The 57,671-nt window shown below is 46.2% G+C and carries 42 protein-coding genes and 1 pseudogene; 33 read left to right on the top strand and 10 right to left on the bottom strand.

Annotated features, from left to right (window positions below):
* Positions 1 to 143 precede the first annotated feature (143 nt).
* Entirely contained in the window at positions 144 to 596 is a 453-nt protein-coding gene (locus NFR99_RS08340; protein WP_251353403.1) for a low molecular weight protein-tyrosine-phosphatase, read from the top strand.
* A 273-nt stretch (positions 597 to 869) separates the two neighbouring features.
* Here the strand turns inward: NFR99_RS08340 and NFR99_RS08335 are convergent, their stop codons facing one another.
* Positions 870 to 2,171 (bottom strand): IS110 family RNA-guided transposase, encoded by a 1,302-nt coding sequence (locus NFR99_RS08335; protein WP_120486516.1) that lies wholly within the window; start codon positions 2,169 to 2,171, stop codon positions 870 to 872.
* A 507-nt stretch (positions 2,172 to 2,678) separates the two neighbouring features.
* Here NFR99_RS08335 and NFR99_RS08330 point away from each other — a divergent pair.
* The 3 genes from NFR99_RS08330 (at position 2,679) to NFR99_RS08320 (ending at position 8,576) form a co-directional block, all read left to right on the top strand.
* A complete protein-coding gene (locus tag NFR99_RS08330) occupies positions 2,679 to 6,212 on the top strand; it encodes a glycoside hydrolase domain-containing protein (protein WP_251353402.1) in 3,534 nt (1,177 codons plus the stop codon).
* Positions 6,213 to 6,310: 98 nt separating this feature from the next.
* Complete coding sequence (gene cysK, locus NFR99_RS08325) at positions 6,311 to 7,237, top strand: cysteine synthase A (protein WP_120484744.1); 927 nt, start codon at positions 6,311 to 6,313, stop codon at positions 7,235 to 7,237.
* Positions 7,238 to 7,295: 58 nt separating this feature from the next.
* Positions 7,296 to 8,576: an O-acetylhomoserine aminocarboxypropyltransferase/cysteine synthase family protein gene (locus tag NFR99_RS08320; RefSeq protein WP_120484745.1), complete on the top strand. Its 1,281-nt coding sequence runs from the start codon at positions 7,296 to 7,298 to the stop codon at positions 8,574 to 8,576.
* A gap of 124 nt (positions 8,577 to 8,700) precedes the next feature.
* Here the strand turns inward: NFR99_RS08320 and NFR99_RS08315 are convergent, their stop codons facing one another.
* The 3 genes from NFR99_RS08315 to NFR99_RS08305 form a co-directional block, all read right to left on the bottom strand.
* Entirely contained in the window at positions 8,701 to 9,879 is a 1,179-nt protein-coding gene (locus NFR99_RS08315) for a ribose-phosphate pyrophosphokinase (RefSeq protein ID WP_135975709.1), read from the bottom strand.
* A gap of 97 nt (positions 9,880 to 9,976) precedes the next feature.
* Positions 9,977 to 10,987, bottom strand: coding sequence for an ATP-binding protein (locus tag NFR99_RS08310; protein ID WP_135975708.1), 1,011 nt, complete (start codon positions 10,985 to 10,987; stop codon positions 9,977 to 9,979).
* Between the two features lie 21 nt (positions 10,988 to 11,008).
* On the bottom strand, positions 11,009 to 12,052 hold the full coding sequence (locus tag NFR99_RS08305; RefSeq protein ID WP_251353401.1) for a DnaD domain protein: 1,044 nt from the start codon (positions 12,050 to 12,052) through the stop codon (positions 11,009 to 11,011).
* A 165-nt stretch (positions 12,053 to 12,217) separates the two neighbouring features.
* Between NFR99_RS08305 and murC the strand changes: the two genes are divergently transcribed.
* The 5 genes from murC (at position 12,218) to NFR99_RS08280 (ending at position 17,688) form a co-directional block, all read left to right on the top strand.
* Positions 12,218 to 13,591 carry a UDP-N-acetylmuramate--L-alanine ligase gene (gene murC / locus NFR99_RS08300; RefSeq protein WP_251353400.1) on the top strand — a complete coding sequence of 458 codons (1,374 nt, stop codon included), beginning with the start codon at positions 12,218 to 12,220 and terminating at the stop codon, positions 13,589 to 13,591.
* A 543-nt stretch (positions 13,592 to 14,134) separates the two neighbouring features.
* Positions 14,135 to 15,409: a glucose-1-phosphate adenylyltransferase gene (locus NFR99_RS08295; protein ID WP_120484749.1), complete on the top strand. Its 1,275-nt coding sequence runs from the start codon at positions 14,135 to 14,137 to the stop codon at positions 15,407 to 15,409.
* On the top strand, positions 15,406 to 16,524 hold the full coding sequence (glgD, locus tag NFR99_RS08290; protein WP_251353399.1) for a glucose-1-phosphate adenylyltransferase subunit GlgD: 1,119 nt from the start codon (positions 15,406 to 15,408) through the stop codon (positions 16,522 to 16,524). The genes NFR99_RS08295 and glgD overlap by 4 nt, the downstream gene beginning before the upstream one ends.
* An 83-nt stretch (positions 16,525 to 16,607) precedes the next feature.
* The gene (spoVG, locus tag NFR99_RS08285) at positions 16,608 to 16,901 is read left to right on the top strand and encodes a septation regulator SpoVG (protein WP_120484751.1); all 294 of its coding nucleotides are present in this window, start codon (positions 16,608 to 16,610) and stop codon (positions 16,899 to 16,901) included.
* 16 nt (positions 16,902 to 16,917) lie between these two features.
* On the top strand, positions 16,918 to 17,688 hold the full coding sequence (locus NFR99_RS08280; RefSeq protein ID WP_120484752.1) for a DUF6612 family protein: 771 nt from the start codon (positions 16,918 to 16,920) through the stop codon (positions 17,686 to 17,688).
* A 90-nt stretch (positions 17,689 to 17,778) separates the two neighbouring features.
* On the opposite strand, the pseudogene NFR99_RS08275 reads toward NFR99_RS08280, so the two are convergent.
* Positions 17,779 to 18,120, bottom strand: a pseudogene (locus NFR99_RS08275) (helix-turn-helix transcriptional regulator); the annotation flags it as partial.
* Between the two features lie 54 nt (positions 18,121 to 18,174).
* On the opposite strand from NFR99_RS08275, the gene NFR99_RS08270 reads away from it, so the two are divergent.
* The 4 genes from NFR99_RS08270 (at position 18,175) to lacZ (ending at position 24,138) form a co-directional block, all read left to right on the top strand.
* A complete protein-coding gene (locus tag NFR99_RS08270) occupies positions 18,175 to 18,414 on the top strand; it encodes a GH36 C-terminal domain-containing protein (protein WP_120484753.1) in 240 nt (79 codons plus the stop codon).
* 94 nt (positions 18,415 to 18,508) lie between these two features.
* Positions 18,509 to 20,275 carry an arginine--tRNA ligase gene (gene argS / locus NFR99_RS08265; RefSeq protein WP_135975706.1) on the top strand — a complete coding sequence of 589 codons (1,767 nt, stop codon included), beginning with the start codon at positions 18,509 to 18,511 and terminating at the stop codon, positions 20,273 to 20,275.
* Between the two features lie 177 nt (positions 20,276 to 20,452).
* Positions 20,453 to 21,034 (top strand): hypothetical protein, encoded by a 582-nt coding sequence (locus tag NFR99_RS08260; protein ID WP_120484755.1) that lies wholly within the window; start codon positions 20,453 to 20,455, stop codon positions 21,032 to 21,034.
* A gap of 71 nt (positions 21,035 to 21,105) precedes the next feature.
* The gene (gene lacZ / locus NFR99_RS08255) at positions 21,106 to 24,138 is read left to right on the top strand and encodes a beta-galactosidase, LacZ type (protein ID WP_251353398.1); all 3,033 of its coding nucleotides are present in this window, start codon (positions 21,106 to 21,108) and stop codon (positions 24,136 to 24,138) included.
* Between the two features lie 40 nt (positions 24,139 to 24,178).
* Here the strand turns inward: lacZ and NFR99_RS08250 are convergent, their stop codons facing one another.
* Positions 24,179 to 25,288: a DUF5105 domain-containing protein gene (locus NFR99_RS08250; protein ID WP_251353397.1), complete on the bottom strand. Its 1,110-nt coding sequence runs from the start codon at positions 25,286 to 25,288 to the stop codon at positions 24,179 to 24,181.
* A gap of 48 nt (positions 25,289 to 25,336) precedes the next feature.
* Positions 25,337 to 25,546: a hypothetical protein gene (locus NFR99_RS08245; protein WP_135975703.1), complete on the bottom strand. Its 210-nt coding sequence runs from the start codon at positions 25,544 to 25,546 to the stop codon at positions 25,337 to 25,339.
* A 175-nt stretch (positions 25,547 to 25,721) separates the two neighbouring features.
* Between NFR99_RS08245 and NFR99_RS08240 the strand changes: the two genes are divergently transcribed.
* The 11 genes from NFR99_RS08240 to NFR99_RS08190 all read left to right on the top strand — a co-directional run bounded on the left by NFR99_RS08240 (position 25,722) and on the right by NFR99_RS08190 (position 43,656).
* Positions 25,722 to 28,916, top strand: coding sequence for a ZmpA/ZmpB/ZmpC family metallo-endopeptidase (locus NFR99_RS08240; RefSeq protein ID WP_251353396.1), 3,195 nt, complete (start codon positions 25,722 to 25,724; stop codon positions 28,914 to 28,916).
* Between the two features lie 25 nt (positions 28,917 to 28,941).
* Entirely contained in the window at positions 28,942 to 29,301 is a 360-nt protein-coding gene (locus NFR99_RS08235) for a YccF domain-containing protein (RefSeq protein ID WP_120484759.1), read from the top strand.
* A 262-nt stretch (positions 29,302 to 29,563) separates the two neighbouring features.
* Positions 29,564 to 30,331, top strand: a complete 768-nt coding sequence (locus NFR99_RS08230) for an NAD-dependent protein deacylase (protein WP_120484760.1) — start codon at positions 29,564 to 29,566, stop codon at positions 30,329 to 30,331.
* A 153-nt stretch (positions 30,332 to 30,484) separates the two neighbouring features.
* Positions 30,485 to 31,279, top strand: a complete 795-nt coding sequence (gene hisA / locus NFR99_RS08225; protein WP_251353395.1) for a phosphoribosylformimino-5-aminoimidazole carboxamide ribotide isomerase — start codon at positions 30,485 to 30,487, stop codon at positions 31,277 to 31,279.
* A gap of 65 nt (positions 31,280 to 31,344) precedes the next feature.
* On the top strand, positions 31,345 to 31,920 hold the full coding sequence (gene pth, locus NFR99_RS08220) for an aminoacyl-tRNA hydrolase (protein WP_120484780.1): 576 nt from the start codon (positions 31,345 to 31,347) through the stop codon (positions 31,918 to 31,920).
* Positions 31,917 to 35,435, top strand: a complete 3,519-nt coding sequence (gene mfd, locus NFR99_RS08215) for a transcription-repair coupling factor (protein WP_251353394.1) — start codon at positions 31,917 to 31,919, stop codon at positions 35,433 to 35,435. The genes pth and mfd overlap by 4 nt, the downstream gene beginning before the upstream one ends.
* A 122-nt stretch (positions 35,436 to 35,557) precedes the next feature.
* On the top strand, positions 35,558 to 36,730 hold the full coding sequence (locus NFR99_RS08210; RefSeq protein WP_135975700.1) for a peptidyl-prolyl cis-trans isomerase: 1,173 nt from the start codon (positions 35,558 to 35,560) through the stop codon (positions 36,728 to 36,730).
* A gap of 102 nt (positions 36,731 to 36,832) precedes the next feature.
* Entirely contained in the window at positions 36,833 to 37,675 is an 843-nt protein-coding gene (locus tag NFR99_RS08205; protein WP_120484764.1) for a riboflavin kinase, read from the top strand.
* A 61-nt stretch (positions 37,676 to 37,736) separates the two neighbouring features.
* A complete protein-coding gene (locus NFR99_RS08200) occupies positions 37,737 to 38,156 on the top strand; it encodes a DUF3887 domain-containing protein (RefSeq protein ID WP_158604905.1) in 420 nt (139 codons plus the stop codon).
* Positions 38,157 to 38,292: 136 nt separating this feature from the next.
* On the top strand, positions 38,293 to 38,658 hold the full coding sequence (locus NFR99_RS08195) for a TIGR04086 family membrane protein (protein ID WP_243126720.1): 366 nt from the start codon (positions 38,293 to 38,295) through the stop codon (positions 38,656 to 38,658).
* 114 nt (positions 38,659 to 38,772) lie between these two features.
* Positions 38,773 to 43,656 carry an alpha-N-acetylglucosaminidase TIM-barrel domain-containing protein gene (locus NFR99_RS08190; RefSeq protein WP_251353393.1) on the top strand — a complete coding sequence of 1,628 codons (4,884 nt, stop codon included), beginning with the start codon at positions 38,773 to 38,775 and terminating at the stop codon, positions 43,654 to 43,656.
* A 53-nt stretch (positions 43,657 to 43,709) separates the two neighbouring features.
* Here the strand turns inward: NFR99_RS08190 and NFR99_RS08185 are convergent, their stop codons facing one another.
* Positions 43,710 to 44,627 carry an AraC family transcriptional regulator gene (locus NFR99_RS08185; protein WP_135975698.1) on the bottom strand — a complete coding sequence of 306 codons (918 nt, stop codon included), beginning with the start codon at positions 44,625 to 44,627 and terminating at the stop codon, positions 43,710 to 43,712.
* A gap of 159 nt (positions 44,628 to 44,786) precedes the next feature.
* On the opposite strand from NFR99_RS08185, the gene NFR99_RS08180 reads away from it, so the two are divergent.
* The 8 genes from NFR99_RS08180 to NFR99_RS08145 all read left to right on the top strand — a co-directional run bounded on the left by NFR99_RS08180 (position 44,787) and on the right by NFR99_RS08145 (position 53,736).
* Positions 44,787 to 45,836, top strand: coding sequence for a peptidyl-prolyl cis-trans isomerase (locus tag NFR99_RS08180; RefSeq protein ID WP_251353392.1), 1,050 nt, complete (start codon positions 44,787 to 44,789; stop codon positions 45,834 to 45,836).
* A gap of 78 nt (positions 45,837 to 45,914) precedes the next feature.
* Positions 45,915 to 48,395, top strand: coding sequence for a discoidin domain-containing protein (locus tag NFR99_RS08175; RefSeq protein ID WP_251353391.1), 2,481 nt, complete (start codon positions 45,915 to 45,917; stop codon positions 48,393 to 48,395).
* Between the two features lie 13 nt (positions 48,396 to 48,408).
* Positions 48,409 to 51,108 (top strand): Ig-like domain-containing protein, encoded by a 2,700-nt coding sequence (locus NFR99_RS08170; RefSeq protein WP_251353390.1) that lies wholly within the window; start codon positions 48,409 to 48,411, stop codon positions 51,106 to 51,108.
* 12 nt (positions 51,109 to 51,120) lie between these two features.
* Entirely contained in the window at positions 51,121 to 51,399 is a 279-nt protein-coding gene (locus NFR99_RS08165; RefSeq protein ID WP_120484771.1) for a type II toxin-antitoxin system HicB family antitoxin, read from the top strand.
* 213 nt (positions 51,400 to 51,612) lie between these two features.
* Positions 51,613 to 52,053, top strand: coding sequence for a DUF1700 domain-containing protein (locus tag NFR99_RS08160; protein WP_120484772.1), 441 nt, complete (start codon positions 51,613 to 51,615; stop codon positions 52,051 to 52,053).
* A 1-nt stretch (position 52,054) separates the two neighbouring features.
* Complete coding sequence (locus tag NFR99_RS08155) at positions 52,055 to 52,498, top strand: RrF2 family transcriptional regulator (protein WP_120484773.1); 444 nt, start codon at positions 52,055 to 52,057, stop codon at positions 52,496 to 52,498.
* A complete protein-coding gene (locus tag NFR99_RS08150) occupies positions 52,495 to 52,938 on the top strand; it encodes an RrF2 family transcriptional regulator (RefSeq protein ID WP_120484774.1) in 444 nt (147 codons plus the stop codon). Before NFR99_RS08155 ends, NFR99_RS08150 begins: the two co-directional genes overlap by 4 nt.
* 87 nt (positions 52,939 to 53,025) lie before the next feature.
* Positions 53,026 to 53,736: a carboxypeptidase-like regulatory domain-containing protein gene (locus NFR99_RS08145; protein ID WP_120484775.1), complete on the top strand. Its 711-nt coding sequence runs from the start codon at positions 53,026 to 53,028 to the stop codon at positions 53,734 to 53,736.
* On the opposite strand, the gene NFR99_RS08140 is transcribed toward NFR99_RS08145, so the two are convergent.
* Both NFR99_RS08140 and NFR99_RS08135 read right to left on the bottom strand, forming a co-directional pair.
* A complete protein-coding gene (locus tag NFR99_RS08140) occupies positions 53,672 to 55,372 on the bottom strand; it encodes a recombinase family protein (protein WP_251353389.1) in 1,701 nt (566 codons plus the stop codon). The genes NFR99_RS08145 and NFR99_RS08140 overlap by 65 nt on opposite strands.
* A gap of 52 nt (positions 55,373 to 55,424) precedes the next feature.
* Positions 55,425 to 55,823: a hypothetical protein gene (locus NFR99_RS08135; RefSeq protein ID WP_120484777.1), complete on the bottom strand. Its 399-nt coding sequence runs from the start codon at positions 55,821 to 55,823 to the stop codon at positions 55,425 to 55,427.
* A 980-nt stretch (positions 55,824 to 56,803) separates the two neighbouring features.
* Here NFR99_RS08135 and NFR99_RS08130 point away from each other — a divergent pair.
* Positions 56,804 to 57,541, top strand: coding sequence for a Rep family protein (locus NFR99_RS08130; protein ID WP_120484778.1), 738 nt, complete (start codon positions 56,804 to 56,806; stop codon positions 57,539 to 57,541).
* Positions 57,542 to 57,671 lie beyond the last annotated feature (130 nt).

Below are 57,671 nucleotides of genomic sequence, written 5' to 3'. Positions count from 1 at the left end.
GAGATTTTTACAGAGAATGACCATAAAGATATGTGGCAAATCATGTCAAATCATGGAAAATCAGATAAAAGCGGTGTGCCACATAAAATACCGAAACCCTTGAAAATACAGCAAAATCAAGCATTTACGGAGGTTTTAGCAACATGATAAAAATATTATTCGTCTGCCACGGCAATATCTGCCGTTCACCCATGGCAGAATATGTTTTAAAAGATATGGTAGAAAAACGTGGGATTGCCAATCAGTTTTACATTTTCTCAGCAGCGACCAGCACGGAGGAAATTGGAAACGGGGTTCATTATGGAACCCGCAGGAAGCTGAAAGAGATGGGGATTTCATGTGGCAATCATCGTGCAGTCCGGATGCGGCAGTCAGATTATGAAAAATACGATTATCTTTTGGGCATGGATGGCTGGAATATTCGTAATATGCGCCGTATTGCGGGAGATGATACAGAAGGGAAAATCCACCGTCTTCTGGATTTTTCAGATAGCCCAAGAGATATTGCAGACCCTTGGTATACAGGGGATTTTGATGTCACTTACAATGACATTTTGGAAGGATGTGAAGCTTTTCTGGATTCCCTGGCATTGTAATCTGACTTTATCCTGAAGTTTATCCTCTAAATTTTCAAAGTATAATTTATCGAGGAGAGTGTTGCTGTCTGTTTTCTTTAAATAAATACTATAATCAGCCTAATAAGGGGTTGCTTATCTTAGAAAAACACAATATAATGTATTAAACGAGTGAAGAAAACACATAGCATTCTGGTGATATGTCAAGAACTTTTTGAAAAAGATTTTGATATGTTTTTCAGAAAAAAGGGTAACTTTAACAGACCTTCGGTATATTTTACGAAAAACCGAAGGTCAGTTCGACTCGATATTATATTCGGTGTCCAGCTTTTCGCCGGTGTACAGTTGGTTTTTGACCAGCAATCCAAAAACGAGTCGTACAAATTTACGAGATGTAAGCGCGAGTGCTCTTTTGTGCTGATGTCTGGTTACCTCAGCATATTTTCTGGCATAAAAATCAGCATATTGAGGGATGTGCTTCCTGACGCTGTTTGCCGCTTCGCCAAGATAGTAGCGAAGATAGGGATTTCCGGCTTTCGACATGTTGTTGTCCTCAGAAGTGAAATCTCCGGAATCACCTTTAGGCCAGTAAAGCCCGGCATATTTGGCAAGGGCATCGGACGAATGAAATGCTGTTATATCGCCTATTTCTGACAGGATCCCGGATGCCCATACTGGACCTATTCCAGGTATGGACCTGAGGATGATCAGGGCATTAGGGTTCATTCCGTTGATGCATTTCCCAATCGCCTGCTCTATCAGCCTGATTTCTTTCTGATAGGCATGGATGCAGTTAAACGAGCTTGCCAGTGATATGTTCAGTGGTTCGTACATGCACTTGTCTAACCGGTAGGAATCCCTGGCTGCCTTCCGCAGAAGTTCGGAAGTTTTGGATATGTCAGAGATGCGGTTCCTGCTCTTTTCCGCAAGAAAAGCAAGCAGATCCTCTTCCGGCATATCAATGATCTCCTGTGGTGACAGAAATTCTGTCAGGACAGCTGAGGACGTGGCACCATAGAGACTGCCAAAAGGCTTATCATCACCTTCAAGGAGCTGAAGCTCACTAAACTTCAGATAAAGATTAGACACCATATAAGTCTTCTCCCTGGTGATGCACTCAGAAAGGTGCATACGGTGCCTTGTAAGGCGTTTCAGGGCTATGAACTGCCCGCCGTGCCATGGCTCCAGTTTTTTCGTGCGGCCTACCCTGCCAAAGTCTGCAATGAGATATGCATCTGTGGGATCAGTCTTCTCCATTCCGATATAGGACTTTCGGTAATTGGAAGTGGTCTTTGGGTTTACACAGAAGACGTAAGGTCTGTAGGGCATGAGAACCTCGCTGGTCGACAGGAAGTTGGAAATATGCACGCTGTACACAGAAGTGGATTCCAACACGATAAGAAGGGTATCCAGGTTTTGATGCTTCTGCATACACTCCGCAATCATATCCACAAGCTGATCGGCACCCGGCTGATTATTGCCAAACGATGATGAGATGTATTTGTTTTCCTCAAAGTCCATCGCATAGACAGCATTGGTCTTTGAGCTTACATCAATACCTACAAACAAGGTGGACATATAGTTGATCTTTAACATGATATCACCTCCGTTCTGATCGGGATTTGTGAAGCCTGAAGCAAAAGGGTTATCCTGTGCTGCATACGGTGACCGAAACCTCGCGCAATGAGCATGCACCCAGTCAGCCTTTCTTGCTGGGGCTAACGGCTGGGGATGAAAATTCTGTGTCAGCGGAATATGCCGTATGTGCCAGGCTGAATGCTATCGAAGCAGTCTCGGACTAAGCCGGCTGAAAGGAGGAACAGCAGTGCCTTCGGACATCAGACTCTGCCTGATATCATACCACAGGATAAACAATTATGAAACTGGGTTGTACAGGTGATGAAAGGGTGGGAGGGGAATCCTCCTGATTGCCTTCACCTATATCATTAAGAAAGGATTATCAAAGTAACTGTTGACAGTATAGATGGGATAGGATATGGGGAAGATTCTCCTTCTGAATTATCCTTCATCTATATCACAAAAAAGAATAAGTCCATAGCCTGTTTTGATTGGCTATAAACTTATTATACGAGGAGGGAAAATATGAAAGGAGAAAAGAGAATATTTAAAACGATTATGAGCGTGCTGTTGGCGGTGGCGGTGTGCATTGCGGCGTTTCCGTTTTCAGAGAAGAGGGTTTGTGCGGAAGGCATCAGAGAGTACACGATTATGTCACGTGACGTGACAGGAGAGACAGATGTATTTGCATATTACCCTTCGTCTAAATGGAGGACGGGGCAAATAAATGAATACTTTACGAGTGAACCGGTAGATACGCAGATAGCTAATGGAGCTGCGGCTTCAGACATTTACTATACTGTCAAGTTTGTGGGTATAGGAGCAGTTCTATACGGATACAAAGCGCCTGCACACGGAGCGAGTGTAAAGGTTTTTGTGGATGATGAGGAGAAAGGGAGTTTTGACAGCTATGCAGCCCAAAGGACATCAGAAGATGTGGAACTTTGGAGAGTAGACGGACTGGAAGATAAAGAGCATATATTGAAGGTAGTAGCCACGGGAGGGCGGAATAATGCTGTAACTAATGCTGCAAACACCCATATTGAGGTGACGAAGGCGGTTATTACAGTTCCGGTTGGAACTGCGACGGGGATTGTGCTTGACCAAGATTCTTACAATATAAGAAAGGGAGAGTCGGTGAAGCTTACATACCAGTTTCAGCCTGAGGGCGCGCAGAGGCCGGATGATCTGGTATTTGTATCCGGGGATACTTCGGTGGCAGAGATTGATGAGCAGGCAGTGATTACGGCGAAAGGCGTAGGGGAGACGGAAATTACGGTTTCTTCAGAGAGCGGTAAATTTTCAAAGAGTGTCAGGCTTACCGTTCTGGAGCAGAAGGATGACTTGGACGCTATGTTTGTAGACAGTGGAGACCAGTATCAGCAGAAGGCTTACGAAAGGCTTCGGACAGGTGAAAAGGAACGCTCCAGGCAGGAATGGGCATGGAAAAACGATAGGGCAGTTTCTGAAATCGCAGTCCTGAGCAAAGGGAAAAATCTGGAGAATGTTTCTGTAAGCGTAACGGATCTTCAGAGTGTTTCAGCATCAATCCCTGCTTCGCAGGTAGAGCTTTCTTTCGTGAGGGAGGTAAAGGCATATACGGGGCATGCGGGATGGTATGCACAAAACAAGGCAATGAGACCGCCAACTGGCGACAGAGAGTATTTTCCGGAAGTAATCTATTCCGGTGACCCGGTTGACGTGGACAGCGAAAGGATTCAGCTCGTATGGGTGGAGACTTCTGTTCCGGAGAATACACCGGCTGGAGTCTACAAGGGAAAGATTACCATTTCTGCCGAAAATACAGAGGAGACGGTGGAACTGGATTACGCAGTGGAAGTGCAGAATGCAGTACTTCCTGATCCGCAGGACTATTTATTTGATGTGGAATATTGGAGCCATCCATATAATGTGGCATATTATTATGAAGTAGAACCATTCTCGGATGAACATCTGGAACTTTTGAGACAGCATATGGAGTTGTACAAAAGCCTTGGCGGACATGCTATTACAGCAAGTATTGTGGAAGAGGCGTGGGATGGACAGACCTATGGCGGAGGGAACGATATCCATTATCCATCGATGATTAAGTGGATTAAGAATACAGACGGAAGCTGGAGATTTGATTATACACATTTTGATAAATGGGTGGAATTGAATCTGGAGATAGGGATTGCAGATAAAATTATCTGTTACAGCATGATGCCTTGGGATAACGTTGTGAAATACACGGATGAAGCTTCCGGGACGATGATGCAAATGAGGGCACAGCCTGGCAACGCAGTGCAGTATGCGGAGGTGTGGCAGCCATTCATGGAGGATTTTGTAAGACATTTGGATGAGAAGGGCTGGTTCGACAGGACTTATATAGGGTTTGACGAGCGGACAGGTATGGCAACCGCCCTTAATCTGATTGATTCTGTTCAAAATAAAGATGGAAATGTTTTGAAGAAGTCAGCAGCTTTTAATGATTTCCAGAGTAATAAGGCAGTATTTGACCGTCTGGACTCTGCTTCGGTAGGATTACAGCAGATTCGTGATCACCTGGAAGGATTCAAACAGCAGATTATAGAGAGAAGGGACAATGGTAAGGAGCTGACGCTGTATACGGCGACGGAGCATGTGCCTAATAGCTTTACAAAATCTAATCCGGTGGAGAGCTACTGGACGATTATGTATGCGGGTTCCCTGAATACCACAGGCTTTCTGCGCTGGGCATATGATGCATGGGTAGAGGATCCGCTGGAGGAGTCTACGCACTGGTCTTTCCCGGCTGGCGACTGTTTTCTGGTTTATCCGTCAGAAAAGGATGCTGAAGTGAAGGAAAGTAAATTTTCTATACGTCTGGCGAAGCTGAATGAAGGCGTGCGGGATATAAATAAGCTTTATATGATGCGGGAAGAGTATCCGGAACTGGCAGCGAAGGCAGATAAGATTTTGGAAAATGTGAGCGGTGATGAAATTGGTGATTATGAGTACAGCACTATGGCGCCAACAGATAGCTGGGGGCGTCAGGCGAAGTGGCTCACAGAAAAAGGAAAGAAGGATATGCTTTCTGATATGGCAGCTGTGAAGCAGGGGCTTTATGAGTTTACAAAAGAGTACACGACGAAAAAGTATCCGGGTACGATTCAGGAGATTGAAATTTTAGGAGCGGATAAGAAGGAGTTTGAGTGTGGTGAAACGCTGCAGCTCTCCACGTGTGTGGAACCTTCGACGGCGGCACAGTCTGAGGTAAGCTGGAGCAGCAGCAACCCGTCGGTGGCATCTGTAGATGGTAAAGGGCTTGTCACCATGAAAAGTGCAGGGGAAGCAGTGATTACGGCAGCATCTGCGGAGAATGCCAATATCATGCAGAGCATTAAGGTTCGTGTTGTTTCTTCAGAGGCCAAGGAAGAACTGAACCGGCAGACAGATGCTATAGCTAAGCTGCCAAAGGATAAGTATACGGCTGATACATGGAAGAAGGTAGAAGTAGCGCTGGCAGAAGCGAATGCCGTCTTAAAGAAAACGGATGCTACGCCTCAGGAGATTAAAATAGCTTTGGATAACCTGAAGAAAGCGGTGGATGGACTGAAATTGGCAGAAGCAAAACCGCCGGTAGATATTCCGGTGAAACCGACGCCGGCTTTGGAGAAGGGAAAAGAATATTCTGTGGGAGCACTGAAATATGTTATACTTAGTACGTCTCCGGCGAAAGCAGCCTTAAGCGGCAGCAAGAGTAAATCCTTAAAGACTTTGAAGATGACCCCAGAGGTCACGGTTAATGGCGTAAAGTGCAAAGTGACAGGGATTCAGGCCAAAGCATTCAGAAACTGTAGGAATCTGAAGAGCGCGGTAATCGGGGCAAACGTCACAACCATAGGAAAGCAGGCATTTTATGGCTGTAAGAAACTGAGCAAAATTAACTTCAAGGGCAAGAAGGCGCCGAAGCTGGGTAAGCAGGCATTTAAGGGAACTGCGAAGAAGGTGAAAGTTTTGGCAGTGAAGATGAAGAAGAAACAAAGACAGGCATTTATGAAAAAATTGAAAAAAGCAGGTATGCGTACAATAAAGTAAGAAAGAGGGGGACGGTGCAAAGTTCTCAAAACCACTTTGTTTTTACCGGAATTTGTATTATAATAAAGAGCAAATAGCAGTACAGGAGGATAAATAAGGTGATTTATAATAATGTACTGGAGGCAATTGGCCACACGCCGATAATCCGGTTAAACAAGATAACAGGGCAGGATTCAGCAGAAATCCTGGTAAAATATGAAGGAGTGAATATAGGCGGTTCCATTAAAACCAGAACTGCTTATAACATGCTCAGAGAGGCAGAGAAAGCAGGAAAGCTAAAAGAGGATTCCATCATTGTGGAGCCGACAAGCGGTAACCAGGGAATCGGAATCGCATTGGTAGGGGCGGTGAAAGGCTATGCAGTCAGAATTATTATGCCGGATTCTGTCAGTGAGGAGCGCAGGAAGCTGGTGCAGCAGTATGGGGCGGAAGTGATACTGATCCATGACGCCGGAGATATCGGGAAATGTATTGATGAGTGTCTGGAAACGGCGCTTCGCATGGAAAAAGAAGATTCCAGAGTTTTTGTGCCTCAGCAGTTCTCGAATCCTAACAATCCGCTGGTACATAAGTATCATACGGCAGTGGAGATTTTGGAGCAGGTGGAAGGTCCGGTTCACGGCTTTTGTTCCGGAGTGGGAACAGGCGGCACGCTGTCAGGAATTGGGGAAGTGCTGAAAAATCAGTATCCGGATATCACAATCTGGGCAGTAGAGCCGGAACACGCAGCGATTCTTTCGGGAGGAAGCATCGGAACCCATCTGCAGATGGGGATTGGAGACGGGCTGATTCCCGATAACCTGAATATGGGAATTTATGAGGATATCTGTGTGGTAACGGATGAAGAAGCTTTGGAAGTGTCGAAAAGGCTTGCCAGAGAGGAAGGGCTGCTCTGTGGGATTTCGAGCGGTTCGAATGTGGCGGCGGCTCTAAAGCTGGCGAAAAAACTTGGACCGGGAAAAACAGTTGTTACGATATTGCCGGATACGGGAGAGCGCTATTTCAGCACGGTTCTTTTTTCATAAAGCAGTGAAGCTAGTACGCCAACACGAAAGAAAGCAAATAAGGAAAGAGGAGAAAACGATGAGCGAGTACAGAATCGAGACAAAATGCATCCAATCCGGCTGGAAGCCAAAGAAAGGGGAGCCGCGTGTGCTTCCGATCTATCAGAGTACTACATTCAAATATAATACTACGGACGAGATGGGAAAACTGTTTGATTTGGAGGAGAACGGATATTTTTACACCAGGCTCCAAAACCCTACAAATGATGCAGTAGCGGCAAAGATTGCGGATTTGGAGGGAGGCGTGGCGGCTATGCTCACCTCATCCGGGCAGGCGGCAAATTTCTATGCCGTGTTTAACATTTGTGAAGCAGGCGATCATATTGTCTGCGGTTCGGCGATTTATGGCGGTACGTTTAACCTGTTTGGGGTTACTATGAAGAAGCTGGGGATTGACTGCACGTTTGTGGATGTGGATGCCCCGGAGGAGGAGATTGCAAAAGCTTTCCGTCCAAATACGAAAGCAGTCTTTGCGGAAACAATTGCAAACCCCGCGCTTGTAGTGCTGGATATTGAGAAATTCGCGAAACTGGCACATGATCATCAAGTGCCGCTGATTGTGGACAATACCTTTGCAACTCCGGTGAACTGCCGGCCTTTTGAGTGGGGGGCAGATATTGTGACGCACTCCACCACGAAATATATGGACGGCCACGCGATGCAGGTGGGCGGAGCCATTGTTGACAGTGGAAACTTTGATTGGACAGCATATGGTGACAAATATCATGGACTGACGCAGCCGGATGAGTCTTATCACGGCGTTGTGTATACGGAGCGATTTGGGAAAGCAGCTTATATTACAAAAGCAACCGTTCAGCTGATGAGGGATTTGGGGTCGATTCCGTCCCCCCAGAACTGTTTCCTGCTGAACGTGGGGCTGGAGACGCTGCCGCTGCGTGTAGAGCGTCATTGTTACAATGCGCAGAAGGTCGCAGAGTTTTTGAGCGCGCATGAAAAAGTGACCCAGGTAAGTTATGCGGGACTCCCGGGGGATAAATACCATGAGCTGGCACAGAAATACATGCCGAACGGAACATGTGGCGTTATCTCATTTGAGGTGGCGGGCGGGCGCGACGGCGCCGTGCGTTTTATGGACAGCCTGAAATTGGCGGCGATTGTCACCCATGTGGCGGATGCCCGTACCAGCGTGCTTCATCCGGCGAGTCACACGCACAGGCAGATGAACGACCGGCAGCTGGTGGAGGCGGGGGTTTCCCCGGGAATGATTCGTTTCTCTGTGGGAATCGAAAATGTCCAGGACATCATTGCCGATTTGGAACAGGCTCTGGCGAACGTCTAAATTTTATAAAAGTGATATAAAATGAGCTGTTGTAAAACAAACGGTTCCCGCAGGATAAGGTACACATAGTATCATATCCTGCGGGATTCTTGTATTCTACAACAGCCTTTGAATATTTCTTATTTTAGAGAGGCTTGTTATGGGAAGCCAGGAATTTATGAATTCTATCCAGCGGATTGAGCAGGGTGCTCAGGGAAGCATCATGGTTTAACGTATCGATGATATAAGCCAGATATTTGCTCATGTCGCAGTTAATGTAATAAGGCTTCTTAAGCAGCTCCGGCGTCTGGTAAATCAGGTTTGTAGTCAGCACATAATCAAGCAGCCCTTCCTCGTAAGCCTTGTCAAATTTTTCCATTCCGTTGGTAAAAAGACCAAAAGTTGCACACATAAAGATACGTCCGGCTTTACGTTTTTTCAGCTCGGAAGCTACTTCCAGCACGCTTCCGCCGGAGGAAATCATATCATCTACGATAATCACATCTTTGCCTTCGACATCAGAGCCGAGGAATTCATGGGCAACGATCGGGTTTGTCCCATTTACGATTGTCGCATAGTCACGGCGTTTGTAGAACATACCCATGTCTACGCCCAGTACGTTAGCCATGTATACGGCACGTCCCATGCCCCCTTCATCCGGGCTGATAATCATGGTAGAGTCTTTGCCGATGTGAAGGTTTGGGACAGCGCGGAACAGTCCTTTGATAAACTGATAGACAGGTTGTACGGTATCAAAACCTTTCAGCGGGATAGCGTTTTGCACACGTGGGTCATGGGCGTCAAACGTGATGATATTGTCTACACCCATATGTACGAGTTCCTGAAGCGCCAGGGCGCAGTCCAGAGACTCGCGTCCGGTGCGTTTGTGCTGTCGGCTTTCATATAAAAATGGCATGATGACGGAAATTCTTCTGGCTTTTCCGCCCAGCGCAGCAATGATTCGTTTCAAATCCTGGAAATGGTCGTCTGGGGACATATGATTCTCATGTCCGCAGAGTGAATATGTCATGGAGTAATTGCATACATCTACTAAAATGAAAACATCGTCGCCCCGGACGGATTCATTCACAATACCTTTTGCCTCTCCAGAACCGAAACGCGGCACTGCGGTATCTAAGATATACGAATCTCTCTGATACCCTTCAAAAGCGAGGGTGGTTTTGTGGGCATTTTCGCGCTCACGTCTCCAGGTGGCCAGATATTTGTCCACTTTTTCACCAAGTTCCCGGCAGCTCTCCAAAGGGACGATCCCCAAAGGTCCCACTGGAATGGTTTCCAGCATGCGTTCTTCTGTTATTTTCATACATAATCCTCCATAATTTCATAAAAACTCGTCAGGTCCGGTTTCTGCGGACACCGCCTCAAAATACCCTTATAGTTTACCACAAGATTCTGTTTGGTCAAGGTTTTGTTTTAATCTGAGGCCGCAGCTTTTTCATAATACGGATATCGTCGCCAATAAGTTTCCGCATCCGGTAATTGCTGGAAATGCGGGAAAATACCCGCTCTGAGTAAGCGTCACGGAAAATATCGATGGGCATGTTGGTAGATATAATGGTGGATTTCTTCCGTATCAGGCGTTCATTGATACACAGAAAAAGCTGTGAGGATACGAAAGAGTTTGTAAGTTCCGTGCCCAAATCGTCGATAATCAGTAAGTCACAGTCGAAAATATAGGCGTGCATCTGCTGCAGCTCGGCGATGTCGTCACCTCTTCCGAACGTAGTTTTTGAAAATAAATCAAATAGCTCAAAGGCAGAAAAATAGATGACGGAGTGGGCGCTTTCGAGCAGATCTTTCGAGATGCAATGGGTGAGGAATGTTTTTCCTACGCCTGTATCTCCGTAAAGGAAAAAGTTATCCGGAGTTTCGTCGAAACAGCGGATAAATTCATGGCATTCTGCCACAAGTTTTTGCATAGTGGCGAGAGCCGACAGCCCGGTGGCAGGGTTGATGATTTTTTCGGAATAATAATCAAAAGAAAAGTTTTCAAAATTTTCTTCCAGCAGAATTTCGCGGATATTGGACTGGGTATAAAGAAGGTCAATGACTGCCTGGCGGAAGCACCGGCATTTTTCTGTCCCATGGAATCCGGTATCTTGACAATCCGCACAGGAATAGTGCATTTCCAGATAGTCGGCGGGAAAGCCGTGTCCGGTTAGAAGCGCCCTGCGCCTGTCGCCCAGGGCGGCAATCTGTTCCTTTAAATCCTCCAGTGCAAAATTATCCCCGTTCAACAGCTTTTTTGCGTGTTCTACGCTGAGAGAGGCAATTAAGCTGTCAATCTCGGAAAGTTCCGGTACTGCGGTATAAGCCTCGGCAGTGCATTCATCCTGACGACGTTTATTTGTTAGCTGCCGGCGGTGGTATTCCCGCATAATTGTGTCGTATTGGGTATTTTTTAATGCCACGGCGGCACCTCCTTTTGGAATTTAAGTGTTTAGCAGCTGTTTTTCGAGCTGTTCAAAGTCGTAATCTCTCTGATGGAAATTGTTAAATTTATTTGCAGGAGCCGTTTTGGGCTTTTCTGCTTTTTGCTTCTTTAGGTGCGCGGCATCCAGAGCCTTGATATCGGAGAGGTGATGGACGTTGGATTTATGCCATTCCGATAGGATTTTGTCGGCATATTGGAAGTTCGGCCGCTGTGTCTGGGCAATGGTGCGTGCGCATGCCTCCAAAATAATCTCAAGCGTAAAATGGTAAGTATTCAGCCAGCAATCCATGTATTCCGTTTCAGGTTTTGCAGGACCGCGCCCTTTGATACCAAAAGCATTAAGGATTTTGTAATAATTCCGGTTATAGAGGTTTGTGCTCTGCTTTGCTTCATGAACGGTATGGATGCCCTCTTTTGCCCATTCAAAGGCCACTTTTTCCATGTAGTGGCGGCTTTTGCTGCCTTTTGATACACAGTACTCAATCAGGTACTCAATTAAATCTTTAGAAAAATGCAGTTCATCATAGAAATACAGAATGTTGGAAATTTCTGAAGGGCTTAAAGGCTTGCCAATATATTGTGCGGCAATAAATAAAAGCTCCTCGATATCTTTCTGTGCAGACAGGGCGGCAATCCTATCAGCAGAAAGTATGGCTTTTTTCGGAGATTCCTGTGTAGCGGCTGCTTCTGCCGCATGTACGGGTGCATCTGCCTTTTTTCCAAAACCATCAAAGCAGATTCCGCTCAGGGAACCGTCCGCATCGAAATCCAGATACAGAAGGCCTTCTTTTTCCCAATAGGAAAGCGCCCGCCGGATATCCTTTTCTGTATACTCTAAATCTTCCGCAACAGCCTCCAGGGAAACTTCTTTTTCAAAGGATACGGTACGGAGAAGATAGAGGTATAGTTTCACGTATTCTCCGTTTGCCCGTGGGAGATAGCTGTCTATAAAATCATTCGGCACGCATGTCATGCCGGAGTCGATGTGCGTATGTAAAGTAATATTGCCCAAAATATCCACCTGCTTCTTTCTGTCTGTCAAAGAGCCGAACCGCCCGCGGAGGGGAAATCCGGCCAATCATAAGCCGTAACAAGAGTATAGCATAACTTCGGAAAAAAGAGAACGGCAACTTCCGCGAAATTTTGTGTGAAAATGTGCGCGGGGTGTGATATAATGAAAGAAATTTTGTTTAAAGGAGCGTTCAACATGTATCAGATAGATTTTTCAAAGCCCATCCATGTTCATTTTATCGGGATTGGGGGGATTAGTATGAGCGGGCTGGCATCCATCCTGCTAAAGCAGCAGTTTCACATTTCCGGTTCGGATGCAAAAGAGTCGGCTCTGACAGTGGGGCTGGAAAAGGAAGGGGCTGTCATCTATTATGGGCAGAGGGCGTCGAATATTAAGGACGGCACGGATTTGGTGGTTTATACGGCTGCCGTGCATCCGGATAATCCGGAGTATGCAGAAGCAGCGGTAAGAGGGATTCCTATGATGAGCCGCGCAGAGCTTTTGGGGCAGCTTATGAGGAATTACAGGACGCCGATTGCCGTTTCCGGCACGCACGGGAAAACTACCGTGACCTCTATGGCGTCGCATATTTTGCTGGAGGCAGATATGGATCCCACGATTTCAGTGGGAGGTATTCTGAAAGCAATCTGCGGAAATATTCGTGTGGGAGGACACGAAACATTTATAACAGAGGCGTGTGAGTATACGAACAGCTTTCTGCACTTCTATCCCCGAATCAGCCTGATTTTAAATATTGATGCAGATCATCTGGATTTTTTTAAAGATTTGGAGGATATCCGGAATTCTTTTCGTTTGTTTGCGCAGCGGCTTCCGGAAGACGGTATATTGATTATCAGCAGTGAAATTGAAAAACTTCATGAGATTACGGACGGGCTTCCGTGCAGGGTGATTACTTATGGAGAAAATGGAGAATATACGGCGGAAAATATTTCTTATGATGGACAGGGACATGGCTCGTTTCATTTGGTAAAACAAGGCGCGCTTCTGGGGCGTATCTGTCTCAAAGTTCCGGGTAAGCACAATATCTCCAATGCGCTGGCGGCAGCGGCGCTGGCGGATGTGCTGGGCATTTCGGCGGAAACAATACAGAGAGGGCTTCAGGGATTTTCCGGTACGGACAGACGCTTTGAGAAAAAGGGAGAAATCGGCGGAGTTACGATTATCGACGATTATGCCCATCATCCGACAGAGATACGCGCGACTCTTGAAGCGGCGCAGAACTGCCCGCACAAAACTCTCTGGTGTGTATTTCAGCCTCATACCTATACGCGCACGAAAGCGTTGATGGAGGATTTTGCCGACGCACTCTGTAGTACAGACGAGGTGGTTCTGGCAGATATTTATGCGGCGCGGGAGACAGATAACCTGGGGATCAGCTCAGGTGATTTGATGAAGAGAATCAATGCCAGGGGCGGTAATGCCCGGTATTTTACATCCTTTGATGCCATTGAAAACCATTTGCTGGAGCATTGCGGCGCCGGGGATGTAGTGATTACTATGGGCGCCGGGGATGTAGTAAAGATAGGGGAACATCTGCTGGGGCAGTAGCAGCAGACAGAGATAGGAGTTATCCACAGTATCCACATGTTTATGCACATTTTTTGTGTGAGGACATGTGGATTTTTTTGTGGACATCTTTGTTTACATAAGTTTTCGGCATAATTTTTGTTTTTTCTGCTTTTTCTTGTATTTGAAAGCATTCTGCGGGTTCCGGGAAGAAGTCATGCACAAAGTTATCCACAGTATCCACAATATCCACATGCGGATATCCACTAATAAATTTGTCCGGCAGGGCATAGATTTGTGAATAAGACGCAGCGGTTCTTTATTTATCGCAGGCGTCTAATTAGGCAAAAAGCATAGAGGAGAGAATAAAAATAGAAAAAATACACAATAATATACTGGGGATATAGCGAAAAAAGAAAAAAATACACAAAAAGAAGACGGAACGGGGGATTTGACGTGAATGATTTTGGTAAAAATAATAAAAACAGGATGAGTGGAGTGAAAAAAATTGTAAAATATGTTCACAACTGAAAAGAAACGTGGTATAATGTGGACTAACAAAAAATTACAACAAGAGGTGATAGCGTGATTAAAAAAGAAATGATTGCTATGCTGCTGGCAGGCGGACAAGGCAGCCGACTTGGTGTGCTCACTTCAAAAGTGGCAAAACCAGCTGTAGCGTTTGGCGGCAAGTACCGTATTATTGATTTTCCGCTGAGCAACTGTATAAACTCAGGAGTAGATACCGTGGGTGTATTGACCCAGTACCAGCCATTGAGGCTGAATACACATATTGGAATCGGTATTCCGTGGGATTTGGACAAGAATGTGGGGGGGGTTTCGATTCTTCCTCCATATGAAAAAAGCTCGAACAGCGACTGGTATACGGGTACGGCAAACGCCATTTACCAGAATCTGGATTTTATGGAGCTTTACAATCCTGAGTACGTCCTGATTCTCTCAGGCGACCATATTTACAAGATGGCATACGAAGTGATGCTGGAGTTCCACAAAGCGAATAACGCGGATGTGAGTATCGCGGTTATGCCGGTACCGATGGAAGAGGCAAGCAGGTTTGGCGTCGTGGTGACAGACGACAATAACCGGATTACAGAATTCCAGGAAAAGCCGGAGCATCCGAAGAGCAACCTGGCGTCTATGGGAATCTACATTTTCTCATGGAAAGCTCTGAAAGAAGCGTTAGTTACGCTGAAAGACCAGAGTAACTGCGACTTTGGTAAACATATTATCCCATATTGCCATGAAAAGGGCGAAAAGCTGGTAGCTTATGAGTATAATGGTTACTGGAAAGATGTGGGAACCCTCGGCTCTTACTGGGAAGCAAATATGGAGCTGATTGATATTATTCCGGAGTTTAACCTGTATGAAGAGTTCTGGAAAGTTTACACGAATAATGAGATTATCCCTCCGCAGTATGTAGCAGAAGACGCGGTTATTGACAAATGTATCATTGGGGACGGAAGCGAGATTTATGGTGAAGTTCACAATTCTGTCATCGGCGCCGGCGTTACGGTAGGGAAAGGTGCGGTAGTGCGTGATTCTATTATCATGCGCGGCGTGCATATTGGTGAGAATGTGGTCATGAACCGGGCGATTGTCGCGGAAAATACCGAGATTGGAAAAGGGGTAGTGCTCGGTGAAGGAGAAAATGTACCTAACAAGGAGAAGCCGCACGTATATTCCTTTGGACTGGTGACAATTGGAGAGAATACGGTGATTCCTGACGGTGTAAAGATTGGAAAGAATACGGCGGTTTCCGGTAAGACCACGGCAGAAGATTATCCCGGCGGCATCCTGGAAAGCGGCGAGACATTAAATAAGGCAGGTGAGGTACTATGAGAGCAGTAGGAATAATTTTAGCTGGTGGAAACAGCCATCGCATGAAAGAACTTTCACATAAGCGCGCAATTTCGGCAATGCCGGTTGGAGGCAGCTACCGCGCCATCGACTTTTCACTCAGCAGCATGAGCAATGCGTCTGTTCAGAAGGTGGCAGTGCTGACGCAGTACAATTCCCGTTCTTTACATGAGCACCTAAATTCTTCAAAATGGTGGAATTTCGGAAGAAAGCAGGGCGGTCTGTTTGTGTTCACTCCTACAATCACTACGGACAACAGCGCATGGTACAGGGGAACAGCGGATGCGCTTTACCAGAACCTGGATTTCCTGAAGAGATGCCATGAACCATATGTTATTATCGCATCCGGTGATTGTGTATATAAGCTGGATTATAATAAAGTTCTGGAATATCATATTCAGAAAAAGGCGGATATTACTGTTGTATGTAAGGAGATGCCCCCGACGGAAGACATGACCCGCTTTGGACTTGTGAAGATGAACGAGGACAGCAGGATTGAGGAATTTGACGAGAAGCCGATGGTTTCTACTTCTAATACGATTTCTACCGGTATTTATGTAATCCGAAGAAGACAGCTTATTGAGCTGGTGGAACGCTGTGCGCAGGAAGAGCGTTATGATTTCGTAAGGGATATTTTAATCCGCTATAAGAATCTGAAAAGGATATACGGATATAAGATTCAGGATTACTGGAGCAATATCGCTACAGTGGAGTCTTATTACCAGACAAATATGGATTTCCTGAAACCGGAGGTGCGGGATTACTTCTTCCGTCAGCATCCGGATGTATATTCCAAGGTTGACGATCTGCCTCCGGCAAAATACAATCCGGGCGCAGAAGTAAAGAACAGCCTGGTTTCCAGCGGATGTATTATCAATGGGCGCGTGGAAAATTCCGTACTGTTTAAGACGGTTTTTGTAGGTGAAAATTGTGTGATTAAGAATTCAATTATTTTGAATGACGTACATCTTGGCGATAATACGTATATTGAGAATTGCATTGTTGAGAGCCGCGACACAATCCGGGCAAATTCCCATTATGTTGGGGAGGACGGCATTAAAATTGTCCTGGAGAAAAACGAGAGGTATGTACTGTAATCCGGTTTGGAAAATGGTATAGAGGAAATGATGGCTGTGTCAGGGAAGGGACAGCCGGCAAGAGGTTGAAAGGGGCACAGGGTATGAAAATTACGGATGTGAGAGTGCGCAAAGTTGCAAAAGAAGGAAAAATGAAAGCAGTTGTTTCAATCACGATTGATGATGAGTTTGTAGTGCATGATATTAAAGTCATCGAGGGTGAGAAGGGTTTGTTTATCGCTATGCCGAGCCGTAAGGCATCTGATGGCAAATACCGTGATATTGCACATCCCATAAGCTCCGGCACTAGGGAAAAAATCCAGGGAATTATCCTTCAGCAGTATGAAATCGCTGCGGCACAGGAGGAAGAGACTGGAGAATCAGAAGATATTTTATAAAAGAAAGGGAAAAGACATGAAAAAGAGAATTTTGACAGCGATGCTGCTTGTGGCAGCAATGATTTGCCTGACGGCATGTGGGAGCAAAGTGACAGCAGAGGAAGTTTTGGAAAAGGCAAGCGCAAAGCAGCAGGCCATGACAGATGTTGATATGAGCGGGAAGATGGCTATGAATATGGAGATAGCCGGACAGAGCATGGACTTTGATGTAGATATAAGCGCCAAAGAGACGGGAATCAATACGGAAGATATGAAGATGGCTATGGAAATGAAGATGAATCTTCTGGGCCAGGATATGAGTACGAATACCTATTACACCGATGGATATTATTATACAGACGCTATGGGTACGAAGTCAAAGGTGGCGATGAACCTGGAGGAACTGAAAAAAACTCTTGAGTCAAGCAACGGTTTGATGGAGATACAGGCAGATATCTATAAGTCTCTGGAAATGAAAGAAGAGGGCGGAAACTATGTCATCACGTATGTAGCCGATGCTGACAAAATGGCAGATTTTGTAAATTCCCTTATGGGAAGCACAATGTCTGGCGTGACAGGCGGGGCAGAAGGCATGGATTTAGGCCTGGATAATATGAGCGGTACTTTGACTGTGGACAAAGACTTCAATATGCTGTCACAGAAGGTCAAGATGGATATGACCATGAGCATGGAAGGCCAGGAGGTGAAAGCGTCTATCGATGCAGATATGACAGTCAACAATCCGGGACAGGAAGTGACAGTAGAGCTTCCGGCTGACTTGGATACTTATGAAGAAGTAACACAGTAGGAACTATTCAGCGAAAGAGATAAAGATGCGGCGGGGGCAGACAAATGCCCCCGCTTTTCAGATTTAAAAGGATGTATTTGTACGGCGGAATTATGACAGCATATTTCCGCCGCTATGTTCATACCGCCATTGTCTTGGCGGTATTCCGTACACATTTTTGAACGCGCGGGAAAAGTGGAGCTGGTTAGGATACCCGACTGCATTTCCGATATCCGCGATAGACAGGCTGGTGAGCTTTAGAAGTTCAGCGGCCTTTGTCATGCGGTAAGAGATTAGAAATTCTTGCGGGGATTTCCCTATATCTTCATGAAAAATTTTGCCAAAATAGCTGCGATTTAGACCGCAGGAGGCTGCGATATCTTCTACAGAAATAGGATTTTGGAAATTCTGTTCAATAAAAGAGAACGCCTCCTTAATGTAAAAATCGCGCAGGAAGGAAAGTAGTATCGTCTGTCAAATCCGTTTGAAGATGCTTACGGAGCATGGATGTTTGTTTCGGAAGATATGGAACGTGCTCTGGTCAATGTGGTGATGTTTGAAATTCACGGGAATATGACGGTAAACTATGTGAAGCTCAAAGGGCTGGAGGCGTCGGCGCTTTATGAAGACCTTGCTGCCGGGAAGTGTTATCATGGAAATGCGCTGATGGAAGCAGGAGTACCCATGCCTGTGGAGATGGGGGAATATCTGGCATATCAGATAGAACTGCGCCGGAAGCAGGATTGAAATTCAAAAGTAACCATTGAAAATCACGGAAATACTTGCTATGATAAGGACTGGAATATGACAAAATGATTTGGAATAGAAAGAGGATAGCAAGATGAAGAAGATTCTGGACTTTATCACCGGGGAAATGGTACAGGCTTTCAAGGCGGCAGGTTATGATGCGTCTTATGCAAAGGTATCCCTGTCAAACCGCCCGGATTTGTGTGAATATCAGTGCAATGGAGCGATGGCAGCTGCGAAGGCATACAAGAAAGCCCCCATTGTGATTGCGAATGACGTTGTGGAAAAATTGACAGAGAGCAAGGTGTTTTCAGAGGTATCAGCAGTAAATCCCGGCTTTATCAATTTGAAACTGGAAGCAGGTTTTTTGGCAGATTATCTGCAGAAGATGCAGGAAGATGAAAATCTTTCTATTGAAAAAACAGCAGAGCCCCGGAAGATTATGATAGATTACGGCGGGCCAAACGTGGCAAAACCGCTGCATGTCGGACATCTGAGATCAGCGATTATCGGCGAGAGCATTAAGCGCATGGGGCGCCTGATGGGACATGAAGTTTTGGGAGACGTGCACCTGGGGGACTGGGGACTCCAGATGGGGCTGATTATTACAGAGCTGAAAGTCCGCAAGCCGGAGCTGGTGTATTTTGACGAGGCATACGAGGGAGAATACCCGGCAGAGCCGCCGTTTACCATTGGGGAGCTTGAGGAAATCTATCCGACGGCCAGCGCACGTTCAAAAGAGGACGAGGCATATAAAGAGGAAGCCATGCAGGCAACTTATCTGCTGCAGCATGGACATAGAGGTTACCAGGCGGTTTTGCACCATATCCTGCAGGTGTCAGTCACGGATTTGAAGAAGAATTATGAACGTCTGAGCGTTTCGTTTGATTTATGGAAGGGAGAGTCAGACGCCCAGCCATATATTCCCGAAATGGCAGAATATATGAAGAATGCAGGATATTCCCGTCTGGATGAGGGCGCATGGGTAGTGGATGTAAAAGAAGAGAGCGATACAAAAGAAGTGCCGCCCTGTATGATACTGAAATCAGACGGCGCATCCCTGTATACAACGACAGACCTGGCGACGATTATTGACCGCATGAAAAACTACCACCCGGATAAAATGATCTATGTGGTAGACAAGCGTCAGGAGATGCATTTTATACAGGTATTCCGCTGCGCGAGAAAGACGAAGCTTGTGGAAGAGGGCACGGAGCTGGAGTTTTTGGGCTTTGGAACGATGAACGGAAAAGACGGAAAGCCCTTTAAGACCCGCGAGGGCGGCGTGATGCGTCTGGAAAGCCTGATTCAGGATATTAACGAAGAGATGTTCAGAAAAATTACGGATAATCATGAGATTGATGCAGAAGAGGCCAGGGAGACGGCGAAGATCGTAGGCCTGGCGGCTATCAAATATGGAGATTTGTCAAATCAGGCGTCCAAAGACTATGTGTTTGACGTGGAGAGATTCACTTCTTTTGAGGGAAATACAGGCCCATATATTTTGTATACAATTGTTCGTATCAAATCGATACTGAATAAATACCGGGCGGGCGGCGGCAGCTTGGGGACGCATGAAATCAGAAAGCCGTCAGGCAGCAGTGAAAAGGCGCTGATGCTGGTGCTGTCCAGGTTTAACAGCGTTATGCAAAATGCGTTTGACGAGCTTGCGCCGCATAAGATATGCGCGTATATTTATGATTTGGCGAATGAATTTAACCATTTTTATCATGAAACGAAAATTCTTTCTGAAGAAAATGAGGAGCAGAAGGCATCCTGGATTCAGCTTCTGGCATTAACGAAAGACGTGCTGGAGCTTTGTACTGACACTCTTGGATTTTCCGCACCGGAAAGGATGTAACGTTACTGTGAATGGAACAGATGGTAATGTAAAAGAATTGTAACGAATATCCCTCAGTAATACCGCATAAAATAGTAGCAACAGCCTGTAAGGCTGTTGCTGCTATTGGTTTACAGAAAGGACATGCTGTTTCACAAAAAGTGCAGAGGCGGCATTGTTTTATGCGGAGGGATTAAAATGAAGGAACGGAAATTTTTCAGGATAGCGGGGCTGTTTATGATTTTGGCAGCGTTTTGGGTGGACGGTATGCTGTTTCTGCGGGTGCAGGGGAATTCCCCGGTGTCGGTAGTGACGGTTGGAGATGTATCAGCGATGCTTATGGAAGCAGGGGAAGCAGGCGCAGAAGACGAAGAAGGCTGGCAGCTTGTCGTTGAGGATGCCAGGCCGGGGCAGGCCATCAGCTGTAATCCGGTGGTGTGTATGTCAGATGATTCAAAACAGGCATATATCCGGGCGAAGGTTTCGGTAGAAGGGCTTTCCAAAAAGAAAGGGCGTGAGATTTTGGAACATCTGGAGCAGATGCCCTCGTGGAATTATAATCCGCAGGACGGATATTATTATTTTAAAGATCCGGTATCGGCAGGTCAGCAGATTCCGATTTTTGAATGCGTACATATACCAGAGCAATGGAAAGGGGCGGATAAATTTCAGGTTGATATTATGGTGGAAGTGGTGCAGACTTCCCGGCTGATACCGAAAATTGACGCCGAATGCCGGATGCTGGAGTGGATTCCTGCGGGGCGGGCAAAATTGGATTGACGGCAGAAGAGTAAAGGAGTACATTGTGTTTGAAAAAAGACTCCCTGTGAGCGGCAAAGGAGGAAAAAGAAGTGAAGGTGTTTGACTATGGAAAAGTAAAAGACCCGGAATATTTTGCAGATGGAAGGTGCCCCATGCATTCAGACCATGTGGCGTATGCTTCATGGGAGGAATATGAGGAGAGAAACAGCAGTTTCCGGTATTCTCTGGACGGCTTATGGAAATTTGCATATGCAGGGAATTACGCACAGACAGTACCGGGCTTCGAACAGCCGGAATATGACTGTAGAAGTTGGGGAGATATCCGCGTTCCGGCAAGCATTCAGATGGAGGGGTGGGATATTCCTCAATATGTCAATGTCCAGTATCCCTGGGATGGCAGGGAAGAGGTTTCGCCGGGGGAAATTCCGGAAAGGTTTAACCCCATCGCCAGTTATGTGAAATATTTTACAATCCCCGGGCACATGCAGGGCAAACGGCTATACCTGTCTTTTCAGGGAGCGGAGAGCGGACTGGCTGTCTGGATGAACGGCTCATTTGCAGGGTACAGTGAGGATAGTTTTGCACCGTCGGATTTTGAAATCACCCCTTATGTACGAGAGGGAGAGAATAAATTGGCAGTCCGGGTATTTAAGTGGACGTCCTCAAGCTGGTGTGAAGATCAGGATTTTTATCGGTTTTCGGGGCTGCATAGGAGCGTATACCTTTATGCCGTGCCTCAAATACATATAGCAGATATGCGCATCCGCACATTGTTTGATGAGGGGTATCGTGATGCAGAGCTGGAAATCTGCATAGAAGCTGTGCTTTCAGGCAAAGCTTCGGCAAAGCTGACGCTTTTAGGGAGTGAGGGAGAGATATTTTCACGGACAGAGAGCCTGGAGGAACATAATACATTCTGCTATCAGGTGTCTGCCCCCAGGCTGTGGAGCGCAGAGAAGCCAAACTTGTATGAGTTGAGGATAGAAGTATGGGATGGGGCAGGAAATCTGACAGAATGTATCTCTCAGAACGTAGGATTCCGAAAGTTTGAAATCAAGGACGGCATTATGTGCCTGAATGGAAAAAGGATTGTATTTAAAGGGGTAAACCGTCATGAGTTCAGTTCAAAGACAGGGCGTGTTGTCTCAAAGGAAGAACTTCTCCAGGACATCCTGACTATGAAGCGGAATAACATCAATGCGGTACGCACCTCCCATTATCCGAACAGTTCAGAGCTTTATGAGCTGTGTGATGTGTATGGCCTGTATCTAATCGCAGAAAATAATATGGAATCCCACGGAAGCTGGGAGCCGATTGAGCGCGGCAAAGGAGAAATAGAGGATGTGCTTCCGGGAGACAGGGCAGAATGGGAAGCTATGATGCTGGACAGGGTAAATTCCTGCTACCAGAGAGACAAAAACCACCCATCGATTCTGATTTGGTCGTGCGGAAATGAGTCTTTCGGCGGAAGCGTGATCTGGCATATGGCAGAACAATTCCGCAGATTGGATGATACCCGCCTGGTTCATTATGAGGGGATTTTCCATGACAGGCGGTACCGGGATTCGAGCGATATGGAAAGCCAGATGTATTCTTCGGTGGAAGCGATTAAAGAGTTTTTGGCAAAGGACAGGAGCAAGCCTTTCATAAGCTGCGAATATTCCCATGCCATGGGAAATTCCTGCGGGGCAATGAATAAATACACGGAACTGGCCGATACGGATATGTCTTACCAGGGCGGTTTTATCTGGGATTATATCGACCAGTCGATTCGGAAAAAGAACCGCTATGGAGAAGTGTTCCAGGCATATGGCGGTGATTTTGGGGAGCGCCCCACAGACTATACATTCAGCGGAAATGGTATTGTTTACGGAGGAGAACGGGAGGAGTCTCCGAAAATGCCGTCCGTAAAATATAATTACCAGGGAATTGATGTGCGCTTTGAAGGCGATATGGTTCATATACGGAACAAAAATCTGTTTACCCGTACATCAGAATATAGCTGCACAGTGCTTGTAGAGCGGGAAGGGAGGCAGATAGAAAAAACAGTGCTGGAAACAGATGTGGCGCCTCTTGCGGAAAAGGCATATCCTTTGCCGGTGAAGCGGAGGACAGCGCCGGGAGAATATGCCGTGACCGTTTCCTTTGCGCTGAAGGAAAGTACGCTTTGGGCAGAGGCAGGTCATGAAATAGCGTTTGGGCAGATGATTTACCGTGTGGAAGGTTCGGAAGAAACTCATGGAGGGAAAATCCGTGTGATTCATGGGGAATGGAATACCGGAGTGCAGGGAGAGAACTTTAGCGCCCTGTTTTCGAATTTGAGCGGAGGGATGGTGTCCTACCGCTATGGGGGAAAAGAACTGCTGGAAACGATTCCAATGCCAAACTTCTGGCGGGCGCCTACAGATAATGATAAAGGGAACATGATGCCTCAGAGATATGCCCAGTGGAAGATTGCCAGTATGTATCTGACCCATAAGCCGTTCGGAAAGCCGGCACAAAGCGAACCCCGGGTGGAAGAAGCAGAGGACAGCGTTACCGTAACCTTCCGGTATGGGATGCCCGTTACGCCAGAAGCAGAATGCTTTGTGGCTTACCGTGTGTTTGGCGATGGGACGGTTCAGGTGAAGCTTTCCTATGCACCAGTCAGGGAACTGGGGGATATGCCGGAATTCGGTATGATGTTCCGGTTAAACGCAGATTATGAACATGTGAAATGGTATGGATATGGTCCGCAAGAAACGTATGCTGACCGTATGCAGGGGGCGAAACTTGGTGTTTACAAAAATCAGGTAAAAGATAATCTGGCAAAATACCTGGTACCCCAGGAGTGCGGGAATAAACAGGGAGTACGCTGGGCGGAAGTGACAGATTATAAAGGGAGAGGGCTTAGGTTCTGGGGAGAAGAATTGAATTTTTCCGCTCTGCCGTATACGCCGCATGAGCTGGAAAATGCAAGACATGTGTATGAACTGCCTCCGGTGCACTACACTACGGTACGGGTGGCAAAAGCCCAGATGGGAGTCGGAGGCGACGACAGCTGGGGCTCCAGGACACATCCGGAATTTCTGCTGGATGCAGGGGAACCAATGGAATTTTCCTTCTTCTTCCGCGGGATTTGAGCGTAACGGCTGGCTTTTAACGAATCAAATACGCTGCGGCTTATTGCGGTGTATTTGATTCGCCGGAAACTGCTGCTGACTGAAAAGCTTCTGCTGCTTTTTTTATGTCTCCCAGCAATGCGTCTGTGAAATCGCCATTTAGCTGCATTTCCCAGGTGGTTCCGTTGTTTGTAAAATGAATTTCTACGGTTTTTGTGCAGGTTTTACGGTTGGTGTTCAGGCACTCGGCGAGCAGAGCCGCGGTTTTGTCGGCGAGTTCTGTGTCAGTAGCGCGTACAGCCTCTGTGGTGGAAGCGTAGTCCAGCAGCTTGTCAAGATATTCATCAAGGACGCTGGCCATATCGAGGCTGGTGATGTCGACCAGCGCGTTCGCTTTGTCGCCAGCCACGGTTACTTCCCTAATATTGTAAGAAAAGCATTTTGAAATTTGGGAGGCAAGAGCCAAGTCAACTTTGTCAGAAAGGGTACTGTAGGTGGAAAACACATCTTTGATCTCCAGATAAGAAATCCATTCTTCAGGAGTCTGTGCTTTCAGCATTTCGCAGACCTTAGCGATAATTTCTTCAGGCGTTACCAGGTAGGGATCGTTCAGACAGGAGATAAATCCCCCTAAAAGCTCATCTTCTAATACTTCGTTACCTTGGATAAGCCATTGTCCGTCTGTTTTTTCCAGGTGAAAATGCACTTCGGTTTTTACAGATTTGTACTGGTTATGGGAGAGGAAGCCGTGCAGAAGTGAAAAATAGGAATCGCCGGAAAGTATGGCGCTGTCTTCTGCGTGTGGAGAACTGCTGCGGACGATTAACTCCAAACAAAGGTCTTTGGCAAGTTCTTTCGTGTCGATATTCTGGATTTCTGCAGTTACCGTGGCAGTGTTATCTGTGACTTTAGAAGACAGAATGCGATAGTCAAAATCCTGGAAAAAAAGCTGCACAGTTTGGGTGGCTTCGCTGCTGACATTTGAAGAAGCGCCGGGACGGAGAATATTTTCACAAGAAATAAAAGTGCGGATAGTATTCTCGTCCAGTTTTTGGAGCTGATTTAGTTCGGACTTTACGAGCTTTACCTGCTCTGAATCTCTGCAGCCTGACAGGAAAAGAACAGAAAAGAAAAAGAAAATGAAAAATTTAGCGATGCGGTATCTGTTCATAAAGCCTCCTTCATGCCGATTCCGCGCAAGGCGGCGGGCATATTGCAATCATTGCATATAATTATACTGTGTTCGTCTATAAAAAGCAAGGGTTTGAGAAAGAGCAGAAACGGCGCGGGTAACAGGAGGGGCTTGCTGACGTAGTTGAAAAGTTAACCAATATGCACCGAGTGGGTGAATCGTCTTAATCGAAATTAAAAAATATGCTTCAGCACCCTGGGCTGAAGCACATTTTTCGTGTTTTCCTGCTCCCGTCAAGTTTGACTTCCTCCGGAGAATCATTCAGTTGCGGCATTTCTAAAATTACAATGAAAGGTTTATGTATTGTAATCCTGCAGAAAAGGATTGTTGACAGATGGAAAATAAAGTATAATGTTTTCAGTGAAGAAGTACACTGTTATTTGTATTAAAGGATATGAGCGTAGGACGGCGGATGAAAAATATAAGAGCAGCAATAATAGTATTTATCATGATGGCGTTAATTGTTCCATCAATGACTTCTTTTGCAGGGAGCTGCGGAGAAACGGTGAGTCGGAATACAACAGCGGCTCTGCAGGCAGTTGATTATGAAAATAGTACGACAATAGGGCAGCTGCTGGCGCCAAGCCGGTATTCCCTGTCGGACAAATTAAATAAGAAAACAGAAATTGCCATACGGGAGGGAAAGAGCCCTGCGGATATTACGGATGAACAAGCCGTGGCGGAATTAAATAAGGACAATGTAAAAGCGATGTCTTTTGAAGAGGCATTTGCAAAGGTGCAGGCAGAAATTGGAGAGATTATTCAGAGAGTGGTTGACAGTACTGCCGGCGCGGAAAGTAAGGGTGTAGATTTTTTTATTAATAAAATACAGCAAAATAGAGAAAAACTGCTGCTGGGGCTTACTTATCTTGAGAGATTGTATAACTTTGATATGGGAGAGCACAATATTAAAGATGTTATCCTTTATGAGCCGGGGACATACGGAGTTCAGACAGATGTTCTGGACTGGCTGATAGAGATTGGAAGCGCCGGCGGCGATAATTTGAAAATTGCCAATAATGTGAATTTATTTGGCCGGGGGAAGTTGTTTTCGAAAGTTACTTCTTCTATGACACTGGAGGCTTTTTTGGAAGAGAACAGAGAAAAATGGATACCGGATACATCGCTGAACGAGTGGTTTTTGCAGGAAAGCCGTGCATATATACTGGAAAAACTATCTGACTGGGACAGCAGGGATGCCGGAATATACAGGAGGCTGTATGATGATACGGTTTCCCGCGCCTATATTTTGCCATTGCTTACTGTATCAGAAGACAGTGTTTACGTTATTGCAAATTCTTTGACGATTACATATGGAATCGTGGATTGTTATATAGACAGGAACTTAAGAGAAACCGATCCGGCACGTTATGGAGAATTACGTGAAAAGTTTCTGCAGCAGATGGAGCAGGGGGCGAAGCAGCAGAAGGCATTTGTTGATTTTTGGCATCGCATTGCAAAACCGGAAAAGAAGGGGCTGCTCGCGTCTAATCGTGTTGTTTTGGACAGTCTTCGGATTGATCCCGATACAGTTATCCAATGGTCGGATAAATTGGGGGAGAATGCTGCCCTGGGCGTGAGGGAATTTTTTACTCCCATGAATTTATATGGTACCTATATGTTTGCAGATGGTGTGGCGGAAGGAGCGCGTATCCGTTACTATGCGTCAAAGGCGCTGACAGAACGGGGGTTTGCAACGTATGCCCATGAGCTGACGCATATCTTTGTTTCCGAGTTGATGCTGAATGGGAATGGTTCGCGGGACGGCATAATGGGAGAAGTTTACACAAGGGGGATGTTCGAGCCTTATGAGACAAATGACCCGCCTGCTTTTAACCTGAATCTGATCTATGACCGCCTGGCGTCCAGCGACCGCTATCATAATGCCCAGCCCGAACGTTTTCAGGATGAGGCCGATCTGCAGAGTTACATGAAAGGCATTCTGGATGTCGTTTATACGCTGGATTATGCAGAAGCAGATGTTATGTTTACAAAAAGTACAGAAGAGAAGAGGAAATGGTTCCATAAACTTGAACAGATCGAGGACCCGGAGGAAAGATATAATCAGGGAGAGGAAGGTTCCAGGCATAATCTGGATTCAGTAAGAGAGTTGACCACAGATGAGGCAGAGGGGCTGAACTCTATCGATGACCTAATCTGTAATAATATTATTGTATCCCGCCATGAGGTAAATGGAACGAAGACAACAGGAAGCATGGCGAGAAATGGTTATTATGTTGTTCCGCTCTTTAGCGCTAATTATGCCGGGGTACAGAATAGCTATGGTGTTAGCGGCGATCTCATGATACGTCGGCAGGCATTTGAACTGCTTGCTGAATATGGATATTACAATGGCATGGTTCCTTATATATCCAATCAGTATAAAGAATCTGCCAAATCGGAACAGGCGATTCTGTCGGATGAATATATCTTGAAGAAGATATTTGGCGGTACTTATGAGACAATGGCTGATTTTAAGAAAGCGATGTTCCAGAGAAGGATTGAAAGAGTCGGCGAATTAAAGCCAGTCACTATTACGTGGAAAAATCAGTCCGTTACGGTTAGTAATTTTGAAGAACTGCGCCTGCTGATGAGGGAGGCGGTAGAGAGTGATTTGATAAATGTTAATGCATTGCCGAGTGGTTCTAATAATATCCGCGCACACGCGACAGAGGTGGAGCGCCTGAAACAGGAAATATTCAAAGCATATTTACTTCAGACACAGGACTTCAAGGAATCTATTTACGGCTCCGGATCGACACCGGACCCGGAACCAGCGCCAGACCCGGAGCCAACACCGGATCCGGAACCAACGCCAGATCCAGGCCCAACGCCAGACCCGGAACCAACGCCGGACCCGGAACCAACGCCAGATCCGGAACCGACGCCGGAGCCGGAACCGACGCCGGAGCCGGCACCGGAGCCGAAGCCAACACCAGATCCAGAGCCGGCACCGAATCCGATAGACAAACCGGGGGATATGGGGTCAGGGCTGCCGGAAAAGCCAGGTGATGACTCCGGAGAGAGAGATGATTCCGGGATTGGCAATGAAACTACGAACTCCGCGCTGCTTCTTTGCAAAGTGTCTTCTGCCAAAACGTCACAGACAATCCGCTGGAATCTGGTGGAATCGGCAGATGGGTATGAAGTGTATGGAGCAAAATATAATGGGAAATATAAACGTCTCCGAACAGTCGGCAAAAAGACAGGCAAGTGGAAACATACAAGATTAAAACGGGGAAGCCAGTACAAATACTATGTCACAGCGTATAAAAATGTTGGTGGGAAACGTGTAATCCTATCCAAGTCCCTGCCGGTCTATAGTATGACAGCGGGAGGAAAATATGGTAATCCTTTAAAAATACGGGTAAAACGTTCAAATGTGAGTGTGAAGCCGGGGAAAAAAGTCCAGCTTCGTGTGAAAGTGACAGGAAAACAGATAAGAAAAGCTGAGAAGAAGGTGCGTTATGTTTCATCCGAGCCGTCTATTGCAGGAGTGTCTAAGAAAGGGGTTATTACCGGGAAAAAAGATGGTACTTGTACGATATACTGTATTGCCCGGAATGGCCTGTCTAAAAAAATAAAGGTAAAAGTGAAGATGAATTAACATTATCGGGCAGGAGGTGCGCAAAATGGGTTGCTTAGGAAATTTGTTGTGGTTTTTGTTTGGCGGTGCACTGAGCGGATTGAGCTGGTGTCTTGCAGGATGCCTCTGGTGCATTACGATTATCGGAATCCCGGTAGGCGTGCAGTGCTTTAAGCTTGCATCGCTTAGTTTCTTCCCGTTTGGAAAGCAGGTTCGCTATGGCGGGGGCGCTGCTTCATTTCTACTGAATATTGTGTGGCTGCTGTTTTCCGGATTGTTTTTGGCATTGGAACATGTGCTGTTTGGCGTGTTACTGTGCATTACGGTTATCGGAATCCCGTTTGGGCTGCAGCAGTTTAAGCTCGCAAAGCTGGCGTTGATGCCTTTTGGGGCGGAGGTATATTAAAAGATTTAGGGCAGCAGTTCAGCCCGGGACTTTGCACTTGCTGCAAAGTCCGTGAAATAGCGTTGCGGTTCAGGGGCATCAAGCCACCACGAAGTGGTTTTGCATGGCTTGATGCCAGGAATAGGAAGCCGAAGGCTGAATTGTTACGATTTAGGCAGTATCAGGCATTTACAGTCTGGATATGCGCGGAGAAGTATGGTACAATGTCAGCTATGAATGAAATACTTGGGGCGGTATGTTTACCCAGGGACAGGGGGGCCGGATGATGAAAGAAAAGATTGACCTCCTGATTCGCTGTATGAATGAATCGAAGAAAACCGTATTCTTTGGCGGGGCGGGAGTATCGACGGAAAGCGGTATTCCCGATTTCAGGAGTAAGGATGGGCTGTACAACCAGCATGACGTGCAGTTTGACAAGTATTCGCCGGAGTATCTGTTAAGCTCCGGCTGCCTGTATGACAGGCCGGAAGTATTTTATGAATTTTACAATCAAAAGCTGGACACAAGGGGCATAAAGCCGAATATTACCCACAAAATGCTGGCAAGGCTGGAGGCGGCAGGAAAGCTTTCTTCAGTAATTACCCAGAATATTGACGGGCTGCACCAGATGGCAGGCAGCAGGCGCGTGATTGAGCTTCACGGGACGACGCAGAGGAATTATTGTGTTCACTGCCACAGGGAATATGGCGGTGATTTTATTTTCCAGTCAGAGAACTCCATTCCGGAATGTCCGGCGTGCGGCCATATGGTGCGGCCGGACGTGACTCTTTACGGAGAGCAGCTTCCGGGGAATGCAGTCAGGGAAGCGGAAGAAGAACTTCGGGAGGCAGACATGCTGATGATCGGCGGAACCTCGCTGACGGTATATCCTGCGGCGTACTATATTCATGAGTTCAGAGGAAACCATCTGGTAGTGATTAACAGGGATCAGCTTCAGGTGAAGTTAAATCCTGCTTCGGATATTTCTTTTGCGTGCTCTCTGGGAGAGGTGTTTTCTGAGCTGGAGAGAAGATTTTTGGAGATTCAGTAAAAGAAGCAAGGCAGCAGTTCTGGCACTGCGTACCGAAGGTTCCCGGGCAAAGATTTTCAGGAATCTGCACAGGAACTTTCGGCACGGAATGCCGGCTTTTTGTGGTTTTAAGAGAAAGGAAAGTTACTATTTGCAGTAAGAAAGGGATAACAGATGAGATTTCGTCCATGCATTGATATTCACAATGGAAAAGTAAAACAGATTGTCGGAGGTTCTCTGGCCGATTCCGGAGATTTGGCGGCGGAAAATTTTGTGTCCGTTCAGGACGCTCCTTATTATGCCAGGCTTTACCGAAGGGAAGGAGTTCAAGGAGGACATGTTATCTTGCTGAACCCGGCTTCGTCTCCTTATTATGAGGCAACGCGGGCGCAGGCTTTGGCGGCGCTGCGGGCGTATCCGGGGGGACTGCAGGCCGGCGGCGGTATTCATGACGGAAATGCGTCAGACTACCTGGATGCGGGAGCTTCCCATGTGATTGTTACGAGTTTTGTGTTTAAAGATGGCTGTCTGAATTATACGAATCTGGATAAGATAAGAAGCGCTGTAGGAAAGGAACGCCTGGTACTGGATTTGAGCTGCCGGAAGCGAGGGGAGGAGTACTTTATCGTTACCGACCGTTGGCAGAAGTTTACGGAGACGGTGTTGAATGAGTGGACGTTGGAGACGTTAGCCTGTTATTGTGATGAGTTTCTCGTTCATGCCGTGGATGTGGAGGGAAAGGCAAATGGCATCGAAGAAGAACTGGTGCGGATGCTGGGAAACTGGCAGGGGATTCCCGTGACTTACGCGGGAGGCGTAGGCAGTTTTGAGGATTTGGAGAAGCTGAAGACGCTGGGGAAGGATGCGGTGGATGTAACAGTGGGGAGCGCTCTGGATATTTTTGGAGGGGAGATGCCGTACCGGAAAGTATTGGAAGTTTGCCGTATGGATATGGAGCAGGGGAGGTAAGCCTGAGAGTGAAAATTTTCAAATTTATCGGCATGGCGAGCCAAATGCGTCAGAAAGGGGAACGTATGTATATTATCGTAGGGCTCGGGAATCCGGGCAAACAGTATGCCCATACCCGTCATAATGTGGGGTTTGACACGATTGATGTGCTGGCAGAGCGTTATGGAATCAGTGTGGATGCGAAAAAGCATAAGGCATTGTATGGAAAAGGGATTGTAGAGGGGAACCGGGTAGTTCTGGCGAAACCCCAGACGTTTATGAATTTAAGTGGTGAGAGTGTAAGAGAGCTCATAGACTTCTATAAGATAGACGAAACAGAAGAATTGATTGTAATTTATGATGATATCAGCCTGGAACCGGGACAGCTCAGGCTGCGGGCGAAAGGGAGCGCAGGCGGACACAATGGAATTAAAAATATTATCGCCCATCTGGGAGGCCAGGCGTTTAAGCGGGTAAAGGTGGGAGTGGGAGAAAAGCCGAAGGGCTATGATTTAGCTGATTATGTGCTGAGCCGTTTTTCGAAAGCAGAGAGAGAGAAGGTAGATGTTTCTTTAGAGCGGGCGGCAGACGCCGTGGTTAAAATTCTCACGGACAATATGGAGGCGGCAATGAATGAATATAATAAGAAGGTAGAAGGATGAGAGCTTTTACAGAGCCATTGGAAAAATTGAGCGAATTTCCGCAAATCAAAGCATCGCTGAAAAAAAGAGGTATCGTGCAGGTGGCAGGGTGTATTGACGCCCAGAAACCGCATTTCATATATACGGCAGGAGAAGATTTTCCCTGTAAGATTGTATTGACTTACAGCGAATCCCGCGCAAAGGAAATCTATGAGAACTGTCGCTTTTTTGACAGGAAAGCGCTGCTGTATCCGGCCAGGGACTTGATTTTTTATAGCGCGGATATTCACAGTAACCTGATTGTCCGGCAGAGGCTGGCGGCGGTTAAAGCATTGGTCGAGGAAGAGCAGGTAACGATTATCACCACTATGGGCGGCTGTATGGATCATCTAATGCCGCTGGAAGAGCTGAAAAAAAACATTTTATCTATCAAAAATGACAGCATGTTAGAAGTGGACGCGATCAAACAGAAGCTGACAGCGATGGGATATGAGAATACGCCGCAGGTGGAAAGCGCAGGGCAGTTTGCGGCACGGGGAGGCATTCTGGATATTTTTCCACTGACGGAGGAGAATCCCGTGCGTATTGAGCTATGGGGGGACGAGGTGGATTCCATTCGAAGCTTTGATGTGGAGAGTCAGCGTTCCATAGAAAATCTGGAGTGTATTACAATCTATCCTGCAAGAGAGGTGATAGCGGATCAGGAGCGCATCCAAAAGGCTGTGAAGCGGATGGAAAGAGATGTGAAGAAGCCCTATGAGCAGATGCGCCAGGAAATGCGGACAGAGGAGGCGCACCGTCTGAAAATGCTGCTGGAAGAGACAAAGGAGCGGCTGACAGAGCTTTCATGGGAGGCAGGGATGGATGCGCTGGTGGATTATCTCTATGAGAAAACAGAGAGCCTGATAGAATACTGTAAAGGGAGGGAGCCCCTGTTTGTACTGGATGAGCCCCACCGTCTCATGGAAGAGGGAAACGCCATTGAGATGGAGTTCAGGGAGAGTATGGAAAGCCGTTTGGAGAAAGGGTATGCGCTTCCGAAGCAGACAGGCGTGTTAAATACGTGCCAGGACACAATCGGGCGGCTGAACCGGCAGCACTGCCTGGGGCTGTGTACGTTGGATTCTCCGCGGCAGCCCTGGAAGGTGACGGCTGGGTTCAGCCTGGACGTGAGGGCCGTGAATCCATATAATAATAGTTTTGAAATGCTTGTCCGGGATTTGCAGAGATGGAAGAAAAACGGATATCAGGTGATACTGCTTTCCGGTTCGAGAAGCCGTGCGGAGCGTTTGGCGGCAGACCTGCGCGATGCAGAACTGAACAGTTTTTATACGGAAAATCTGGACAGGGAAGTGGCGCCGGGAGAGATTTTAGTAAGCTATGGAAAATTGAATAGGGGATACGAGTATCCGCTGATTAAATTTGTGGTAATATCCGAGAGCGATATTTTCGGGCAGGAAAAGAAGAAAAAAAAGAAGCGCAAAACCTATGAGGGAAAGAAAATCCAGAGCTTTTCCGAGCTGTCCGTGGGCGATTATGTGGTTCATGAAAATCATGGGCTGGGCGTCTACCGGGGAATTGAGAAAGTGGAGGTAGACCGTGTAGCCAAAGATTATATGAAAATCGAGTATGCGGGGGGAGGCAAGCTCTATGTGCTGGCTACGCAGATGGATGTTATTCAGAAATATGCGGATAAGGATGCCGGGCAGCCAAAGCTTAATACGCTGGGAGGACCGGAGTGGAGAAAGACCAAGACGAAAGTGCGGGGCGCTGTCAAAGATATTGCGAAAGATCTGGTAAAGCTTTACGCGGCGCGCCAGGAGCAGCAGGGGTTTGAGTACGGACCGGATACCGTCTGGCAGAGAGAGTTTGAGGAGACATTTCCTTTTGAAGAGACGGCAGATCAGCTTTTGGCGATTGAAGCGGTAAAAAAGGATATGGAAAGCCGGAAAATCATGGATCGCCTGGTCTGCGGCGATGTAGGATACGGGAAAACGGAAATTGCTATACGGGCAGCATTTAAAGCGGTGCAGGAGAGCAAGCAGGTGGTATATCTGGTGCCGACGACAATTCTGGCGCAGCAGCATTATAACACGTTTGCACAGCGGATGAAGGATTTTCCGGTTCGGGTGGACCTGCTCTGCCGTTTCCGCACTCAGGCACAGCAAAGACAGACGCTGGCGGATTTAAAGAAGGGACTGGTGGATATTATTATCGGAACTCACAGAGTCCTTTCTTCCGATGTGGAATTTAAGAATCTGGGGCTGCTCGTGATTGACGAAGAACAGCGGTTTGGGGTTACGCATAAGGAAAAGATAAAGAAGCTGAAAGAAAATGTGGATGTGCTCACGCTGACGGCCACGCCCATTCCGAGAACGCTCCATATGAGTCTGATAGGAATTCGCGATATGAGCGTGTTGGAAGAAGCGCCTATGGAAAGGATGCCGATTCAGACCTATGTGATGGAGTACAATGAGGAGATGGTGCGGGAAGCTATTAGCAGAGAATTGGCGCGGGGCGGACAGGTATATTATGTGTACAATCGGGTAAACACCATTGTGGAAATGACGAATGCAGTTTCAAAGATGGTTCCGGAAGCGAACGTGGCATTTGCACATGGGCAGATGAAAGAGCGTGAACTGGAAAAAATCATGTATGAGTTTATTAATGGAGAAATTGACGTACTGGTTTCTACGACGATTATTGAGACAGGGCTGGATATTTCGAATGTCAATACGATGATTATCCATGACGCGGACAATATGGGCTTGTCTCAGCTCTATCAGCTCCGGGGACGTGTGGGGCGTTCGAACCGGACGGCTTATGCGTTCATGATGTACCGGAGAAATAAGATGCTGAAAGAGGTAGCGGAGAAAAGGCTCCACGCTATCCGGGAATTTACGGAGTTGGGGAGCGGCTTTAAGATAGCCATGCGGGATTTGGAAATTCGGGGAGCCGGAAACCTGCTGGGAGCCCAGCAGCACGGGCACATGGAGGCGGTGGGATATGACCTTTACTGTAAGATGCTCCACGAAGCTGTGAAGGAAGAAAAGGGCGAACGGACGCCGGAGGAAGAATATGAGACTTCCATAGACATTGATATCGATGCGTTTATTCCGGAACGGTACATTAAGAATGAGGGGCAGAAGCTTGATATTTACAAACGGATTGCCGCGATTGAAAACGAAGAAGAGTATGACGATATGCTGGAAGAGTTGGTAGATCGTTTCGGAGAGCCTCCGAAATCTGTACAGAATCTTCTGGCGGTAGCCAATTTAAAAGCTCTGGCTCACAGCGCTTGGGTAACAGAAGTGGCGCAGAGGGGAAATGAGATTAAGTTTACCATGTTTGAGCGGGCGCAGGCGGATCCCAAGAAAATCGAGCTGCTGGTAAAGCAGTATAGGGGACGGTTGGCGTTCGTGATGAATACGCCGCCGTATTTCCGCTTATCGAAGCCGAGGCGGGGGATGCGGGACAATGAGGATGTACTCGTGACAGTCAAAGAAGTTCTGGAGGAAATTAAGCTGCTGAAATAGGGTATCCTTGTGAAAAATGTGTTAATTTGAGAAAAAATATTGCGGGAAAACCGGAAAGGGATTATACTAAAGGAAGTGTTTCGAAGAAGGACAACGAATCAATTTTTAGGAGGAAACTTATCATGAGTAAGATAGGGAAGAAGCTGCTGGCAGCAGGGCTGTGCCTGGGATTGGCGGTTGGGACAGTGACAGGATGCAGCGCAGACAATGCGGGAAAGGCAGTCGCTACTTTAGATGGAGAGAAGATTGACTATGCGCTGGTAAACTTTATGGTGCGTTATAACCAGGCAGGGATGCAGAGTATGTACGGCAGCATGTTCGGTGAGGATATGTGGTCGAGCTATGGCCCTACGGTGAAGAGCAATATCATAGAGAATGTGGAACAGATGCTGATTCTGGAAAAGCATATGGACGAGTATAGCGTAGAGCTTACGGATGACGACAAAGCGAAGATTACCGAAGCCGCTGCAAAGTTCATGGAGAGCAATGAGAAAGATGTGTTGAAAGCAATGACAGCATCCCAGGAGACAGTGGAGCGTATGCTGACCCTGACTCTGATTCAGAATAAGATGCAGGCGGCAATTATTAAGGATGTAGACACAGAGGTGTCCGATGAGGAAGCGGCACAGAAGACAGTGAAGTATGTGATGTTCAGCACAGCGGATACTACGGATGCCGATGGAAATACAACGTCCATGACAGAAGAAGAGAAAGCAGCACAGAAAGAAAAGGCACAGCAGGTTCTGGATGCAGTAAAGGGCGGCACGGATATGGATGAGGCAGTAAAGGCGATTGATGAGAATATGTCGGCTACTACAACATCCTACGGAACAGACAACGGCAGCATTGATGAGAAAGTAAAGACAGCTGTGGACAGTCTTTCAGACGGCGAATTTGCGGACAGCGTGATTGAAGCGGATAATGGGTATTATGTAGCGCAGATGCAGTCTACGTTTGACAGAGAAGCGACAGACAGCCAGAAGGAGACGATCGTATCCCAGCGGAAATCAGACAAGTTCAATGAAGTGTATGACGCGTGGAAAGAAGCGGCAGAGTTTACCCAGGATGATAAACTGCTGGATGAAATTACATTTACAGACACTTTTGAAATAAAGAGTACAGAAACGGAAGCAGCGTCAGGAGAGACGGCTGCAGATACAGGAAGCGAGGGAACGGAGGGGGCGTCTGAGACGGAAACAGTTTCAGGAACAGAAGCGTCATCCGAGACAGAGACAGTTTCCGAAACAGAGGCGGTATCTGAGACAGCTGCGGAAAGCGAGACGGCCGCAGAGTAAGGCATATCAGGAGATAGCAGGAACAATTTATAATTTCGCGTAGCTGGGGCTGCTGTGTAACGACAGCAGCCCCTTGCAGATATACAGGGCAGTGAGGCGGATATGAAGCATATTGACAAGATAGAAAAAATGAGACATACTTGTGTGGCATTTGGCAGCTTTGACGGTATTCATCTGGGACATCAGGCGGTTGTTCGAAGATTGGTGGAAGAGAGCCGGAAAACAGGGAGACAGTCGGTAGTAGTGAGCTGTTTTCAGGCAGAAGATGTGCTTACCACCGAACTGGAAAAGGCCTGGCTTTTGGAGAAGATGGGAGTGGATGTTCTGGTCTCTCTGCCTGTGGAGCTGTCCCGGCAGGAAGGATTTATACCCCAAATTCTTATAGAAGAGCTGGGAGCGGAACAGTTTGTAATTGGAAAAGAATGTCCGGACAGGAAGAGGCTTGAAACGTGGGAGAAAAAGCTGACAGCAGCAGATATGGTGTGTACAGAGGGAAAATCTGTGACAGCGGCAGACGTGGCAAAATGCCTGGACAGGGGCGATATGGAGGGAGTGGCGGCATTATGCGGCCATCCGTATATCATGTTGGGAAAAGTAGTTCATGGCAAAGCGCTGGGGCGCACCGTAGGGATGCCGACGGCAAATCTGAAGATATACGGCAGCAAGCGCAAGCCGCCTAATGGGGTCTATGCTACATGCACAGAAGTGGAGAGCAGGAGGTATCCGGGAGTGACCAATGTAGGTACGCGGCCTTCGGTGGATGATTCTTCAGATATCACGATAGAAACGATGCTGGCAGATTTTGACCAAAATATTTATGGGGAAAAAGTCATGACAGAGTTTCATTCTTTTATTCGGGGTATCCGGAAATTTGACGGAATTGAGGCAGTGTGGCGGCAGGTGCAGAAAGATTTGAAACAGGTAAAAGAGATGCTGCTGAAATAGTGAAAGCAAAGGGAGTTTATGTATTATGCCGGCGGCACACGCCGCAGAAAGAGAGGGAAAAATGAAAAAAACGATAGGAACAATCATAGTTCTGGCGCTGCTGGGGATCGTGTGTCTGACGGGATGCAGCCAGAAAGAGAAACTTCCGGATTCCTTTGAGGAAACGGCGGTAAGAGAAGAAGCGGAAAAAGTAGTCAGCATGTTTAACGAAAAGGATTATCAGGGAATCATTGATATGGGAGACGCCAGCCTGAAAGAAAAGAATACGGTGGAACAGTTTACAGAAAGCTGTGACCCGCTGCTGAAAGAGAACGGCGCTTTTAAAGAGCTGGGGGATGTAGATATCGTGGGCACGGTAGATAAAGCAGCAGGAACGAAATATGGAGGGGCTATCATAGAAGGAATCTACGAAAACGGAGAGATTGTATTCAGCATTGCTTTTAATGAAAAAATGGAGCTGGTACAGTTTTTGATACGTTAAAGAAGAAAGCCGCAGCGGGAGAGAAATGGGCTTCCTGCTGCGGCTTTCCTGATGAAACAGAAGGACGGGGAGAATAACTATACGGGGGCCGGCATATATTTTTCCAAGGGACAAATCTTGAATGGGAGAAGCTGCTATGAATGTAAGTATGAAAAAAATGTCGGCTATATTGAAGTCACTGGTGGTATCCTACATAATCACAATTGCGATGCTGCTGGTTTTAACGTTCCTTCTGTTCCAGTTCGAGCTGGATGAAGGGAAGGTATCGGTGGGGATTATTCTCGTCTACCTTCTGTCCTGCTTTATCGGGGGATTTTTTGCAGGGAAGAAATGCGGCAGCAGGAAATTTTTGTGGGGGCTTGCGGTAGGAGGAATTTATTTTACACTCCTGCTTGTCTTGTCCCTGGCGGTGAAGCACGGGATTTCAGCGCAGCCTGTACAGATGCTGACGACACTGATGCTCTGTGCCGGAGGGGGGATGCTGGGGGGAATGCTTTCGTAAGGAAAAACTAATCTATTGAATATTTGACTCCCGTCTGCTATACTGAAATTAGTGTTAAAGGATGTATTTCCGAGGGTTTTGGGCACGAATATTGAAGGAAGCAAGGGGGTAACTATGAGACAAGAACTATGGAAACGGGCGGTGGGTATTCTGACGGCATGCCTGATGATATTTACGGCAGTTCCGGTGACAGCGCTGGCGGATGGAGAAGCGGCGGGCGCGCTGGAAAATATCGCGGCAGACTGCGAGATTACTGTGCCAAGTGAACAGAACGGAAAGCCGGCATCCAATATGGTAGATGGGAGTACGGATACCATGTGGATAAACGATGGAGCCAAGTGGCCATGTACGATTGAATTTGCATTGCCGGCGGCAAATACGAAGTGCGTGAAAAAGGTCGTGTTGAAATTTGAGAGCCATTCGAACCGCAGCATGGATGTAAAGATGAAATATGCGCTAAATGGAGTCGTTAGTGATTTGGCAGATGTGCCGGGGTCAGAAAAGACGGCAACGTTAAGCGAGGGATATGAGTTTGTATTTGATGTACCTCAGGCAATGTCCCATTTGTATGTGACGCTTGACAGGCCGCTTACAGACGGCGCGGCAGGTCAGTTCTGGCCGGCAGTTACAGAGGCAGAAATTTATATTGACCAGGATGCGGAAGAAGTTGTAGAGCTGGAAAATATTGCAGTGAGCAGAGGAGAAGTTTCCCTGGAAGCGAGTGTGAATGCGTCGGCAGAAAAGAAAAATGCGGCAGACGGGAAGTTTGATACATATGCTGCTCTGCATACGAAGAATTTCAGTGTGATTGAGACAGAAAACGGGACGCTGCCTTTTGTGGAAGTGAAACTGGATGTAGACCAGAAAATCCGCCAGTTTGTCCTTGCCATGAAAGAAGATACTTCCGGCGCTGTATACGGTTATACGATTTTGGGAAAGAAACGCCGGAGTTCTGAATATGCACAGATAGCTTCAGGTACGATTGGAACGCAGGCAGGAAGCAGCCGGAAGGAGATTACGGTAAGCGAGCTGGAGGGAATAAACGCGAAAGAAGTGGAGTACCACATGCTGAAAGCAGTCTTTACGGCAGAGAATGCTGCGGCAAAGAACAGCATTCCGCAGCTTGCAGAGTTTCAGCTCCTTGCTAATAAGGCGGCGCTTGCAGAAGGGGATATAGAAAATATTGCCTGGGGCAGTGAAGACCTCCATGCAAATTATGACCAGGATACCGTAGGCAGGATTGTGGACGGAAATACAGAAAATACCTGGAGTGCGAAGCAGTACCCCGCTTATGTGGACATCGGGCTGGGCGGTGAATACAGCCTGTCTGAAATTGAGATTTATATGCCGTCAAACGGATATTCTCAGTATTCCCTGTATTACAGCAATGATGGACAAAATTATTCCAAGCTGGCGGAAAAGACAAGCAAAGAACCTTGCCCGGAAGAAGGGGAAATCTATCAGGCAGACGGCGTGAAGGCAAGCAGTGTGCGCGTACTTTTAGAATACAATTCTGTAGGTGCGAAGGCTGTTTTAAACGAGGTGCGCATAAAAGGGGAAAAGGCAGGGGAAGCTCACGCGGCAGAGTTTACCCCGCCGGAATCGTGGGAAGAATCTGCGTACAATCAGCCGATAACCGTGCAGGACACGATTGACGAAGTAAGAGGAATCATCCGTCGAAATATTGGTGAAGCCTATGTGGACTGGTTTACGTTTGAAGTAGGTGAACCGGGGGCATATGACTATTATGATATTGAAGATGCCGGGGACGGTAAGGTTAAGATTACCGGGAATGACGGCGTTTCTCTGGCCAGCGGGCTGAACCATTATCTGAAATATTACTGCAATGTGATGATTAGCCAGGTGGGGAATCAGGTTAAAATGCCGGAAGCAGTTGTTCCGGTGGGAGAGAAAGTACACAAGGAATGTAAAGTTCCGGCACGTTATGCGTATAACTACTGTACGATGTCTTATTCTATGCCGTTCTGGGGCGAAAATGAATGGCGGAAAGAACTTGACTGGCTGGCGCTGAACGGAGTGAACCTGGTTCTGGATGTGACCGCGCAGGAGGAAGTATGGCGTCAGTTCCTGGGAAGGCTGGGTTACACCCATCAGGAGGCAAAAGACTATATTGCCGGCCCGGCGTATTATGCATGGGCATATATGGCGAACCTTACGGGATTTGGCGGTCCGGTACATGATTCCTGGTTTGGCGAGAGGACAGAGCTTGCCAGAAAGAACCATCTGATCATGAGAAAGCTGGGAATGCAGCCGGTACTGCAGGGATACAGCGGAATGGTTCCGGTAGATATCAAAAACGTAGCGTCAGGCGAATATGCGCTTGGAGATAATGACGTCATTACACAGGGAGGCTGGTGTTCGTTCCAGCGTCCGTATATGCTGCGCACGACGAACGATGCATATGATAAGTATGCCGCATTGTTCTATGAGTGCCAGAAAAATGTGTTTGGGGATATATCGGATTACTACGCGACAGACCCGTTCCATGAGGGAGGAAACACAGGATATATGGACGTCTCTGCTATGAGCCGGAAAGTATTAGCATCCATGATGGAGTATAACCCGGATGCAGTATGGGTCATCCAGTCCTGGCAGGGAAATCCAACCAATGGGCTTTTGAACGGATTGGAAGAAAACAGGGAGCACGCGCTGGTGCTTGACTTGTATGCAGAGAAGACGCCGCACTGGAATGAAACGAACCCCGGCTCTTATGGAGGCGGAAATTTTGGAGGCACTCCTTTTGTATATTGCATGCTGAATAATTTTGGCGGACGTATGGGGCTGCATGGACATATGGATAATATTGTGAAAGGTGTCGCAGATGCGATGAACAATTCCGGCTATATGGAGGGCCTGGGAATTGCTCCGGAGGGTTCACAGAATAATCCGGTTCTCTATGACCTTCTGTTTGAGACGGTATGGTGCAATGATGCAAGCCAGCCGCTGGAGAAAATCAATACGGCAGATTGGCTGAAAAAATATGTACGCCGCCGTTATGGTGCGGAAAGCGAGAATGCATATCAGGCTATGCTGATTTTGGAGAACACAGTATATAAGGCAAGTCTGAACAACCTTGGACAGGGCGCTCCGGAATCTTATATTAATGCCCGTCCGGCAACCGGAATCAATGCAGCGTCTACCTGGGGCAACGCGGTAATTAGCTATGATATGGCAGAACTTGAGCGGGCGGCCAGGCTGCTTCTGGAGGATTATGATACACTGAAAGACAGCGACGGGTATCGGTATGATCTGGCAGATATTCTGAAGCAGGTTCTTTCCAATAAATCTCAGGGAATCCATCGGCAGATGGTGAATGCGTTGGAAGCAAGGAATTTGGAACAGTTTACTGAAAAATCAAATGAATTCCTTGCGCTTATTGACAAGGTGGATAAAGTACTCAGTTCAAGGAAAGAGTTCCTGCTTGGTACTTGGGTAGAAAGCGCAAAAGCGCTGGCGGAAAATGCGGATGATTTCACAGAGGATTTGTATGAATTTAATGCAAAGGCGTTGATAACTACCTGGGGCGGATACCCGCAGGCAGAGTCAGGAGGATTGAAGGATTATTCAAACCGCCAGTGGGCTGGACTGACCAGGGATTTCTATAAACAGCGCTGGAGTATGTGGATAGAGAAGCAGAAAGCTGAACTTGCGGGAAACAGCGCTGCTAATATCAACTGGTTTGAATTTGAATGGGCGTGGGCAAGAGCTAACACGATTTACAGGACAGAAGCATCAGGCGCAGATTTGTGGGCGCTTGGCATGGATGTCTTGCGGGAGCCGGTAACGAATCCGCCTGTTGGTGTAGAAGCAGCCAGGGAAGAACTCCTGGATATCCTGAGCACGGAAGGCAGTAAGGGTGAGAATGCCTATAGTGCAGAAAGCTGGGCGCCTTATGCAGAGGCTATTCAGGAGGTGCGGGCGGCTCTGAAAAAAGACGGAGTTACCGCAGAAGAGCTCCAGGCGGCAAAGAATAAGCTGACACAGGCATCCGCGGGGCTGGTATCTGTGGTAGTCGCGTCAAAAACGGAACTTACAAACTATACGGAGACGCTGAAAGAGAAGGAAGAGGAAATATATACGCCGGAGAGCTGGAAAGCTTATCAGACAGCGCTTGCGAAAGTAGAGGAGGTTTTGGCGAATCCGGATGCGGACAGGGATATGGTCTTTGCTGCGAAGGCAAGGCTGGAACGCGCAGTGCAGAATTTGGCTCTTGCACCTTTATTTTCTGAAAAAGCCGGACTTGAGAGTTATATAGATACGCTGGCAGGAAAAGCAGAGAAGGATTATACGCCAGAGAGCTGGAAAGTATATGCGGCTGCATTGGAGGAGGCGAAAAGGGTTTTGGCTGACGAAGGCGCTGATTTGGAAACCGTTATAGAGGCAAGGAGAAAGCTGGAGGAAGCGGCAGGCGGATTGAGAAAGCCGGAAGTAAAACCTGATCCTGCGCCGGGACCGAATCCGGAACCGAATCCGGAACCGAATCCGGGGCCGAGTCCTTCACCGGGAGATCCGAAACCGCCTGTAGGCGATACGCTTCCAAAGGCAGGTACTATTTATAAGACCAAGACACTGGAATATAAGGTTACGGCATCTTCTGATAAAGTGAAAACGGTATCTGTCCAGAATCTTAAGAATAGTAAAGCAAAGGCAATCACTGTCCCGGCAACGATAAAGATAGGAAAATATACCTATAAAGTTACAGAAATCGCACCGAAAGCTTTCAGGAAGAAAGTGAAACTTGCATCAGTTACTATCGGAACAAATGTCCGGAAAATAGGAAAAAATGCATTCGAAGGCTGCAAGAAGCTGAAAAAAGTAACCATAAAGTCTAAAGTGTTAAAGAGTGTTGGGAAACAGGCATTAAAAGGCATATACAAGAAAGCGAAGGTTTCCGTACCAAAGAAGCAGTACAAGGCATATGTGAAATTATTTAAGAAAGCGAAAACAGCAAAGAGTGTAAAAATTGTAAAGAAATAAAGGAAGTGGGCTGCCGCATGATTGCGGCGGCCCACTTTTTGGAAATAGGAAAATTAAATATCAGGAGATTCTTCAGACATTTCATGCAGAAGGAGCTTGCGGTACTGGTTTGGGGGCAGACCGATAATGCTGCGGAAAAGTTTGGAGAAATGCTGGGAATCTTTCAGTCCTATCAGTGCAGCGATATTGGTCAATGTCAGTCCTGCGTCCGGCATCAGCTCAATTGCCTGGTTAATCCGGTAGAGATTAATATAGTTCAGGATGGTAAGATTCATATGCTGGAAGAATACTTTGCTTAAATAGCGGGAAGAGATGTTCAGGTGTTCAGCGATATCCTGGATTAAGATTTTTCCGGAAAAATTTTCATGAATATAGGAGAGTGCGTAGGATACATACCGTATGTGTTCCGGTGTATGCGCGCTGCTGCCTGTTATTAGGGACATATCAGGGCGAATCAGCATAATCATATGGAGAATCAGCTCCGCGATATGCAGGTTTGCCATGGCGGCAGAAAATACGCCTCCGGAAGCCGTTTCATCTATGATGCGTGAAACAAGTGAAGCAGTCGTCTCGTCTGCGACCAGATGGATATAGCTGCCGCACGATACAACCAATGCAGTTAAAAGATCAAGAGGACAAGGTTCTGCCTGATTCAGATACCACTGGGAAAAAAGATCAGGATTGAAATGAATGTGGCGGAATGTGCATACATCCTCTGTTTCCAGATAAAAGGAATGAACTGTATTTGGGGGAATCATGATAAAATCCCCGGCCTTACAGAGGATTTTCCAGGCATTAATGTCCATGGAACAGCAGCCGGAGCTTATCAGATAAATCTCAATAGAGCGATGTATATGTCTGGAAAAACTGTAGCGGTGCTCACGGAGCTGATCTTTGGCGCTGATGACCGTCTGAGTGGCGAGAAAGACTTCGCTTTGGCCTGGACGGTATTCTGAATATGAATCTCCCATTGTAAAAGCTCTCCTTTCATGGGTAAAGCAATAGTTCCGTATTATACAAAAATTACGATAAAGTGGACGGTATTTAACAAGAAAAAAGTTTACCAAAATGATATAATAAAATAAAAGTAAAGTCAATGAAATTGTATAAAATGAATAGGAGTATGGCGAGTGAAGAAAAAAATCTGTGTAATTATCACAATTATAATTTTAGCAATCCTTGTTTTTGGCGGGTTTTTCTTATGGCAAAGCCAATTTTCACTGAGTATTGGAGAAAGCAAAATAGACAAAGAGGAATTTTTGGATGCAGCGGCAGGAAAAATGTATGAGGTTACGGAATATTTTTCCGGGAAAAGCGGAGGAGCTATGGACGCCGGATTTTGGGAACGGGAAATTGAGGGAGAATTTCCCTACAAAAAGCTGGCAGATGCAGCGCTCGAGGAGCTGAAATATTTTCATGCAGTGTATGATTTGGCAAAGGAGAAGGGGTATGTAGAGGATGCCAGCTATCAGGGGTTTAAAGCGCGCTGGGAGGCTGAAAACCAGTATCGGAAAGAGCAGATTGCAAAGGGCGGGGCAGTGTATGGGCTGTCGGAGTACACCCTGGAACTGTACAGGGAATATGAGATGGATACACTGCAAAAGCAGTACTGCGAGGATTTGGATAATGAAGGAATGGTTATTACAGATGCTGACAGAGAACAGTATTATACAGAGCATGCCGTTTCTTACCAGAGAGAAGACGACAGGGTGCTGGATTATGTGAAAATCCCTTATGCCGGGGAGATGGATGAAGAGCAGGCGAAAGGGCTGAAAGATATTCTGACGGCAGTTTATAAGAAGCTTGATAAAGACACTACGCTGGCAGAGACGGCCGGAGCAGAGAAAGCTATTGTACCATACCTGGAACATGCTGAGGTGACGGCAGACGAGCTGAATATGTATTCAAGGAGTATCGGCGATGTACTGGAGTATGCATGGAATCTGCAAGCTGGAGAATCGACAGCAGTGTTGGATGAAAACGGATGTTTCTACCTGATTGAATGCACAGACAGAAAAGCGAATGAACCAACGCCCATGGAAGAGATAAAGGATAATATCAATAAGACGCTGCGCGAGGAAAATTATGATAAAATCGTAGCAGAGCGTGCGGAAAAAGCCGAGGTCGAAGGCGATATGGAACGTATATACTTTTTTATGAAAAAGAATATAAACAATTAAACCTGAAAGGAGAGAGTTTGGAAGTAAACTTCTAAGTCTGCCAAGGTGACGCAGCGAGTGCGTCAGAAAGGGGAAAAAATGAAAAAAAGAATATTGGCATTTATGTGTGCGCTGGCAGTAGCAGGGACAAGCCCAAATCTGCTTCCGGCATTTCAGGTACGCGCTGCAGCCCGGGAGGTGATGGGAAAATCTTACTATATCAGCAGTATCCACGGAGATAATTCCAAATCCGGAACCTCGGAAAGAGAAGCGTGGGAGACGCTGGATAAGCTGAAACAGGTAAAATTAGAACCGGGAGACCAGGTGCTGCTGGAGAAAGGGTCCGTATTCCAAGGATATATCCATCTCCAGGATGTACATGGAACCGAGGAGGCGCCAATTAAGATTGGGAGCTATGGAACAGCGGAAGCGAAGCCGCGGATTGACGCGGAAGGGCAGGGAGTCTGGTATCAGTCCTATAACGGTGCGGTGGATAATCAGAAGCATAGGTCTCAGGGATATGTATCTTCGGCGATTCTGCTCTATGACGTGGATTTTGTGGAAGTGAGCGGGCTGGAAATAACAAACGCATCGGATGATTTTGAGTTTTTCAAGGGAGCAACTGCCAGCGCGTCACAGATTGATGACCGGATGGATCGTACCGGCGTATCCGGCATCGCCAAAGACGGAGGCACGATGGAGCATGTGTATCTGGACGATTTGTATATTCATAATGTAGATGGCAACCTTGAAGACAAGCATATGAATAACGGCGGAATTCAAATGAATGTACTGCCGCCTGCAGATGAAGGAGCTACCGGGATAGCCAGATACCATGATGTGAAAATTACGAACTGCCATGTAAAGGATGTGTCCCGTGCCGGAATTTGCGTAGGATATACCTACCAGAGCGGCAAGTTTAACGGGAAGGCGATTTCAGATACGGTGGCGAAAACTTATGGACACACAGAACTTCTTTTTGAAGGAAATTATGTGCAGAATGTGGGAAATGACGGAATCGTGGCTATGTATGCGTACCGTCCGCTTATTCAGCGGAATGTGTCAGACCGGGCGGGAGCAGATTTGGATGGAAAATATGATATAACTTCAAAGTATCCTGATACAAACCAGACAATTTTCTGGCAGCCGTTCTGTGCGGCAATCTGGCCATGGAAATGTAAAGACGCCGTGTTCCAGTATAATGAGGTGTTTGATACGGTAGACTGCCAGGATGGGCAGCCCTGGGATATCGACTGGTCAGACGGCACGGTTTATCAGTATAATTACAGCCATAACAATGGAGGAGGCTGCCTGATGATCTGCGGCGTGGAAGCATATCAGGGAATGTTCCGGTATAACATCAGCCAAAATGATTTGAAAGGTCTGATTGGGCTGGCAGACGCGAATCCTCAGGGAAAGATTTACAATAATGTATTTTATATCGGAAAAGATTTGAATACAAAGATGTTTATTGACAAGAGCAATTACAACGGGGCGGCAGAGCTGAAAAATAATATTTTTTATAACGTCAGCACTGGGAAAAATGCCAGTGAGGTCATCGTGAAAACAGGGCGCACATATGCAAACAATATTTTCTTTGGATATGAAGGGCAGACGCTCCCGGCAGGCTCTATCACGGCAGATCCGAAGTTCGTGAACCCGGGGCAGGCGCCGGAAAGCTCCCAGGCTGGGAAACTGCACAACAGGGAGGTATTTGACGGATATAAGCTGCAGGACGATTCACCGGCAATCAATGCGGGAACCCTGACGGAAGGCATGGCAAAATATGATTTCTTTGGAAATCAGGTGGGAGCGCAGCCTGACATCGGAGCGTATGAATCCGGGACGGCAGAGACTGTGCTGGCGCTGGGAGGCGATTCCGTGCTTGTAGAAGACGGGAAGATTAAGAGACTCCCTAAGACAATGACGGTAGGAGAACTGAAAGAACAGCTCGTATTTGCGCGGGATGTGAGCCTTAGCATCCTTCGAAACGGCCAGGAAGCCGGAGACGGGGAAAAAGTAACCGAGGATATGGCGGTGAAGCTTGTCCGCGGCAGTGAGACAAAGGAATATGCAGTAGAGCTGGCAAAGCAGCTTGTGTACAGGGATTATGAACCGGACGCCCAGATGCGGGCAGGTGTGACTGCGGGAAATGCAGAGAATGGCAGCTCCCAGTGGGCAAGTTCTTCAGATAGCACTCCGGCATCGAATGTCCTTGACGGGAATAACGCTACGATATGGCATACATCCTGGGATAATACCAGCCAGTCAGACGTCTGGATTAAAATAGACCTGGGAAGCAGCAAACCAATAGCCAGGTTCACTTATGTTCCAAGGCAAAACAATACTTCAGGAATTATTACAAAATATAAAGTGGAGGTCAGCAGCGATGGAAATAGCTGGACACAGGCAGCTGAGGGAACATGGGCAGGCGATTCGTCTACGAAATATGCAGAATTCATGCAGGTGAATGCACGTTATATCAGGCTTACGGGAATAGAATCTGTACCGATGAACGGCAGTAAGCCGGCGGGAAGCGCTGCTGAGATACGTGTCGGATACCTGGAAGAAGAAAATTAAGGAGGAGAAGGCTATGGTAAAGAAGAGGATTTTAGCAATGGTGAGTGCGCTGGCAGTGCTCTGTTCCTCAGTAATCCCAGGCGCGGGTGCAGAAACAGCAGAAGCGGCATCGGGCGCGGAGGGGACAACTTATTATGTCAGTACTCTCCACGGAAAGGACAGGAACGATGGAAAGAGCCAGGATACACCATTTTACAGCCTTCAGAAAATAAATAAGCTGGAGCTGAAACCGGGCGATAAAGTTCTTCTGGAGTGTGGTTCCAGGTTCATGGACGGATATCTCCACCTGTTCGGACAGAGCGGCAGCCAGGAAGCGCCGATTGTCATTGATAAATATGGCGAAGGTGCGGCCCCAATCATTGATACGAATGGCCAGGGCATCTGGTTCCAGAACTATGGATACAGGCTGGACAACCCTAATCATAAGTTCCAGGGATATGTTTCATCGTCCATTCTGCTGTATGATACGGAATACATTGAAATCAATAATCTGGAGATTATCAACAGGGCTCCGGTAATTGATACTGCCTACAATGCCGTTGATGTGATGAACCGCACCGGAGTGGCGGCAGTGGCTCAGGATAAGGGAACGGTCGACCATATTTATCTGAACGGTTTGAATATCCATGATGTAATGGGAAATGTCTATGACAAACATATGAATAACGGCGGAATTTATTTTACGGTATTCCAGCCCCACGGAGAGAAAAAGACAACAACAACCCTGAATGGGGCGGTGAAGGCAGATACGATCGAAGAAGCAGCATCGGGAATTTCACGTTATGATGATGTGAAGATTGAAAACTGTACAGTGGAAAATACGAACCGCTGGGGAATCGCCGTAGGGTATTCCGCATACTGGGATGTGTTTCCGGACAAAGTAAAAGCAATTTCCGATGAAGATATCAGGAAATACGGTTCCACCAATGTTGTTATCCGCAACAATTATGTAAAAGATTCCGGAGGCGATGCCATTACTCTGATGTACTGTGACAGACCGCTGGTAGAGTACAATGTTTCGGACGGCGCGGCAAGGCAGATTAACAATACGGATTACAGCCAGATTAAGGTTCCCAATGCGAACTTTGGAAGGGTAGCGGCGGCAATCTGGCCCTGGAAGTGCAAAAATGCGCTGTTTCAGTATAATGAAGCGTTTGACACCCGGAATGGCGATGCAGGAAATGATGACGCTCAGGCATGGGACGCTGATTCTGGGGACGGTACGCTTTACCAGTATAATTACAGCCATAACAATACCGGAGGATGTGTGATGTTCTGTTTGGCGGATGCGTACCAGAATACGTTCCGTTACAACATTAGCCAGAATGATTTGAAGGGGGCGATGGATATTGCCGGAAATCCGGATGCGCATGTGTATAACAATACATTTTATATGAAAGAAGGAGTTCCGTTCATACGCCAGAGAAATAATGGGGGCTATATGGTAGCAGAGAATAACATCATTTATTATTCCGGTGAGGAACCAATGGCGGATACCTGGAGAAAAAACGGAAAAATAGGGCTTACATTCAGCAACAATTTGTATTATAATTATGCATCAAAGCCGGTCAGCGATGAACAGGCAATCGAAGTGGCAAAAGGAACCCAGGTACTAAAACAGCCGGGGAGCGGACCCACTTATGCAGTGAAAGCTGCGCGGCTGCACAGCGACCCGACGGTGCGGAGTGCATTTGAAGGCTATAAGCTGGTGGAAAATTCGCCTGCCCTTGGAAAAGGAAAGATAATTACAGATAATAACGGCAAAGAACCGTGTACGGTAGATTTTTTCGGAAATAAGATAACCGCTTCTGAGACACCGGATATCGGGGCACATAAATATCAGGCGGAAGCAGAAGAGGTTGTGACACCTGCCGCGCCGCAGGCACCGGAAATTTCTGAAGCCGGGGAAACAGAAGTAACGATAACGTTTCCGGTCGTATGGGACGTTGTTGGGATTTCGGGATATAAGATTATGGATGGCGATACGGTACTGTTGGATATTACCGAACCGGAAAAAATGATGGATGAAGCAGGAAAAAATATTTTAGTAAAATTGACGAATCTGGAGCCTGGAAAGAAATACAGCCTGTCAGTGTCTGCTTATGATATGAACGGGGAAATGTCGGCGCCTACAGAGATTAATTTCACGACTGTCAGCAAGAAAGAGCCTGTAAATCCGGAGCCTCCGGTGGTAAATCCTCCTGAAGTAAAACCTCCTACAGAGAAGCCTCCGGTAGTAAGTCCTCCGGCGCAAAATCCTTCCGTGAAATTGGATAGGGCAAGCGCGGTGATTTATACGAAGGGAAGCAAGACCGTAACGCTCAGGGCAATTGTGGCAGGCGTAAGCGGAAGTGTGGTATGGACATCTTCCAGCCCCAAAACAGCGACAGTATCTAACGGAGTGGTAACTGCGAAGAAACCGGGAAAAGCAGTGATTACAGCAGCAGTAGGGAACTATAAGGCGAGCTGTACGGTTACGGTTAAGAAGCCGGCATTGAAACTGAAGAAAAAGTCTGTTACCGTAAAAAAGGGCAGAAAGCTCAAGCTTAAGGTAACGGCTGTACCAAAAGGAAAAGTCACATACAAGAGCAGCAGCAAAAAGATAGCGTCTGTGACAAAAAAAGGTGTTGTGAAAGGCATAAAGAAAGGACGCTGTAAGATTACTATTAAATGCAATGGCGTAAAGAAAGTCATAAAAGTAAAGGTGAAATAGGAGCGAAACAATATGAAATTTATTTATCCTGCAGTATTTCATAAGACAGAAGAAGGCAGATATAAAGGATATTTTCCGGATTTGGAATGCTGTTATGCCGAGGGAGACACCTTGGATGAAGCAGTAGAGAATGCCAACGAGGCCGCCACGGACTGGATTTCGCTGGAGCTTTCAGAGGAAGAGGTGCAATTGCCGTATATTACAGATGTTAGTGATATTCCTCTGAAAGAAGGTGAGGTCGTGCGGCAGATATCCGTAAACATTAGATTTTATGAAGGATGGGATGAGTAGAAAAATTACTGCGGGCAGTAACGCAGGTAAGAGAGGTGTGCAGGTTTTCAGCCTGCACACTTTGATTTTATGTATTTTTGTGCTATACTTTTTAAAGGAATAGAAGAAAGGCTTTTGTGGAAGTCTTTTTAATAGCAACAGTTCGGCTTTTGGCAGAATTGCGGCTTTTTATACAAACGCAGGTAAGGGGCGGAAGAGAAAGGATGGGGAGTCATGACGAAAACAGAATTTTTAGATACCCTGCGCTTAAAATTGGAGGGAGAAGTGCCGGTATCTGAGATTGACAGTACGATACGGTATTATGATGAATATATATCTGAGACAGTGGGAAGAGGAGAATCTGAGAGTAAGGTTTTGGAAGAGCTGGGAAGTCCGCTTCTGATTGCCAGGACAATCATTGATACATCCGCGCGGCAGGAAGGGAATAACAGAAAAACCCCATATAACAGCAAAGAAGAAGCGGAGCAGGATAGGGTAAGATACTATCATCTGAATGTAAATCGGGGTATGGCAAAACTTACAGCTGTGCTTATATTTGTGGCTGTGCTGGCATTGGCTGCCACAGTACTGCGGATTCTTATCCCGCTTCTGCTTCCAATTCTCTTGATTGGGATAATTGCTGCAATTTTTCAAAACGGAGGCCGGCGGAGATAGGATGAAAATTTCGACAAAAGGTATTTATGCGTTAGAAATGGTCGTAGATCTGGCAATTTATGCAGATGATGGGAATAGGGCGAGTATCCGCAGTGTAGCTGTGAGAAGAAAGCTTTCAGAAAAATATCTGGAACGGATTGCCTCCATGTTGAAAAAAGCAGAAATTATAAAAAGTACACGTGGGGCGGGAGGCGGCTACTGTCTTGCGCGGCCAGCCGGGGATATTACAGCGCTGGAGGTGCTGCTGGCAGCAGAGGGAAACCTGGCTCCGGTAGAATGCCTGATCCGGGATATGGGCTGTGGTATAGACTGTGGTAAGTGCGCCACGAAAGAAACGTGGAACCGGCTATGGGATTTGACAAGAGATGCAGTCAGAGATGTTAGTATTGCACAGATAAAGGAACTGGCTGAAAGGAAACAGAGGATAGGCGGAGGAGAAGAGTGAAGATATCAACGAAAGGGAGATATGGCCTGCGGGCACTGGTGGATTTGGCCAGTCATGAAAATGAAGGAGCGGTGTCCCTGCTCCATGTGGCAAAGCGGCAGAATATTTCTCTGAACTATTTGGAGCAAGTGTTTGCAGCTTTGAGGAAGGCAGGAATTGTAAAGAGCCAGAAAGGTGCACAGGGAGGTTACCGGCTGGCAAAAAGTATGGAAGAAATCAAGCTGGACGATGTGCTTACCGTGCTGGAGGGAAGGTTTAACATTATTGAAGAAACAGATATAGGAGTCCGGCAGGATGCAGTGCGGTGGGCTATTCAGGAACTGGTCTGGGATAGGATAAATGCATCGATTTGGAAGTTCCTGGAAACGTGTACGTTGGCTGAGCTGGTAGAACAATATAAGGAATTGGGCAGTTCAGCAGAATATATGTATTATATCTGAAATAGATAACAGAAGAGAGGCTGCATTTGTGCATGGCATGACAGCCGATGCATATACTGTGAATGATGAAGTGATCTTGAGGCAGATATGCAGAGAAATGATATGAGAGCAATGCAGGAAAATAATGTAGACCGGGGACGGCTGCGGATACGGGTGCAGTCTGAAGCGCGTCCGGTGGAGGATGCGCAGATAGCGATTTCTTATACGGGAGATCCGGAAAGTACAGTGGAACAGGTTACAACGGATGCGGATGGGCAGACGGAGCTGCTGGAGCTGGCGGCGCCGCCTTTGGAGTACAGTATGGAGCCGTCGGCATCACAGCCCTACGCGGAATATACTTTACAGATTACTGCGCCGGGATATGAGCCGGTGACGATTTCAGGCGCTGAAATCCTGCCGGACTCTACGGCAATACAGGAGGTGCGTATGGTGCCTCTTGTGCAGCCGGAAGATTTTCAGGATATTGTGATTCCGGCACATACGCTTTATGGGGATTATCCGCCGAAGATTGCGGAGGCAGAAATTAAACCGGTCAACCAGACCGGGGAAATTGTTTTAAGCCGTGTGGTGATTCCGGAATTCATCGTAGTCCACAATGGTTCTCCGGCGGACAGTACAGCCGGAGACTATTATATCCGCTATCGTGATTATATAAAAAATGTGGCGTCCAGCGAAATCTACGCCACTTGGCCCAGAGCTACGATTACCGCCAACGTGCTGGCCATCATGTCTTTTACTTTGAATCGCGTGTACACAGAATGGTATGGGAATCACCACATATTCTGGGTTGTGGAATGAAGTCATTAAGGTTGATTTTGAAACGAATAACGACTTCTGTTTTCTTTACATCAATACGCTCTACGAGCTTATTTACCAGTACCCGCTTTGTTGCCACATCTGCATTTAGAAACACATCCTGCCATGTTGGAATCTTATTTTTAATATCTTCCCATTCGTTGATTGATACAGAAGTGCTTTTCAATTCCAGTTCCTTTAAGGTAACAATATCCTGTTGTTGCTGTGCCTGTTCTTTATGCTTTTTGATGATTGCTACCAGTTCTTCCAATGACAAAGGATAGTCACCAGTCATAGCATTTGGAATATTTTCTTCCATAATCCGAATCTTGTCCTGAATATTTTCAAGATTCTGTTTTTCCTTTTTTAATTCAGCTTGTTTCCGTTTCTTTTCTTGATTCTGATTGTTCTCAATTTCATTAAAAATACTTTCATTTTCCTGTAATTTCCCGATGTATTGTGCGATGGATTCAAATACAATCGGTTCAATCATGTCGGCTCGGATTTGCTTAGTCTTAACATGGGTTACCCCTTGCCATGCATTTTGGCATTTATATATCGCAATTTTGCTTGCTCTTTTTTCTCCTGTACCTTTTATCGTCCAATAGTTATATTTACTCCCATTTGTCATTTTACTTCCACAATATCCGCAATATAAAACATCAATTAAGGCTAACATACCATCATTCTTTCTAATCACATTCACATCCTTATGCTCTAATGCTTTTATGTATTTATCGCCCCGGCGTTTACGTCGTTCCTGTGTTTTATTCCATGTATCACCGTCGATAATCATAATACTTTCGTTTGCGTCAATAGAAGTAATCCAATTCTCACTGTCAAGCCTGTGATATTGTCCGTTGATTCGCTCCCTGCGTTTATAAGCTGTATGTCCGGCATAGATAGGATTCGTTAAAATGCTTGTGATAGTTCCGCCTTTCCATGTGTCATTGGGGGCAAGGTTTTTATAGGTTTCATGCCTGTTCAAAACGCTGGCAATTTTGGAAGAACCGTACTCCTTATTGAGAGATAGGTCATAAATATAACTGACAACCTCTGCCTGTTCTGGAACAATAACAAGATGATGTAACGCCCGTCCGTGTTTACTGATTTCTCCTGATAACTCTAATTTGTAGCCATAAGGGGCTTTTCCACCCATGAATTTTCCTTTCTGCACTAACTTCTGGGCGGTATCTTTTACACGCATACCTGTATCAGCGCTTTGTTTCTGGGCATTACCGTATCTCAAAGCTAACATCATTTGCCCCATTGTATCATCTGTTTCAGGAGAAATGCAGCCGTCTTTCACGGTGTAAATATCCACACCACATTTTTTCAGAGCCATTACATAGGCTCCGATTTCCCACATAAGTCTGCCAATTCTATCGTCTTTGTATGCCACCAAAATATCATATTCTTTTGCCTGTGCGTCCTGTAAGGCGTTTTGAAGTACATTTCTGTCTGCGACTGAATTTTTATATCCGCTGTTACTTCCCTCAAAGTATTCCTTTGAATCGAGTTGCCATTCTTCGTGTTTTTTTACATAGTCTTTTACAATTTCTCTTTGCACACTCAAATCACCGTCCGGCTCTAACTGCTGATTTGAACTAACGCGTAATAACATTCTCACTTTTTTCATAAGTCAATCGTCCTTTCTTTCTAACCAGCAGAGGGTTATCCCTCTGCTGACGTTATGAGATTTTTTGTAACTGTTCCCGTAAGACACTTGAAAGAATAGACTTTATTTCTTGATGTAAAATATCCGTCTGTTCTGGTTGTGTAGGGAACTCAAGCACAACCTTTATACCATTTATTTTCTGTTCAATCTGTTGATAAGTAGTATCGGACATGAAAATCTCCGGGCAAATGAATCTTATTATATGACTATTCCGTAAAATTTTGTCCCATGCAAAAGAGGTATTCCCTTTGGGGTGATATACACTTCCTTGATACGTTCTTAAATGGAATAATTTGATTGTGTCTTTCCAACTGCACCCGTAATCTTTTTTCATAATAACTATATCCTCGCATTCATAATCATGGTAAGTCCGCTTGCGTTTTGTATAAATTTCTGTAATTAAATCAGTCATAAGAACTTCTCCTTTCTTTGTGCATTGGGAAACAAAAAAAGCGGTGTAACATATATGAACCCCAATCAGCATAATCACTAATTGGAATTTATATTTGTTACACCGCCTGCACATACTTGGCACTGTCAGAAATTTCCTCTGAACTCGGTACTTCCTGCGATATATTTCCCCCACGACCGCCTTATCAGCACCAATATACTTGGAAATTAAGCATACCGGTTATGCTGTCCGTCGGCACTACTGTGAGAAAAGCACAATAATATTTTATTTTTTCCATATTATACCACATATCTTTTTTCGCTGTCAATCGTATTTTCTTTTTTGTGAATATGATACAAAAAACATTGAAAAAATAACCAAAAGTTTGGTTAGCTATTCCAAACATGCATATAGCCCTAAAAGCAGTGCTGTACTATGGGAATCTGTCAGAATCTCCCCTCTCAATTTCGGGGATGAATACGATTTCTGATGTCTGGGGATTACTGTATCCAAAAATCGTATTTATTGAAAACCACGCCAGTATTGGAAAAAGCCTGTTTTGAATACATTTGTCTACGATTTAGAATTGTACCGTATTCAAAATCGTATTCATTGAAAACCACGCCAGTATTGGAAAAAGTCTGTTTTGAATACGATTTTGGGGTGTCTACGATTTTTTTCAAACCTTTTACTTTCCAAAACACTATTTTTTAATTATTCACTTTCCAAAAATGCTAAAATATATTGATATATCAATATATTATTCATGAATAGTTAAAATTTGTACAATTTAACTATTACAAATACCACACATACATAGAATGACCGTGCGGTAGGGCTTGTCGATACCGCACGGTCATTTCCCGGCGTTTTTGCACACCGCAAAGCGTCTTATAAAATGTAATAGTTAGTGATTAATTAAAACTTTTTGTTTTAACTATTGCATTTTTACCCCCATATTTGGTACAATGCTTATATAAGATAAGAAACGAGGTGAAAATATGGCTAAAAGATTGGCTGACTTAGGGATTGCACAAATTACACAAGATTTTTTACCCGAACACTGGAACTGGACAGATGACGAAAAGAAACAGCTTGGAAATATAGATGAAATGGGAAAAATTATCAAAACACGGTTAGAAAAAGCAGGATGTGAGATTCAGGAAATGTACGCTATTGAACATGATAAGGATGAAAAAAAATTATGGAATGAGTATAAACACGCTTATGAAATTGCATTCACGTCACACCATGCCCATTTTATTGTCAAATTCAAAAAAGGAAAGACACTCCCCAAAATTGCCAGTGCCATCGGCATTGGGGAATCTTATATTGAAAAGCCAAAGTCGGGGCGTTACGCCTATGACAATATGCTGTCTTATTTAATACATATCAAATACCCCCAGAAGTACCAGTATGCCCCCAGTTCCGTCCGGACAGTCGCCGGTAAAGATTACATGGAGCATTACAGGGAACAGCGTGAAACATGGATGAGGGGAAGAGCCGAAAAAATTACCATGACCGCAAAGGGACTTCTCAACTTCTTAAAGGTCGGCATTTTGAGCGGTGAGATTGCTATTGAAGATATTTTTATGAATGAGGAATGGAAACTCACCTATGCTTTGCATAAAAAAATGTTGGACGAAGCATTTGAAACAAAACTTCTTGTAGCGAAAATGGAAAAAAATTTTAAAGAGTATGGAAATTGCCGGGGATATATCCTAAAAAAACACTCCTAAAAACAACAGGGACAAACAATTTAGGGACAGAAATAGATCCCAACATTCTGTTAGGTAGTGTAAATAAGTTTGTGTTTTTGGAAATAAATGGCTCCTTTTTGGTAAGAATTAGGATATGGAAATTCTTATC

Source organism: Hominisplanchenecus murintestinalis (assembly GCF_943193015.1).
Classification (GTDB): Bacteria; Bacillota; Clostridia; order Lachnospirales; family Lachnospiraceae; genus Hominisplanchenecus_A; species Hominisplanchenecus_A murintestinalis.
The sequence above is the reverse complement of the archived record's forward strand: the minus strand, read 5'-3'. Positions and strand labels throughout refer to the sequence as shown.

Coding starts and splice junctions, on each gene's coding strand:
- NFR99_RS08340 (WP_251353403.1), top strand. CDS start 144: ATGATAAAAATATTATTCGTCTGCCACGGCAATATCTGCCGTTCACCC.
- NFR99_RS08335 (WP_120486516.1), bottom strand. CDS start 2,171: ATGTTAAAGATCAACTATATGTCCACCTTGTTTGTAGGTATTGATGTA.
- NFR99_RS08330 (WP_251353402.1), top strand. CDS start 2,679: ATGAAAGGAGAAAAGAGAATATTTAAAACGATTATGAGCGTGCTGTTG.
- NFR99_RS08320 (WP_120484745.1), top strand. CDS start 7,296: ATGAGCGAGTACAGAATCGAGACAAAATGCATCCAATCCGGCTGGAAG.
- NFR99_RS08315 (WP_135975709.1), bottom strand. CDS start 9,879: ATGAAAATAACAGAAGAACGCATGCTGGAAACCATTCCAGTGGGACCT.
- murC (WP_251353400.1), top strand. CDS start 12,218: ATGTATCAGATAGATTTTTCAAAGCCCATCCATGTTCATTTTATCGGG.
- glgD (WP_251353399.1), top strand. CDS start 15,406: ATGAGAGCAGTAGGAATAATTTTAGCTGGTGGAAACAGCCATCGCATG.
- spoVG (WP_120484751.1), top strand. CDS start 16,608: ATGAAAATTACGGATGTGAGAGTGCGCAAAGTTGCAAAAGAAGGAAAA.
- NFR99_RS08280 (WP_120484752.1), top strand. CDS start 16,918: ATGAAAAAGAGAATTTTGACAGCGATGCTGCTTGTGGCAGCAATGATT.
- NFR99_RS08270 (WP_120484753.1), top strand. CDS start 18,175: ATGTTTGTTTCGGAAGATATGGAACGTGCTCTGGTCAATGTGGTGATG.
- argS (WP_135975706.1), top strand. CDS start 18,509: ATGAAGAAGATTCTGGACTTTATCACCGGGGAAATGGTACAGGCTTTC.
- NFR99_RS08260 (WP_120484755.1), top strand. CDS start 20,453: ATGAAGGAACGGAAATTTTTCAGGATAGCGGGGCTGTTTATGATTTTG.
- NFR99_RS08250 (WP_251353397.1), bottom strand. CDS start 25,288: ATGAACAGATACCGCATCGCTAAATTTTTCATTTTCTTTTTCTTTTCT.
- NFR99_RS08240 (WP_251353396.1), top strand. CDS start 25,722: ATGAAAAATATAAGAGCAGCAATAATAGTATTTATCATGATGGCGTTA.
- NFR99_RS08235 (WP_120484759.1), top strand. CDS start 28,942: ATGGGTTGCTTAGGAAATTTGTTGTGGTTTTTGTTTGGCGGTGCACTG.
- NFR99_RS08230 (WP_120484760.1), top strand. CDS start 29,564: ATGATGAAAGAAAAGATTGACCTCCTGATTCGCTGTATGAATGAATCG.
- hisA (WP_251353395.1), top strand. CDS start 30,485: ATGAGATTTCGTCCATGCATTGATATTCACAATGGAAAAGTAAAACAG.
- pth (WP_120484780.1), top strand. CDS start 31,345: ATGTATATTATCGTAGGGCTCGGGAATCCGGGCAAACAGTATGCCCAT.
- mfd (WP_251353394.1), top strand. CDS start 31,917: ATGAGAGCTTTTACAGAGCCATTGGAAAAATTGAGCGAATTTCCGCAA.
- NFR99_RS08210 (WP_135975700.1), top strand. CDS start 35,558: ATGAGTAAGATAGGGAAGAAGCTGCTGGCAGCAGGGCTGTGCCTGGGA.
- NFR99_RS08205 (WP_120484764.1), top strand. CDS start 36,833: ATGAAGCATATTGACAAGATAGAAAAAATGAGACATACTTGTGTGGCA.
- NFR99_RS08200 (WP_158604905.1), top strand. CDS start 37,737: ATGAAAAAAACGATAGGAACAATCATAGTTCTGGCGCTGCTGGGGATC.
- NFR99_RS08195 (WP_243126720.1), top strand. CDS start 38,293: ATGAATGTAAGTATGAAAAAAATGTCGGCTATATTGAAGTCACTGGTG.
- NFR99_RS08190 (WP_251353393.1), top strand. CDS start 38,773: ATGAGACAAGAACTATGGAAACGGGCGGTGGGTATTCTGACGGCATGC.
- NFR99_RS08185 (WP_135975698.1), bottom strand. CDS start 44,627: ATGGGAGATTCATATTCAGAATACCGTCCAGGCCAAAGCGAAGTCTTT.
- NFR99_RS08175 (WP_251353391.1), top strand. CDS start 45,915: ATGAAAAAAAGAATATTGGCATTTATGTGTGCGCTGGCAGTAGCAGGG.
- NFR99_RS08170 (WP_251353390.1), top strand. CDS start 48,409: ATGGTAAAGAAGAGGATTTTAGCAATGGTGAGTGCGCTGGCAGTGCTC.
- NFR99_RS08165 (WP_120484771.1), top strand. CDS start 51,121: ATGAAATTTATTTATCCTGCAGTATTTCATAAGACAGAAGAAGGCAGA.
- NFR99_RS08160 (WP_120484772.1), top strand. CDS start 51,613: ATGACGAAAACAGAATTTTTAGATACCCTGCGCTTAAAATTGGAGGGA.
- NFR99_RS08155 (WP_120484773.1), top strand. CDS start 52,055: ATGAAAATTTCGACAAAAGGTATTTATGCGTTAGAAATGGTCGTAGAT.
- NFR99_RS08145 (WP_120484775.1), top strand. CDS start 53,026: ATGCAGAGAAATGATATGAGAGCAATGCAGGAAAATAATGTAGACCGG.
- NFR99_RS08140 (WP_251353389.1), bottom strand. CDS start 55,372: ATGAAAAAAGTGAGAATGTTATTACGCGTTAGTTCAAATCAGCAGTTA.
- NFR99_RS08135 (WP_120484777.1), bottom strand. CDS start 55,823: ATGACTGATTTAATTACAGAAATTTATACAAAACGCAAGCGGACTTAC.
- NFR99_RS08130 (WP_120484778.1), top strand. CDS start 56,804: ATGGCTAAAAGATTGGCTGACTTAGGGATTGCACAAATTACACAAGAT.